58 protein-coding genes (2 of these 58 only partly in view) are annotated in these 56,878 nt (G+C 44.9%); 25 read left to right on the forward strand and 33 right to left on the reverse strand.

The annotated features are described in order from the left end of the window. Positions 1 to 406 carry the 5' portion of an NAD-dependent DNA ligase LigA gene (ligA, locus tag AB6E52_RS04305; RefSeq protein ID WP_102320156.1) on the reverse strand. It extends 1,607 nt beyond the left edge of the window, so only the first 406 of its 2,013 coding nucleotides appear in the window; its start codon is at positions 404 to 406; the stop codon falls past the left edge of the window. A gap of 92 nt (positions 407 to 498) precedes the next feature. After that, positions 499 to 1,542 (reverse strand): cell division protein ZipA, encoded by a 1,044-nt coding sequence (gene zipA / locus AB6E52_RS04310; RefSeq protein ID WP_017061932.1) that lies wholly within the window; start codon positions 1,540 to 1,542, stop codon positions 499 to 501. 229 nt (positions 1,543 to 1,771) lie between these two features. Here zipA and cysZ point away from each other — a divergent pair, with 229 nt between their 5' ends. The 5 genes from cysZ (at position 1,772) to crr (ending at position 6,773) form a co-directional block, all read left to right on the forward strand. Then, entirely contained in the window at positions 1,772 to 2,530 is a 759-nt protein-coding gene (cysZ, locus tag AB6E52_RS04315) for a sulfate transporter CysZ (protein ID WP_029235129.1), read from the forward strand. A 237-nt stretch (positions 2,531 to 2,767) separates the two neighbouring features. After that, entirely contained in the window at positions 2,768 to 3,736 is a 969-nt protein-coding gene (gene cysK, locus AB6E52_RS04320; protein ID WP_017061934.1) for a cysteine synthase A, read from the forward strand. Positions 3,737 to 4,038: 302 nt separating this feature from the next. Then, positions 4,039 to 4,296, forward strand: coding sequence for an HPr family phosphocarrier protein (locus tag AB6E52_RS04325; protein WP_004734263.1), 258 nt, complete (start codon positions 4,039 to 4,041; stop codon positions 4,294 to 4,296). A 136-nt stretch (positions 4,297 to 4,432) separates the two neighbouring features. Beyond that, positions 4,433 to 6,157: a phosphoenolpyruvate-protein phosphotransferase PtsI gene (gene ptsI, locus AB6E52_RS04330; protein ID WP_048660880.1), complete on the forward strand. Its 1,725-nt coding sequence runs from the start codon at positions 4,433 to 4,435 to the stop codon at positions 6,155 to 6,157. Between the two features lie 106 nt (positions 6,158 to 6,263). Then, complete coding sequence (crr, locus tag AB6E52_RS04335; protein WP_004737851.1) at positions 6,264 to 6,773, forward strand: PTS glucose transporter subunit IIA; 510 nt, start codon at positions 6,264 to 6,266, stop codon at positions 6,771 to 6,773. Positions 6,774 to 7,258: 485 nt separating this feature from the next. On the opposite strand, the gene AB6E52_RS04340 is transcribed toward crr, so the two are convergent. The 4 genes from AB6E52_RS04340 to AB6E52_RS04355 form a co-directional block, all read right to left on the reverse strand. After that, on the reverse strand, positions 7,259 to 8,392 hold the full coding sequence (locus AB6E52_RS04340; RefSeq protein WP_102320155.1) for a flagellin: 1,134 nt from the start codon (positions 8,390 to 8,392) through the stop codon (positions 7,259 to 7,261). Positions 8,393 to 8,689: 297 nt separating this feature from the next. Then, a complete protein-coding gene (locus AB6E52_RS04345) occupies positions 8,690 to 9,823 on the reverse strand; it encodes a flagellin (RefSeq protein WP_102320154.1) in 1,134 nt (377 codons plus the stop codon). Between the two features lie 121 nt (positions 9,824 to 9,944). Then, complete coding sequence (locus tag AB6E52_RS04350; RefSeq protein WP_102320153.1) at positions 9,945 to 10,868, reverse strand: Dyp-type peroxidase; 924 nt, start codon at positions 10,866 to 10,868, stop codon at positions 9,945 to 9,947. Positions 10,869 to 10,933: 65 nt separating this feature from the next. Then, positions 10,934 to 11,395 (reverse strand): DUF2919 domain-containing protein, encoded by a 462-nt coding sequence (locus AB6E52_RS04355; protein WP_017060696.1) that lies wholly within the window; start codon positions 11,393 to 11,395, stop codon positions 10,934 to 10,936. A 109-nt stretch (positions 11,396 to 11,504) separates the two neighbouring features. Between AB6E52_RS04355 and AB6E52_RS04360 the strand changes: the two genes are divergently transcribed. Then, positions 11,505 to 11,861 (forward strand): DUF2956 domain-containing protein, encoded by a 357-nt coding sequence (locus AB6E52_RS04360; protein ID WP_102320152.1) that lies wholly within the window; start codon positions 11,505 to 11,507, stop codon positions 11,859 to 11,861. A 12-nt stretch (positions 11,862 to 11,873) separates the two neighbouring features. After that, positions 11,874 to 12,206, forward strand: a complete 333-nt coding sequence (locus tag AB6E52_RS04365) for a DUF4156 domain-containing protein (RefSeq protein ID WP_017063387.1) — start codon at positions 11,874 to 11,876, stop codon at positions 12,204 to 12,206. A gap of 68 nt (positions 12,207 to 12,274) precedes the next feature. Here the strand turns inward: AB6E52_RS04365 and AB6E52_RS04370 are convergent, their stop codons facing one another. After that, on the reverse strand, positions 12,275 to 12,562 hold the full coding sequence (locus AB6E52_RS04370) for a helix-turn-helix domain-containing protein (protein ID WP_004734273.1): 288 nt from the start codon (positions 12,560 to 12,562) through the stop codon (positions 12,275 to 12,277). A gap of 205 nt (positions 12,563 to 12,767) precedes the next feature. On the opposite strand from AB6E52_RS04370, the gene AB6E52_RS04375 reads away from it, so the two are divergent. The 4 genes from AB6E52_RS04375 (at position 12,768) to AB6E52_RS04390 (ending at position 15,288) form a co-directional block, all read left to right on the forward strand. Then, positions 12,768 to 13,115: an ArsC family reductase gene (locus AB6E52_RS04375; protein ID WP_017060699.1), complete on the forward strand. Its 348-nt coding sequence runs from the start codon at positions 12,768 to 12,770 to the stop codon at positions 13,113 to 13,115. A gap of 98 nt (positions 13,116 to 13,213) precedes the next feature. Further along, positions 13,214 to 14,350: a succinyl-diaminopimelate desuccinylase gene (gene dapE, locus AB6E52_RS04380; protein ID WP_017060700.1), complete on the forward strand. Its 1,137-nt coding sequence runs from the start codon at positions 13,214 to 13,216 to the stop codon at positions 14,348 to 14,350. A gap of 45 nt (positions 14,351 to 14,395) precedes the next feature. Beyond that, positions 14,396 to 15,070, forward strand: coding sequence for a M15 family metallopeptidase (locus AB6E52_RS04385; protein ID WP_017063385.1), 675 nt, complete (start codon positions 14,396 to 14,398; stop codon positions 15,068 to 15,070). Positions 15,071 to 15,078: 8 nt separating this feature from the next. After that, complete coding sequence (locus AB6E52_RS04390) at positions 15,079 to 15,288, forward strand: DUF2897 family protein (protein WP_102320151.1); 210 nt, start codon at positions 15,079 to 15,081, stop codon at positions 15,286 to 15,288. Positions 15,289 to 15,449: 161 nt separating this feature from the next. Here AB6E52_RS04390 and bamC read toward each other — a convergent pair whose 3' ends face one another. Continuing rightward, the gene (bamC, locus tag AB6E52_RS04395) at positions 15,450 to 16,496 is read right to left on the reverse strand and encodes an outer membrane protein assembly factor BamC (RefSeq protein ID WP_102320150.1); all 1,047 of its coding nucleotides are present in this window, start codon (positions 16,494 to 16,496) and stop codon (positions 15,450 to 15,452) included. Positions 16,497 to 16,544: 48 nt separating this feature from the next. Beyond that, a complete protein-coding gene (gene dapA, locus AB6E52_RS04400) occupies positions 16,545 to 17,423 on the reverse strand; it encodes a 4-hydroxy-tetrahydrodipicolinate synthase (RefSeq protein ID WP_017060704.1) in 879 nt (292 codons plus the stop codon). Between the two features lie 374 nt (positions 17,424 to 17,797). Here dapA and AB6E52_RS04405 point away from each other — a divergent pair, with 374 nt between their 5' ends. Continuing rightward, on the forward strand, positions 17,798 to 18,340 hold the full coding sequence (locus AB6E52_RS04405; RefSeq protein WP_017060705.1) for a glycine cleavage system protein R: 543 nt from the start codon (positions 17,798 to 17,800) through the stop codon (positions 18,338 to 18,340). Between the two features lie 12 nt (positions 18,341 to 18,352). Further along, a complete protein-coding gene (gene bcp / locus AB6E52_RS04410) occupies positions 18,353 to 18,823 on the forward strand; it encodes a thioredoxin-dependent thiol peroxidase (RefSeq protein WP_017060706.1) in 471 nt (156 codons plus the stop codon). Between the two features lie 136 nt (positions 18,824 to 18,959). Here bcp and AB6E52_RS04415 read toward each other — a convergent pair whose 3' ends face one another. Together AB6E52_RS04415 and AB6E52_RS04420 are read right to left on the reverse strand one after the other, a co-directional pair. Then, the gene (locus AB6E52_RS04415; RefSeq protein ID WP_017063383.1) at positions 18,960 to 20,036 is read right to left on the reverse strand and encodes an AI-2E family transporter; all 1,077 of its coding nucleotides are present in this window, start codon (positions 20,034 to 20,036) and stop codon (positions 18,960 to 18,962) included. Next, positions 20,029 to 20,268 carry a sulfurtransferase TusA family protein gene (locus tag AB6E52_RS04420; RefSeq protein ID WP_017060709.1) on the reverse strand — a complete coding sequence of 80 codons (240 nt, stop codon included), beginning with the start codon at positions 20,266 to 20,268 and terminating at the stop codon, positions 20,029 to 20,031. The genes AB6E52_RS04415 and AB6E52_RS04420 overlap by 8 nt, the downstream gene beginning before the upstream one ends. Positions 20,269 to 20,446: 178 nt before the next feature. On the opposite strand from AB6E52_RS04420, the gene AB6E52_RS04425 reads away from it, so the two are divergent. From AB6E52_RS04425 to AB6E52_RS04440, 4 genes are all read left to right on the forward strand, one after another. Continuing rightward, positions 20,447 to 21,901 carry a M48 family metallopeptidase gene (locus AB6E52_RS04425; protein ID WP_017060710.1) on the forward strand — a complete coding sequence of 485 codons (1,455 nt, stop codon included), beginning with the start codon at positions 20,447 to 20,449 and terminating at the stop codon, positions 21,899 to 21,901. Positions 21,902 to 22,023: 122 nt separating this feature from the next. Continuing rightward, the gene (gene arsC, locus AB6E52_RS04430) at positions 22,024 to 22,374 is read left to right on the forward strand and encodes an arsenate reductase (glutaredoxin) (protein WP_017060711.1); all 351 of its coding nucleotides are present in this window, start codon (positions 22,024 to 22,026) and stop codon (positions 22,372 to 22,374) included. Positions 22,375 to 22,380: 6 nt separating this feature from the next. Beyond that, a complete protein-coding gene (gene wrbA / locus AB6E52_RS04435) occupies positions 22,381 to 22,974 on the forward strand; it encodes an NAD(P)H:quinone oxidoreductase (RefSeq protein WP_102320149.1) in 594 nt (197 codons plus the stop codon). Continuing rightward, on the forward strand, positions 22,971 to 23,408 hold the full coding sequence (locus AB6E52_RS04440; RefSeq protein WP_017060713.1) for a DUF2069 domain-containing protein: 438 nt from the start codon (positions 22,971 to 22,973) through the stop codon (positions 23,406 to 23,408). Before wrbA ends, AB6E52_RS04440 begins: the two co-directional genes overlap by 4 nt. Positions 23,409 to 23,518: 110 nt before the next feature. On the opposite strand, the gene AB6E52_RS04445 is transcribed toward AB6E52_RS04440, so the two are convergent. Then, complete coding sequence (locus tag AB6E52_RS04445; RefSeq protein ID WP_065583984.1) at positions 23,519 to 24,778, reverse strand: DUF2066 domain-containing protein; 1,260 nt, start codon at positions 24,776 to 24,778, stop codon at positions 23,519 to 23,521. A 277-nt stretch (positions 24,779 to 25,055) separates the two neighbouring features. Here AB6E52_RS04445 and AB6E52_RS04450 point away from each other — a divergent pair, with 277 nt between their 5' ends. Beyond that, positions 25,056 to 26,294, forward strand: coding sequence for a uracil-xanthine permease family protein (locus AB6E52_RS04450; RefSeq protein ID WP_017060715.1), 1,239 nt, complete (start codon positions 25,056 to 25,058; stop codon positions 26,292 to 26,294). A gap of 141 nt (positions 26,295 to 26,435) precedes the next feature. Here AB6E52_RS04450 and upp read toward each other — a convergent pair whose 3' ends face one another. Next, on the reverse strand, positions 26,436 to 27,062 hold the full coding sequence (gene upp / locus AB6E52_RS04455; RefSeq protein ID WP_004738627.1) for a uracil phosphoribosyltransferase: 627 nt from the start codon (positions 27,060 to 27,062) through the stop codon (positions 26,436 to 26,438). Between the two features lie 169 nt (positions 27,063 to 27,231). Between upp and purM the strand changes: the two genes are divergently transcribed. After that, complete coding sequence (purM, locus tag AB6E52_RS04460; protein ID WP_008222945.1) at positions 27,232 to 28,272, forward strand: phosphoribosylformylglycinamidine cyclo-ligase; 1,041 nt, start codon at positions 27,232 to 27,234, stop codon at positions 28,270 to 28,272. 131 nt (positions 28,273 to 28,403) lie between these two features. Continuing rightward, entirely contained in the window at positions 28,404 to 29,078 is a 675-nt protein-coding gene (gene purN, locus AB6E52_RS04465) for a phosphoribosylglycinamide formyltransferase (protein ID WP_017060717.1), read from the forward strand. Between the two features lie 116 nt (positions 29,079 to 29,194). Here purN and AB6E52_RS04470 read toward each other — a convergent pair whose 3' ends face one another. Beyond that, positions 29,195 to 30,040, reverse strand: coding sequence for a class II glutamine amidotransferase (locus tag AB6E52_RS04470; RefSeq protein ID WP_017063380.1), 846 nt, complete (start codon positions 30,038 to 30,040; stop codon positions 29,195 to 29,197). Between the two features lie 67 nt (positions 30,041 to 30,107). Continuing rightward, positions 30,108 to 30,683 carry a D-sedoheptulose 7-phosphate isomerase gene (gene lpcA / locus AB6E52_RS04475; RefSeq protein ID WP_017063379.1) on the reverse strand — a complete coding sequence of 192 codons (576 nt, stop codon included), beginning with the start codon at positions 30,681 to 30,683 and terminating at the stop codon, positions 30,108 to 30,110. 329 nt (positions 30,684 to 31,012) lie between these two features. Here lpcA and fadE point away from each other — a divergent pair, with 329 nt between their 5' ends. Further along, entirely contained in the window at positions 31,013 to 33,478 is a 2,466-nt protein-coding gene (gene fadE, locus AB6E52_RS04480; RefSeq protein WP_029235127.1) for an acyl-CoA dehydrogenase FadE, read from the forward strand. A 128-nt stretch (positions 33,479 to 33,606) separates the two neighbouring features. Here the strand turns inward: fadE and AB6E52_RS04485 are convergent, their stop codons facing one another. Next, positions 33,607 to 34,854: a TIGR03503 family protein gene (locus AB6E52_RS04485; protein WP_102320148.1), complete on the reverse strand. Its 1,248-nt coding sequence runs from the start codon at positions 34,852 to 34,854 to the stop codon at positions 33,607 to 33,609. A 9-nt stretch (positions 34,855 to 34,863) separates the two neighbouring features. Next, entirely contained in the window at positions 34,864 to 35,631 is a 768-nt protein-coding gene (gene dnaQ / locus AB6E52_RS04490) for a DNA polymerase III subunit epsilon (RefSeq protein ID WP_017060722.1), read from the reverse strand. A 56-nt stretch (positions 35,632 to 35,687) separates the two neighbouring features. Between dnaQ and rnhA the strand changes: the two genes are divergently transcribed. Then, positions 35,688 to 36,152, forward strand: coding sequence for a ribonuclease HI (rnhA, locus tag AB6E52_RS04495; RefSeq protein WP_017069372.1), 465 nt, complete (start codon positions 35,688 to 35,690; stop codon positions 36,150 to 36,152). Positions 36,153 to 36,230: 78 nt separating this feature from the next. On the opposite strand, the gene AB6E52_RS04500 is transcribed toward rnhA, so the two are convergent. Further along, positions 36,231 to 37,013, reverse strand: a complete 783-nt coding sequence (locus AB6E52_RS04500) for a class I SAM-dependent methyltransferase (protein ID WP_048606645.1) — start codon at positions 37,011 to 37,013, stop codon at positions 36,231 to 36,233. Between the two features lie 53 nt (positions 37,014 to 37,066). Between AB6E52_RS04500 and gloB the strand changes: the two genes are divergently transcribed. The 3 genes from gloB to AB6E52_RS04515 all read left to right on the forward strand — a co-directional run bounded on the left by gloB (position 37,067) and on the right by AB6E52_RS04515 (position 40,153). Continuing rightward, positions 37,067 to 37,825, forward strand: a complete 759-nt coding sequence (gene gloB / locus AB6E52_RS04505; protein WP_017060725.1) for a hydroxyacylglutathione hydrolase — start codon at positions 37,067 to 37,069, stop codon at positions 37,823 to 37,825. 70 nt (positions 37,826 to 37,895) lie between these two features. After that, entirely contained in the window at positions 37,896 to 39,470 is a 1,575-nt protein-coding gene (locus AB6E52_RS04510) for a LysM peptidoglycan-binding domain-containing protein (RefSeq protein ID WP_017063374.1), read from the forward strand. Then, positions 39,467 to 40,153 carry a YIP1 family protein gene (locus AB6E52_RS04515; RefSeq protein ID WP_017060727.1) on the forward strand — a complete coding sequence of 229 codons (687 nt, stop codon included), beginning with the start codon at positions 39,467 to 39,469 and terminating at the stop codon, positions 40,151 to 40,153. Before AB6E52_RS04510 ends, AB6E52_RS04515 begins: the two co-directional genes overlap by 4 nt. Before the next feature lie 106 nt (positions 40,154 to 40,259). Here the strand turns inward: AB6E52_RS04515 and AB6E52_RS04520 are convergent, their stop codons facing one another. From AB6E52_RS04520 to ispC, 15 genes are all read right to left on the reverse strand, one after another. After that, on the reverse strand, positions 40,260 to 41,102 hold the full coding sequence (locus AB6E52_RS04520) for an endonuclease/exonuclease/phosphatase family protein (protein WP_065583992.1): 843 nt from the start codon (positions 41,100 to 41,102) through the stop codon (positions 40,260 to 40,262). A gap of 61 nt (positions 41,103 to 41,163) precedes the next feature. Continuing rightward, complete coding sequence (glnB, locus tag AB6E52_RS04525; protein ID WP_017063373.1) at positions 41,164 to 41,502, reverse strand: nitrogen regulatory protein P-II; 339 nt, start codon at positions 41,500 to 41,502, stop codon at positions 41,164 to 41,166. A gap of 130 nt (positions 41,503 to 41,632) precedes the next feature. Then, the gene (locus AB6E52_RS04530) at positions 41,633 to 41,956 is read right to left on the reverse strand and encodes a cytochrome c (RefSeq protein ID WP_170791809.1); all 324 of its coding nucleotides are present in this window, start codon (positions 41,954 to 41,956) and stop codon (positions 41,633 to 41,635) included. 46 nt (positions 41,957 to 42,002) lie between these two features. Next, positions 42,003 to 43,337: a tRNA lysidine(34) synthetase TilS gene (gene tilS, locus AB6E52_RS04535; RefSeq protein ID WP_102320147.1), complete on the reverse strand. Its 1,335-nt coding sequence runs from the start codon at positions 43,335 to 43,337 to the stop codon at positions 42,003 to 42,005. 124 nt (positions 43,338 to 43,461) lie between these two features. Continuing rightward, complete coding sequence (accA, locus tag AB6E52_RS04540) at positions 43,462 to 44,421, reverse strand: acetyl-CoA carboxylase carboxyl transferase subunit alpha (protein WP_017060731.1); 960 nt, start codon at positions 44,419 to 44,421, stop codon at positions 43,462 to 43,464. 45 nt (positions 44,422 to 44,466) lie between these two features. Next, a complete protein-coding gene (dnaE, locus tag AB6E52_RS04545) occupies positions 44,467 to 47,946 on the reverse strand; it encodes a DNA polymerase III subunit alpha (protein WP_017060732.1) in 3,480 nt (1,159 codons plus the stop codon). A 113-nt stretch (positions 47,947 to 48,059) separates the two neighbouring features. Next, positions 48,060 to 48,680: a ribonuclease HII gene (gene rnhB, locus AB6E52_RS04550; protein ID WP_102320146.1), complete on the reverse strand. Its 621-nt coding sequence runs from the start codon at positions 48,678 to 48,680 to the stop codon at positions 48,060 to 48,062. Positions 48,681 to 48,713: 33 nt separating this feature from the next. Further along, the gene (gene lpxB, locus AB6E52_RS04555; RefSeq protein ID WP_102320145.1) at positions 48,714 to 49,910 is read right to left on the reverse strand and encodes a lipid-A-disaccharide synthase; all 1,197 of its coding nucleotides are present in this window, start codon (positions 49,908 to 49,910) and stop codon (positions 48,714 to 48,716) included. A 129-nt stretch (positions 49,911 to 50,039) separates the two neighbouring features. Beyond that, on the reverse strand, positions 50,040 to 50,828 hold the full coding sequence (lpxA, locus tag AB6E52_RS04560) for an acyl-ACP--UDP-N-acetylglucosamine O-acyltransferase (RefSeq protein ID WP_017069381.1): 789 nt from the start codon (positions 50,826 to 50,828) through the stop codon (positions 50,040 to 50,042). 1 nt (position 50,829) lies between these two features. Then, positions 50,830 to 51,282, reverse strand: a complete 453-nt coding sequence (gene fabZ / locus AB6E52_RS04565) for a 3-hydroxyacyl-ACP dehydratase FabZ (RefSeq protein WP_009847408.1) — start codon at positions 51,280 to 51,282, stop codon at positions 50,830 to 50,832. Between the two features lie 93 nt (positions 51,283 to 51,375). Further along, the gene (gene lpxD / locus AB6E52_RS04570; RefSeq protein WP_017063368.1) at positions 51,376 to 52,407 is read right to left on the reverse strand and encodes a UDP-3-O-(3-hydroxymyristoyl)glucosamine N-acyltransferase; all 1,032 of its coding nucleotides are present in this window, start codon (positions 52,405 to 52,407) and stop codon (positions 51,376 to 51,378) included. Positions 52,408 to 52,412: 5 nt separating this feature from the next. Further along, positions 52,413 to 52,913 (reverse strand): OmpH family outer membrane protein, encoded by a 501-nt coding sequence (locus tag AB6E52_RS04575; protein WP_017056311.1) that lies wholly within the window; start codon positions 52,911 to 52,913, stop codon positions 52,413 to 52,415. A 27-nt stretch (positions 52,914 to 52,940) separates the two neighbouring features. Next, on the reverse strand, positions 52,941 to 55,346 hold the full coding sequence (gene bamA, locus AB6E52_RS04580; RefSeq protein WP_017069384.1) for an outer membrane protein assembly factor BamA: 2,406 nt from the start codon (positions 55,344 to 55,346) through the stop codon (positions 52,941 to 52,943). A 48-nt stretch (positions 55,347 to 55,394) separates the two neighbouring features. After that, positions 55,395 to 56,753 carry a sigma E protease regulator RseP gene (gene rseP, locus AB6E52_RS04585; RefSeq protein ID WP_102320144.1) on the reverse strand — a complete coding sequence of 453 codons (1,359 nt, stop codon included), beginning with the start codon at positions 56,751 to 56,753 and terminating at the stop codon, positions 55,395 to 55,397. Next, on the reverse strand, positions 56,750 to 56,878 hold the 3' portion of the coding sequence (ispC, locus tag AB6E52_RS04590) for a 1-deoxy-D-xylulose-5-phosphate reductoisomerase (protein ID WP_102320143.1). It continues 1,080 nt past the right edge of the window; only the last 129 of its 1,209 coding nucleotides appear in the window; the start codon falls outside the window, past its right edge; its stop codon occupies positions 56,750 to 56,752. The genes rseP and ispC overlap by 4 nt, the downstream gene beginning before the upstream one ends.

Consider the following 56,878-nt stretch of genomic DNA (forward strand, 5'->3'; position numbering starts at 1 on the left):
TCGCAGCCTGAACTAAAATACCATTCACATAGAGTAGGCTAACTGCAAGGCCATCAAGCTTAGGTTCACAACAGAAAGTCTTGAGGTTAGCGGTTGGCGCTCTATCAGACATTCGCTTATTGAACGCATCCAAATCTTCATCAGAGAAAGCATTGTCCAGAGAAAGCATTGGGATCTCATGAGTCACTTGAGTGAAACCATCGAGAGGCTGACCACCAACACGTTGGCTCGGAGAATCTACTGTCACTAGTTCCGGGTTCTCTTCTTCGATCTTTAGCAATTGCTGCATTAATCGATCGTACTCGACATCAGGGATCTCAGGGCTATCTTCTACGTAATAACGAACGGCGTGATAATGCAGAGTTTCTCTTAACTGCTCTAAGGTAACTTGAATCGATTCTTTCATATCATTCTCTATCGTGATTGAAATATCAAAAAGGGCTCCCTTAGGAGCCCTTTTCTATAAATATAGATTATTTACAAGGCTAAACAATACGGCTAGGCATTCGATGCCGTCATAAAGTCTCTGATTTGCTTGCGGTAGTCAGATAAACGGTTTGGTGTCATTAAGTTGCGTGACTCATCCAACACGTTTCCGCCCATATCGTCAGCAATTTTCTGCGCCGCACTCAGCATCACATTGAAGTTTTGATCAGCTTGACCATAACAAGGCAACGTCATAAAGAACGAAATACCTTTAGTCGTGAAGTCAGCAGGATCATCATGTTCTAGCGTTCCTGGCTGCATCATGTTTGCAACGCTGAAAATAACCTTTGGTGCATCTGTAGATTGTGCAAAGCAGTGGTAAATAGACATCTCACCATAAGTTAAACCGTTGTTCTCCATGCTGCGGAAAAGTTCAGTCCCAACGAATGGGATCTCTCCAGCACAGTGAACATTAAGAACGATCACTTCTAAACCAAGTTCTTCATCTGGTTTTGCTTCTTCAACAGTCGCACTTTGCGGAGTCACGACTTCTTTCGCAACAACGGGCTCTCTTTGAGTAAGCGTTTCGTTTGGAACGACTGGCTCATCAACTGTTTCAGAAGGCTCTTCAAACGAACCGTACTGCACTTTAAAGCCGGCATGGTTTTCTTTTTGCTCGTCAGTCAACTCAAAGCTTGGAACTTCAGGCTCAACGTCCTTCTCTTCCTCAATCACTTCAGGTTCACTTTCAACCTTAATTGGGTCTTCTACGCTGAAAGAAGGAAGATCATTTAATTCGATATCATCTTCGTAAGCTTCTTTCGCTTGTGGCGCTGTTAGCGGATCTGAGTCGATCAGCGGATCAGTATCAGAGGGTGAAACAGCAAAATCCGGCTCTTTACGTTCTTTTCGGATTATCTCAAAATCATCTTCTGGGGCGAATGAACGGTTTGGAATAGTTTCTGCTTCATCTAAGCTGTCGTTATCAAGCTTACCGAGCGGCTTATCTCCAAACTTTGCTTTCCCTTCTTTTTTACTCGTCCATAGACCATGGAACAATAATGCGGCGATAGCTAATGCGCCAACAATAATGAGTACAAATCGCAATTCCTGCATTTTTCGCTCTCAGCTTTCTTAGTCAACTAGCTATAAACACGCTGTCACTAAGTTGGGTTAATTTGGCTAATCTCACTACTCTATCAAAAGTAGCCACTGTTTTAGAACAACTTAATACAATTAGTTCCTTACATGGTGTGATTTTCACCACGCTTTTTTTCTTAATTTCGGTCGAGTACACTAGACATGTTTGCTATTTAACCAAATTCACATGTGACCTAATTTAAATATGACTATTGAATCTGTTCCCCGCTCCGGCTTTGGCTATTTTATTTTCGGAATAAAAATCGCTTTATCACCGAGCATTCGTAAGTTTGTACTAATGCCACTTATCGCGAACGTGTTACTCGTTGGTGGTGCCTTGTTTTATATCTTCTCCAACCTAAACACTTGGATTGAAGGTTGGATTGGTGCATTGCCAAGTTTCTTGTCGTGGTTGTCATACATTTTATGGCCATTACTTGTGTTAACCGTCTTGGCAACATTCTCGTATTTCTTTAGCACGCTCGCTAACTTCATTGCCGCACCGTTCAACGGTTTACTCGCGGAAAAAGTTGAAGAGTTGTTGAGCGGTAAAAAAGTTAATGACGATGGTTTACTTGATGTCCTCAAAGATACCCCACGTATATTAGCGAGAGAATGGCGCAAGCTTGTCTACATTCTGCCAAAAGCGATCGGTTTATTCCTACTTTTGTTAATTCCAGCACTAGGGCAAACCGTTGCTCCGTTTTTATGGTTCATTTTCACAGCATGGATGTTAGCGATTCAATACGCCGACTACCCGTTCGATAACCATAAAATCAAATTTGATGACATGAGAAACAATTTGAAACAAAAACAAGGCAAGAGCTACAGCTTTGGCGCGCTTGTTTCTGTGTTCACCACAATTCCAATTCTAAACCTGATCGTAATGCCCGTTGCCGTTTGCGGCGCGACGGCAATGTGGGTTGCTGAGTTTAAAGACCAAGCTCTGCGTTCTCGTCTATAATTCTCGTCTATTACCCCGCCTATACTTCCTAGTTTCGCCTATCTTTTTGAAGTTCTGATTTCAATAAAGATAGGCGTGAATTCTGCTACATATCTATATGATATAACTTTTTAATCCTTTTACCTTTTTTTCAACTTGTTTAATCTAAATTCAAGCTGAATAAACATCGTAAGACACTAGACGGTAAAGTGATTGATATACTACGTTTAGTTCTGTCATTAAATGAAGGAATATCGCATGAGCAAGATCTACGAAGACAACACCCTAACGATTGGTAACACACCTCTAGTCCGCCTTAACAAAGTAAGCAAAGGTAACGTCCTAGCTAAGATCGAAGCTCGTAACCCAAGCTTCAGTGTTAAATGTCGTATCGGTTCAAACATGATCTGGGAAGCAGAAAAAGCGGGTACGCTTAAGCCAGGTATCGAGCTTGTTGAACCTACCAGTGGTAACACAGGTGTTGCACTTGCATTCGTAGCAGCAGCACGCGGTTACAAACTAACGCTAACTATGCCTGAATCAATGAGCCTAGAACGTCGTAAGCTGCTTAAAGCGCTTGGCGCAAACCTAGTGCTGACTGAAGCACCAAAAGGTATGAACGGTGCGATTGCTAAAGCAGAAGAGATTGTTGCTTCAGACCCAGACAAGTACCTACTACTTCAACAGTTCAACAACCCAGCCAACCCACAAATTCACGAGCAAACGACTGGTCCTGAAATTTGGGAAGCAACAGACGGCGAAATCGACGTGTTTGTAGCGGGTGTTGGTACGGGCGGTACTATCACAGGTACAAGTCGTTATATTAAAGGTGAAAAAGGCAAAGCGATCACTTCAGTAGCGGTTGAACCCGCAGAGTCTCCAGTGATTGCACAGGCACTTGCAGGCGAAGAAATCAAACCAGCTCCACACAAAATTCAAGGTATCGGTGCAGGTTTCATCCCTGGAAACCTAGATTTAGAGATTATTGACCGTGTTGAATCGGTAACTTCTGAAGAAGCGATTGAGATGGCTCAACGCCTAATGAAAGAAGAAGGTATTCTTGCAGGCATCTCATCTGGCGCGGCAGTTGTAGCAGCAAACAGAATCGCCGAACTACCTGAATTTGCAGGAAAAACTATCGTTACTGTACTACCAAGCTCTGGTGAGCGTTACCTAAGCACAGCCCTATTTGCTGGCATCTTTACGGAAAAAGAGAACCAACAATAATATGTGGTCAAATCAATTTTTCGTCCAAAAAAGCCCCGTTTAGGGGCTTTTTTGTTGATCCCTGCCCCACCTTTGGTAATATCAGGTCTGTTTTATTTTTCGCTTCAAAATAAAAGAAGCAATAAACAAATTCTGAAAGTCATGAGTACTCAGCAAAAGACGACCATGGCTGGATAAAAATTTATAACCAGTCTAAGTTCTAACACGAACATGGCGTACTAGCCTCTAGCGCATTTGGGCTAAAGCAGTTAAGCTAATCTGGTTACAAACTTACAAAAAATAAATTAATTGGGGTATATAAAATGTACGAGAAGCAAGTAGAAATCACAGCAGAAAACGGTCTTCACACTCGTCCAGCTGCACAGTTCGTTAAAGAAGCAAAATCTTTCGACGCTGACATCACAGTGACTTCTAACGGCAAAAGCGCTAGCGCGAAAAGCCTGTTCAAACTACAAACTTTAGGCCTAGTAAAAGGTACTAACGTTACTATTTCAGCTGAAGGTCCTCAAGCTCAGCAAGCAGTAGACCACCTAGTTGCTCTTATGGATCAACTACACTAATACGGTCTCCTTCTTTCAAAGCCATTTTGCATAGCAAAGTGGCTTTGTTCGAAATAGATAGGAATAAGCGCGACATTAGTCGACGACTTAAAGTCACACACTCTCCCGTTTACAGTTGAACAACTAAGGTAAGGCTATGATTTCAGGCATCCTAGCATCTCCTGGTATTGCTTTCGGTAAAGCACTACTACTTCAAGAAGATGAAATTGTCCTAAACACTCAATCTATCTCTGACGACCAAGTTGAAGCAGAAGTACAGCGTTTCTTTGACGCTCGTAACAAATCTTCTCAACAACTTGAAGTTGTTAAGCAAAAAGCACTTGAAACTTTTGGCGAAGAAAAAGAAGCAATCTTTGAAGGCCACATCATGCTGCTTGAAGATGAAGAGCTAGAAGAAGAGATTTTAGCACTCATCAAGAAAGACAAGATGCACGCAGACAACGCGATCCACACTGTGATCGAAGAGCAAGCTGTTGCACTAGAGTCTCTTGATGATGAGTACCTAAAAGAACGTGCAACTGATATCCGTGATATCGGTACTCGTTTCGTTAAAAATGCTCTAGGCATCAACATTGTATCTCTAGCAGATATCAATGAAGAAGTTATCCTAGTAGCTTACGACCTAACGCCATCTGAAACTGCACAAATCAACCTAGACTACGTTCTTGGTTTCGCTTGTGACATCGGCGGTCGTACATCTCATACTTCAATCATGGCACGTTCTCTTGAGCTTCCAGCTATCGTTGGTACTAACGATATCACTAAGCAAGTTAAGAACGGCGACATGCTTGTGCTAGACGCGATGAACAACAAGATCATCATCAACCCTTCTGAAGCTGAACTAGCAGAAGCTAAGAAAATCAAAGCAGATTTCGAAGCAGAAGCGGCTGAACTAGCAAAACTAAAAGATTTACACGCTGAAACTCTAGACGGTCACCGTGTAGAAGTTTGTGGCAACATCGGTACAGTAAAAGACTGTGACGGTATCCTGCGTAACGGCGGTGAAGGCGTTGGTCTGTACCGTACTGAATTCCTATTTATGGACCGTGACGCGCTTCCTACTGAAGAAGAGCAATACGTTGCTTACAAAGAAGTAGCAGAAGCAATGGAAGGCGAGTCAGTGATTATCCGTACTATGGATATCGGTGGCGACAAAGACCTACCATACATGGACCTTCCACAAGAGATGAACCCGTTCCTAGGCTGGCGTGCAGTACGTATCAGCTTGGATCGTCGTGAAATCCTACGTGACCAACTACGTGGCATCTTACGTGCGTCTGCACACGGTAAACTACGTATCATGTTCCCAATGATCATTTCTGTTGAAGAGATCCGTGAACTGAAAAAAGCAATCGAAGAGTACAAAGTTGAACTTCGCGCTGAAGGCCTAGCTTTCGATGAAGAAATCGAAATCGGCGTAATGGTTGAGACTCCAGCAGCTGCTGCAATCGCACACCACCTAGCGAAAGAAGTATCTTTCTTCTCTATCGGTACTAACGACCTAACGCAATACACTCTTGCGGTAGACCGTGGTAACGAAATGATTTCTCACCTATACAACCCACTATCTCCTGCTGTTCTTACAGTAATCAAGCAAGTGATCGACGCATCACACGCTGAAGGTAAGTGGACTGGTATGTGTGGTGAGCTTGCTGGTGATGAGCGTGCAACGCTACTTCTTCTTGGTATGGGTCTAGATGAGTTCTCTATGAGCGGTATCTCTATCCCTAAAGTTAAGAAAGTAATCCGTAACTCTAACTTCGCTGAAGTTAAAGCTATGGCTGACGAAGCACTATCTCTACCAACAGCTGCTGAAATTGAAGCTTGCGTAGAAAAGTTCATCGCTGAGAAAACTCAGTAATCGCCAATCGCTTAATAACGTTAGACGGCTAAAAATAGTCGTCTAATTTGTTAGATTGGTATAGTATATTCTACAGAATAAAACTAAACGTTAGGAGCATGACACAATGGGTCTGTTTGACAAACTGAAAAAGCTTGTATCTGATGACAGCGCTGATGCTGGTGCAATCGAAATCATCGCACCTCTTTCTGGTGAAATCGTAAACATCGAAGATGTGCCAGATGTAGTTTTCGCTGAAAAAATCGTTGGTGACGGCATCGCGATCAAACCAGCTGGCGACAAAATGGTAGCTCCAGTTAACGGTACTATCGGTAAGATCTTCGAAACTAACCACGCATTCTCTATCGAGTCTGACGACGGTGTTGAGCTTTTCGTTCACTTCGGTATCGATACTGTTGAACTTAAAGGCGAAGGCTTCACTCGTGTAGCTGAAGAAGGTCAATCTGTTAAAGCTGGTGACACTATCATCACTTTCGACCTAGCGCTTCTAGAAGAGAAAGCAAAATCTACGCTTACTCCAGTTGTTATCTCTAACATGGACGAAATCAAAGAGCTGAACAAGCTTTCTGGTTCTGTAACTGTTGGCGAAACTCCAGTTCTTAAAGTAACTAAGTAATCTCGATTACTTATCTGCTTTAATTAAAACGCTACCTAAGGGTGGCGTTTTTTGTGCCTGCTATATAGTTCTAATGCCAGATTACCAGCCGCTTTGGCCTTATACCTAACAACTACAAATCCCCTTCTTCTTTGGGCCTCTCACGAACAGAGATCCCTGACATCTCGCTCGGTTCGATTCTGGGATGACGATTAAACACTATGGTTTAAGCCTGAGTGATTGTTACTCAAACCGACCTCTTCTATACAGTTAGCTATAGAGTCACCAATACCCAACTCCCGTCATTCCCTACAGTGAGGCACGAACGTGATAGGGAATCTCGCTTTCCAATCAACTACCAACACCACAATTCCCCTCTCTTCTCCAAATTTCAGGCAATAAAAAACCCAGCCGAAGCTGGGTCTGTTTAGCGCTCATCTCTCACCACGAGCTAATTTGTGGAAGCCTAACGTCAACACTATCGGTCAACGTGGCTTTTCAATCGATTAACCTAGTAGGCTAAGTGCCGAGTTCGGTGCTTGCTTCGCTTGAGCAAGAATCGAGCTTGAAGCTTGAGAAAGGATCTGAGACTTAGTCATCTGAGTCGTTTCTTTCGCGAAATCGGTATCTTTAATACGGCTCTTAGATGCGTTAACGTTCTCGTTAATGTTGTCTAAGTTGCTGATAGCGTGGTCGAAACGGTTTTGGAAAGCACCTAGCTCAGCACGGTGGCTGTCTACGTACTTAAGTGCTGCATCGATTACTGCTACAGACTCTTGTGCGCCGCCAACAGACGTTACGTCGATAGTATCAACGGTTACGTCTTTACCCGCTTGAATGCCTAGCTCACCAGCAAGACCACCAGAGAAAGACACGTCGCCGCTCACTTTGTTGTTACCAGTGAACATTTGTAGCTTGCCGTCTTCAGTTACAGACGCTTTAACAGAATCTTGTTGACCGTTGATGTACGTTGCTAGCTCTTCGATGTCGTCGCCCGCTTTCGCAGACACATCGATTTCTTGTGCTTGGCCGAAGTTATCAGTGAACGACATTTTTAGGTCATTTGCGCCAGCTTGAACGTTCCAGTCTTTGTCTTTCGCGTTCTCAGTTTGGTAGCTCTTACCACCCATCTGAGCGTTATCAGAGCGCATGTCTTTCAGTTGAAGCATTACCGCTTCACCGTTATCCGCACCGATTTGGAATGATTTAGTACCGTGAGTACCGTTAAGCAGCTTGTTACCACCAAAAGACGTCGTTTCCGCGATACGGTTTAATTCGTCATTCAGTGCTGTTACTTCTTCTTGAATCGCTACACGCTCAGATTTTGAGTTTGAGCCGTTTGAAGATTGTAGAGACAAATCACGCATACGTTGCAGGATGTTGGTTGTCTCGTTCATTGCACCTTCAGCAGTTTGTGCAATTGAGATACCGTCGTTCGCGTTACGTACAGCAACATCAAGGCCGCGGCTCTGAACGTTCAAACGGTTAGAGATTTGTAGGCCCGCAGCGTCATCTTTAGCGCTGTTGATTTTAGAGCCTGAAGCTAGACGCTCCATTGATGTTTGTTGTGCGCTGTTTGCGTTGTTTAGGTAACGTTGCGCTGTCATCGCTGAAACGTTTGTATTTACATTCACTGCCATGGTGACTTCTCCAATTGATTTTCCGGTATAGCGGTTTCCGACGTCTCGGAAAACCAAGTAGTTATCTCTAAGTTACTATTAATAACGGCGTGAATGCTGAAACCTTTAGGAAAAAAACAACAAAATTAACGAAATAGAGAGAAAGGGGAAGAAAGCGTGACTGGCAGTGAAATTATCAAAAAAAGATGAGAAAAACACTAAAGTTGTCGATAAGTCGGTCGAGCGAAAAGTTGTGCTTTTATTAACCAAAGGGCTTTAGTTAAGCTGAATTGCCTTTATAAGATTCGAAGTGATTTATTAACCTAACAAGGTTAAGGCAAGATTGGGCGCTTGCTTAGCTTGAGCCAAAATAGTGGTACTGACTTGTTGCAGTATTTGTTGCTTGAGCATTTGAGTGGTTTCTTTAGCGTAGTCGGTATCTTTGATTCGGCTGTTGGATGTCGCCAAGTTCTCATGAACATTTTCAAGGTTATTGATGGCATGATCAAAACGATTTTGCATTGCCCCTAGTTCAGAACGATGACTATCAACATACTTCATCGCTGTATCCAAAATAGAGACAGCACGCTGCGCGCCACCTACATCAGTCACATTGATGTCATCGACTGATTCGTAATAACCCGCCGACATCGAAAGTTCACTGGCTAACGAACCTGAGAAAGAGATCGTGCCTGCAGTGTCTTCGCCAGACATATAGATCTGAAGCCGCCCTTCATCATTGACGGAAGCAGAGACGAGATCCGTTTGACCATTAATATAAGTCGCCAACTCTTCAATATCATCACCTGCTTTAGCATTAATGGTGAGCTCTTGTGGCTGACCAGAACGGTCGGTAAACGACATCGTCATATCATTCTGGTTGGATTTGACTGCCCACGAGTCACTTGCCATGCCATTGGCGACATAGCTAAAACCACCCATGTTGATGTCATCGGTACGCATATTTTTCAAACCTATCTGCACCGCTTCACCAGAACTGCCACCGATTTGAAATGAAGAACTACCAAAGCTACCGTTAAGGAGTTTTTTACCACCAAACGAGGTGGTTTCAGCAATTCGATTCAACTCATCATTTAGAGCTGTCACTTCTTCTTGAATAGCCGTCCTTTCCGACTGGCTATTCGAACCATTGCTCGCCTGCAGTGACAAATCTCGCATACGCTGCATGATATTGGTGGTTTCATTCATCGCTCCTTCTGCTGTCTGCATAATGGAGATACCGTCGTTAGCATTTCGAACCGCAACATCAATGCCACTCATCTGTGCTTCTAATCGATTCGAGATTTGCAAGCCAGCCGCATCGTCTTTTGCACTATTAATACGACTCCCTGAAGCTAAGCGCTCCAAAGATTGGTTCAGCATGTTATTGGCATTCGACAGATTCCTCTGAGCCACCAGCGCTGAGACATTTGTATTAACAGTTATAGCCATAGACCTTCACTTACAAAAAGATGAATAAAACTCACGATTGCTCTTATATCGACCAATTCATATAAAGCTTTAATAAAAAAGGAGCCCTGAGGCTCCCTTTGTTTATTCTTTTTGAGACGACTTACTTAATCGTTAATGCACTCAACATCTCAGTTGAAGGAGCAAAGTAATACGCGCCAGTCACCGCTTTAGTAAAGCGAAGCAGTTGGTCTGTTTTGCCATCAGTTACGCCGTACATGCTCTCTAACATCGCATCGAAGTTATGACGAACGTTACAGTAAGCAATGAACAATAAGCCGTGGTCGCCCGTAGCAGTACCGTAAGGTAGACTGTGGCGAACAATCTTAAGCCCCTTGCCTTCTTCTTTGATATCCACACGGCCAACGTGAGACGCCGCAGGAACATCATCTAACTCAATTGAATCAGGTTTAGTTCGGCCAATCACTTTCTCTTGTGCCGATACATTCAAACGATTCCAAGCTGGCAGGTTATGCACAAAACGCTGCACCATTACATAACTACCACCAGCGAATTCACCCTCAGGCACAATAGCGACTTCAGCACGTTGTGCGTCTTTCGGGTTTTCAGTGCCATCAACAAAGTCTGTCATGTCACGAGAGTCTAGGAAGCGATAACCATAAGTTTCATCAACCACTTCAACATCAGCTGCTACTTCAGATAGCAATTTACGCAAGATAAAGAAGTGCAGATCATGTCGGTTTGAATGACAGTGAATCAGAACGTCAGACAGTGTGCTCGGTGCTGTGATATAACCTTCACCCAGCACAGGGAAGTCGATCAAATCAGCGGGCGCTGCTTGCTCGAACCTATCCCAAAAAGCTTTTGAGAACGCAACCGATGCCGTTAAGTTCGCATCAGGCTGAGTTTGGTTTAGTTCGTCGATTAGAGTCGGAAGCTTTTGAATTTCTGCTAGTACATTAGCAGTATTAGCGTTCACTTTAAGTTGAACGTAAAGCGCGAAAGGCCCAGCTTCAGGCAAAATAGCACTTTGAACGTTAGGCTGCTCATTTGAAACATTAAGCATAGATTATTCCTTCCAGTTTTAGCTTCTAAGTATAATTGTGAATGGGACAAATGTTTTGATGAGAATCAGTCTTCGAGCTCAACCACTTTAAAGCAATCCCTTGCAGCATGGCTATTGGTTAGATAAAGCGCTAACCACAGCAGCAACAATAGGGTGATGCCATTTGACCAACGGAACCATCCGTTATCCAAATAGATTAAATAAATCGTATGGGAGCCCTGTGCCAAGATAGCCATCATGGTAACCCAACGTCCCCATGACACGACTTTGTTAAGGCGCTTTCTATCTGGCGATCTTAGCCCAAATAACCACATCAGCAGCAAACTAGGCACACTCAACGCGATCCCGACATAAAACATCTGATGGTCTGGGTAGATTATCTCAAGAATATCGGTTCCCGATTCTCGGCTTGCGCCTGCAACAATGAAAACGACCAAGGCTTTCGCAAGAAACAACCAACCTAGCCAGAGCAAGATTGGAGCTTTCAAAAAGCCGTGCTTGTCGTATTGTTCTATGGAGTACCGCACAAATCTCACTTTCACTTATTTTCAAACCAACACTTTAACGCAAATCATTCATACTTAACTAGCTTTGCGTTATCTTAGTAGCCAATCCGTTTTAATTGTCGAACTCAGTATGAAAAACAAAACTAATACGCCCTCTGTTGAATCTCAACAGGAAGCACTGAAGATAGCCAAAGCGACTCAAAAGCCAGCTCAAACCAAAGAACAAACTAAACTGATTGCTCAGGGTATCGAGAAAGGCATCGCACTGTACAAGAAACAGCAAAAAGAACGCAGCCGCCAAGCCGATAAAGCTAAAAAGCGCGTACAGAAAGAGAAGCAGACTCTACAAGCGAACCAAGACCAAGACCAAGACCAAGAACAGAATGTCGACTTGGATAATGAAACAACATCAAATCACGCCAGTAAATTGCCGTGGTTACTACTGTTCGCAAGCTGGGTAGGCTTCGCGATTTATTTGATGCAATAGCAGGGTAAACGTATGAAAAAGGAATTAGTCGCTTTGGCTATGAGTGGCATGTTACTCGGGTGTACCAAACCCACATCAACGCCTCATAGTAAAGCGGACAAGGTACAAATGGATTACCACGGCCTGATTAACATCGAGCAGTGTGAGTATAAAGGGGAAATCACTGGCAGCGAAGGTCATTGGTACAGCTACTTGTTCTTTCCCAATGACGCCCTGATTCAAGGTGCGATGAATGAGCTTAAATCGAATGCCATTGAGCTAGGCGCAGACACCGTCATCTTTACCCTACCCCAAGATTTCAGCACTTCCGTGACTATGCTTGGTACCGCCTACCTGTGCGAGTAAGCAACTAAAGCGGCATATCGATATGCTTTGATTTTATGACACCCAAAAGAAAGCCAGCTTTCGCTGGCTTATGCACTAAATCCAAGGCTTGTTGCTATATCGCCTTTACGCTGGATAACCCATTGACTGTCAAATGGCCCCCAGTCGGATAACTGGTAATAGCCATCATTATGACGTCGCCCATCTTGAACAAACATAAGTTCGATACCGATCCCCGGTAACGCCTTGAGTACATCTTGAATAGTACGACGAGGCCACCCCGTTTTTTCGATGAGTTTAGGCACATTTGGCCTATCAAGGCTTTCCACTAACAATGCTAAATATAGCCGCCTTGCAAAAACAGGACTCAACTCCATTGACACCTCCTATATATGTGCAGCTCAATTATTTCTTTTTTCGCTGACAACATGTTGAGGCTGATCAATAAGTCTCCAATAGTGACATTTTCTTACGCTTTTTTTTCACTCTATGAAATATTCATCACTCTATTTTGTCTGAGTTGCTGCTTCCTGATAGGATTCAACTCATAACAATGAAATAAAATCACTCAAAGGAAGAATAATGACTATCACCATGTTTGGTATCCCAAATTGCGACACCATTAAAAAAGCAAAGAAATGGCTCGAAGCTGAAGGTATCGAGTTCGAATTTCACGATTATCGCAAACAAGGCATCACAGAAGAGCTAGTAACAAGCTTCTGCTCTGAGCTAGGTTGGGAGCTTGTGCTAAACAAACGTGGTACGACTTATCGCCAACTTTCTCAAGAACAGAAAGACACCCTAACAGAAGAAAAAGCGGTGACTTTGCTTGTTGAACAACCTGCAATGATCAAGCGCCCAATCTTAAAAGTTGAGGGTAAGCTTCACATCGGATTTAAAGCCGACCAATACGCGGCTATTTTTGCTTAGATCGTTGTATTTACATAGACAGACAACAGGACGTTGATCAGTGAATCAGCGCCTAAAAATTAATGACTAGACGTTTTATTTAAACAAGGAATTCAAGGATGACAGATAGCCCAACTTTGGCTCTGGCAAAAGACCTAATCAGCCGTCAATCGGTAACACCAGAAGATGCAGGCTGCCAAGACCTGATGATTGAACGCTTAAAAGCACTCGGTTTTGAAATCGAAGTGATGGTATTTGAAGATACGACCAACTTCTGGGCTCGTCGTGGTACTGAAGCGCCTCTGTTTGCTTTTGCTGGTCACACTGATGTGGTACCTGCAGGCCCAATCGAACAGTGGAACACTAAGCCATTCGAACCGACTATCGTAGACGGTTTCCTACATGGCCGTGGCGCTGCTGATATGAAAGGCTCTCTGGCTTCAATGATTGTTGCCGTCGAGCAGTTCATTGCCAAACACCCAGACCACACAGGCTCAATTGGTTTCCTGATCACTTCAGATGAGGAAGGTCCTTTCATCAACGGTACTGTACGTGTTGTTGAAGCATTAATGGCGCGCGGTGAAAACATCGATATGTGTATCGTTGGTGAACCATCGAGCACTGAGTTCGTGGGTGATGTCGTGAAGAACGGCCGTCGTGGCTCTATCACTGGCGACCTAACGATTAAAGGCACACAAGGTCATGTTGCCTACCCTCACCTAGCAAACAACCCAGTACACAGCTCTCTGCTTGCTATTAATGAGCTAGCAACAACTGAGTGGGATAAAGGTAATGATTACTTCCCGCCAACCAGTTTCCAAATTCCAAATGTGAGTGCGGGTACTGGTGCTTCAAACGTGATCCCTGGTGAGTTTAATGTTCAGTTTAACCTACGCTTTAGTACAGAGTTAAGCAACGACATCATCGTTGAGCGCATCACAACGACACTCGACAAGTATGATTTCGAATACGACCTAAGATGGACATTCAATGGCGACCCGTTCTTAACAGACGCAGGTTCACTGCTTGATGCTATTGTTGATGCAGTGGGTCACGTCAATGATGTGAAACCAGCACTGCTAACGACTGGCGGTACATCTGATGGTCGCTTTATTGCACGTATGGGCGGACAAGTGGTTGAACTAGGCCCTGTGAATGCAACGATTCACAAGGTTAACGAATGCGTGAAGGTAGCCGATTTAGAAAAGCTAACTGACATGTACGAAAGAACATTAGTGAACCTATTCGCTAAATAGTCTTTCATCAGCGATTCATAGCATCCAATTATTGAGAGACTCGTTATGACACCAGAGCAGCTTACCGGACAATCAGATTCTCATCTAGAGCCTAGCCTGATCGGCACCAAGACCTTCTTGGTCCACAGTGAGGTTAAGAATGACCTGAATAATTTGATTGAAGCTGCTCAGCTCGCTGGTTTTAAAATGGAGATTGCCAGTGGCTTTCGCGACTATGAAAGGCAATCTCTGATTTGGAACCGTAAGTTTTCTGGCGAAGCTCCGATATTAGATTCAGAAAGCCAACCTCTTGATGCTTCAAAACTGACCGAACAACAAAAGCTATCGGCTATCCTGAGATGGTCTGCGCTTCCCGGCGCGAGTCGTCATCATTGGGGTTGTGACTTCGATGTCTTTGCTCGTAACCACTTACCTGAAGGCATACATCTGCAATTAGAACCATGGGAATACCTTACTGGCCACCAGCAATCGTTTTACCAATGGCTATCAGTTCATGCTGCACAATTTGGTTTCTTCTTTCCTTACAGCCAAGATTTGGGTGGTGTGGCGATCGAACCATGGCATATCAGCCATCGCAAAGTATCGGAGTCGTGTTTATCACAGTTATCTCCGACTTTACTTGGCAAGCAACTCCAATCTAAGCCAGTATTAGGGTATGAGATTATTATGGAGCAGCTAGACGAGATCTATGCACGCTTCGTAGCGAATATCAGTCATTAGGAGCGCTTATGTTGGAGTGGCTTACAAACCCTTGGGTTATCATCATCATCGCAGTTAGCGTTGTTGTGGGTAACATCGCAGCGCTCAAACAGACAGCCAATATGGATCTGACGGGGCGTGGTAAAACTGAGCGAGATTTAGATAAGCTCAATCGCTCGGATAAACTTAACCAAGAGAAAGCTGAAAAAGAAGAATCCAAAGACAATAAAGACGCATAGCCTTTTGCTTTGGCTAATCAGCTTGATTGACCAATTTTGATTGACCAATGTAGCCTGATGACAACGAATACAATAAAAAAGAGGACACAGTGTGTCCTCTTTTTTATTTGCTTTTGCTAATCACAAGGCTGATTTAACTCAGCTTGTGACGGCTTGAATGACTACTCAGCTTTCGCTTCTTTGTCATCTTTGGTTTGGTCAGCAATATGCGCTAATACCGGAACCATAGACTTAAGCAGCTCTTCTTCTACTGGCTTACCTGATGCATCCGTTACGTTGATTGACGTACGGTTGCCAAGGTCACCAAATAGGAAGTTGTAAGTGCCTGGCGCTAAGTCGATAGGCTGTAGGCCAATTTCTTCCCAGAACTCATCATCTGGTGCTGCGTACTTCGCCTTCACCGTACCCTGAGATTGATTGCGTTCTTCAAGCTCAAAGCCCATTTCAGGCAACAAGTTAGGCAGACGCTGCCAGAATACATTGTATGGCGTACGAGCAATAATCACAGGGAAACCACTACGGTCAGCACCCATTGAAATTGGAATACGCTTCACCAACTCTTGCGCTTTCAGCGCCGCTTCAGCACGAAGGTTTTCATCGTACTTAGCCATAACTAGGTTGGTCAGGAACGCGTTGTAACGCTCTTTATTGGTTGCCGTTACTGTTTTCTCTTCAGTACCTTCACGCCAATCAATCAGATTAATCTTGAAGCCATGACGGTTGTTTGCTTGGAAGCGAGAGATAGAGTAACGACTACCAATCTCTACGTCTTCATCTTCAGAAACCCAAGTTACCCAATCGGTCTCAATCTCATTCTCTGATTGCTCACGAATACCAATACCACGTTGAGCCAGCATATCTACAGCCGTTTGCCACACGCGGTCTGCCTCTTCTGCGCGAAGAAGCCATAGTGTCACTTCACCGTTTTGACGCTCAGCACGAGCACCCGGGATCAGTTCAAGAACCTGTTGCGGTGGACGAACATCCACTTCACGACCAGTACCACCACTGAATTCACCGCTTGGGATGTCAAAATTTGGGTAGAACTGAGGCTGAGCATCTACAGGCAATTGCCATTGTGAAAACTCAGGTGTTTCTAAGTATTCGAAATCATCTTTGGCTTGGCGACGTTGAGTCGGGTTGCCAGAACATGCTGTAAGAACGAAAACAGCCAGTGACCCAATCACTAGCTGGTGAGAATACTTCATTTATACTCCTAAATGCCGAAGGTTCGCTTCGGCATCACTTCATACGTTTTAGTAAATGCACGCTTCAGTCATTGCTTGAGCAACAACAGGTTGAGCTGGCTCTGACAGTTCAGTCAGCGGTAGACGTAAGCCACCTTCAGCAATCAGACCCATTTTATGAACCGCCCATTTTACGGGAATAGGGTTAGACTCAACGAACAAATTCTTATGTAGAGGCATCAAACGCTCATTGATCGCTTCCGCTTCTTCAAACTTACCTTCTTTTGCTAGCTTGAACATGGTTGCCATATCAGCGGCTGCAACATTGTTCGTTACAGAGATCACGCCATCGCCACCACGCTTAACAAATTCTAGGCCTGTTAAGTCATCACCACTTAGTAAGATAAAGTCTTCGCCACAAAGTTCACGGTGAATTGCAATTCTGTCGAGATCACCCGTCGCATCTTTCAGTGCAACGATGTTTTCGATCTCAGCAAGACGAGCAACCGTTTCTGGCAACAAGTCTACCGCAGTACGACCTGGAACATTGTATAGAATTTGTGGAACGTCACTGACTTCAGCAATCGCTTTGTAGTGTTGGTACAAACCTTCTTGAGTCGGTTTGTTGTAGTAAGGCGTTACGCTCAGGCAACCAGCAATACCAGAACCATTCAACAAACGGCTGAATAGAACAGATTCATGAGTTGCATTTGCACCTGTACCAGCGATAACGGGAATACGACCATCAGCAAATTCAACGATCTTGTTGACGACTTTGACATGCTCTTCAATAGTGAGTGTTGAAGACTCACCTGTTGTGCCAACCGCAACCAGACCATCACTACCTGCAGCAATATGGTGCTCAACTAACTTTTTAAGGCTGTCGAAATCCACTTCACCATCTGTATTAAATGGCGTAACTAGCGCAACGATACTTCCTGAAAACATGTCTATCTCCCTTAATTTATTCTTTTTGCATGTTACTGTAAGCCAATCAATAAACACAAGACATTAAAGTGGCTTACCGGCAACATCTGCATTAAATATTGTCGTATGTTTGAGGTAAAACGACTTCTAACGGCGTTCTACCTAGAATTTGGGTAACCTGCACTCAATCTAGCGGATAGCACATCACTGGATGTCAGTAACAAGTAAGCTGTGCTCTCATCGCTCTATCTCATTTTTTAACGCGCTCGATATTCTTATCATTGGTTGCATGTTCGAAGCAAGGTCGCACATAAAAAGCCCCGCACGCACGCTTATTCCACGAGCTAACTGTGCTAACATGCATGAATCAATGGAATATAAAGAGACGTGATTTTATGACTCAACATCTAGTAATCACAGCTGTGGGCACTGATCGCCCAGGTGTATGCAACCAAGTGGTTCATTTAGTCACCCAATCAGGCTGTAACATTATTGATAGCCGTATCGCCCTGTTTGGCGAAGAATTTACGCTTATCATGCTGCTGTCTGGAAAGGCAAACAACATTACCCGCGTTGAAACCACCTTGCCCTTGCTTGGACAAGAGCACGACTTGATTACGATTATGAAGCGAACCTCAACTCATGATGTTATTGAGAACTCTTACACAGTAGAGGTGTTCGTTGAGTCAGACGATAAAATCGGACTTACTGAGCAGTTTACCCAGTTCTTCGCAGACCGAAACATCGGCCTCGATTCGTTAAGTGCACGAACCATCAATAAATCTAAGGTTCAACTCGACAACGACCAATTCCATATCTCTATTACCGCTTCTGTGCAATCAGAATGTAACTTGATGCAGCTACAAGAAGAATTCGATTCGCTGTGTCAGAGCCTATCAGTCCAAGGCTCGCTCAACTTTATCAAAAACAGTCTTTAAAAAGGAAATGTCATGAATACGCTAACGGCTGGTGTTCCAGCACCTGCTTTTTCTCTTCCAGATCAAGATGGCAATATCGTATCTCTTGGTGACTTCAAAGGTAAAAAAGTACTTTTCTATTTTTACCCTAAAGCAATGACTCCAGGTTGTATTGTGCAAGCGGAAGGCCTGCGTGATATCAAAACACAGCTTGATGACCTAAACGTGGTTGTTCTAGGTGTGAGTGTTGACCCAGTAAAACGCCTACCAAACTTCGTTGAAAAGAAATCTCTAAACTTCACACTGCTATCTGATGAAGACCATAGCGTTGCTGAACAGTTTGGCGTTTGGGGCGAGAAAAAATTCATGGGTAAAATCTACGACGGTCTGCACCGTATTAGCTTCCTAATTGATGAAGAAGGTCAGATTGAACATGTCTTCAACAAGTTCAAGACTAAGACTCACCACGAAGTGGTTCTAGATTACTTCAATCAAGAAGCTTAAGGGCGATTTGAGTGAGTTAATGACTTAGATTCATCACTCTCTAAGGCAATAGCAACACTCATTAAGCTAATTATTAAGCTAAGAGCAAAAAGGCCGAACATCATGGATGTTCGGCCTTTTTCTATAACAAGATCAATTACTTTTGATGTTCGGGGTCATCGTCTAATGCGTGACTCGGTAAGGCATTCCAAACCGCCTTAACTAACGTTGCCAACGGGATAGCAAAGAACACGCCCCAGAATCCCCACAGTCCACCAAACACTAACACGGCAACAATAATGGCCACTGGGTGCAGGTTCACCGCTTCAGAGAAAAGAACAGGAACGAGCACGTTACCATCTAGCGCTTGGATAATACCGTAAGCGAGAAGCAACCAGTAAAACTGAGGCTCTAATCCCCACTGGAACAGGCCTACAATCGCCACAGGAACAGTCACAGCTGCCGCGCCGATATAAGGGATCAGTACCGAGAAGCCAACCGCGACAGCCAACAAGACTGAATAACGCAGATCCAGAATCGCAAAGGTTACGTAGCTGACACCACCAACAATTAAAATCTCTAAGACTTTACCGCGAATGTAGTTCGAGATTTGCTGGTTCATCTCTTCCCATACTTTGGTCGCTAAACGACGATTTCGAGGAAGTACACCGCTCGCCATTCTGATCATCTCTTCTTTGTCTTTTAACAAGAAGAAAATAAGCAGTGGTACAAGAATCAAGTAAACCGCTAAGGTCGCTAAGCTCACAAGAGAAGCAAGAGAACCTTTGACAACACTTTCACCAAAACCTAACGCTTTGTTCTTGGCGTTAGACATAATGGACTCAACGATCTGCAGGTTAGCTAATTCTGGATAGCGTTCAGGAATCGTCGCAATGAAGTTTTGCAAGCTGCCATACATGCTTGGGATATCATTAATTAGATTGCCCACTTGTTGCCAAATGGTTGGTACCAAGCCAAAGATCGCAAGTAGCATCACGCTAAAGAACATCATGATCACCAACATCACCGAAGGCGTTCTTGGAACACCGAGTCTTTGAAGTTGGGTAACAGGCCACTCAAGCAAATAAGCCAACACAATCGCAACCAAGAGTGGTGCAATTAGGTGACCAAAGAAGTAGATCGTAATAAAGCCGAAGAGAATGATGGCAACCAAACTGACAGCATGGGGATCAGAGAAACGTCGTTTATACCAACGATTGACCATTTCAAGCATCTGACTGCAATTCCTTTTTAGTGACGAGGAGATGATGGTAATTAGAGCAAACCTCAGTGATGACGTCATAGGCTTGCTTAGACAAATAAGTAACAATATCTTTCATCGAACTGTTATCAGACACATAAATTGACAATGACTGCCCTACTTCTAACTTTACACTGTGACGCTTGGCTAATAATAGCGCCATTGGACAGCGCTCTTGGCGTAAATCTAGAATATTAGGTGTCATTCTTGAGCTCGATGCTTATTATAAGGGTCGTATTGTAATCTGTTTTTGAAAACGCGCCATCATTCATTCATCCTCCTTCATGATAGCGCACGCACTTGGCAAAGGTTAAATCAGATAAAGAACCAATTTCCATTGCACTTGTCTTACTGTCAGAAGAAACGGAGTATTACTGACTAATATGTTTAAACGCGCTCGCTCAATTGCTTGCTTATGCATCGCAGCTACATTAAGCACCCCAACTATGGCGAATACCAATAGTTTGGAGCTACCAGATATCGGTACCGCTGCTGGCGGCACACTCACTATCGACCAAGAGCTTATCTATGGTGATGCCTACATGCGCATCATCAGAAGTAGCCAGCCTATCGTAAACGACCCAGTTCTAAATCTATATATTGATACTCTTGGCCATCGTCTGGTCGCGAACGCAAATGATGTAAAGACACCTTTCCAGTTCTTTATGATCCGTGACCGCAACATCAACGCCTTTGCTTTCTTTGGTGGTTATGTTGCTTTGCACTCAGGTCTATTCCTGCATGCACAATCTGAAAGTGAATTAGCTTCTGTATTAGCGCACGAAATCGCGCACGTAACCCAACGTCACTTAGCGCGTAGTATGGAAGACCAAGCGCGCCGCTCTCCAGCAACCATTGCAGCGCTAGCAGCCTCTGTATTACTGGCAATTGCAGCTCCTGAAGCCGGCATTGCAGCCCTAACGGCAACGACTGCGGGTAATATGCAAAGCCAAATCAACTACACCCGTAGTAATGAAAAAGAAGCCGACCGCTTTGGTATCAACACGCTAGCAAAAGCTGGGTTTGATGTGAATGCGATGCCACGTTTCTTTGGCCGTTTAGCTGATGAATATCGCTATGCGAGCACACCACCGCCAATGCTACTGACTCACCCATTACCAGAAGACCGAATTACCGATTCACGTGCTCGTGCTCGTAGTTACCCGCCACTGAAACTGGCTCCCTCTCTGGACTACCACCTAGCAAGAGCCCGCATTGTTGCGCGCTATGCTGGCATTAATAATGATGCTGCTCTTGATTGGTTTGAGCGTCAGCTAAAGAAAGCCCCTAAAGCTTTGGTTCCGTCATTAGAATATGGCCAAGCACTGGTTTACCTAGACTCTAAAAAATTAGACAAAGCAGAGCCCATCCTGAACAAGCTGATTAACAGCGATCCAACCAACCTGTTTTATCTAGATGCTATTTCGGATCTGCACATCGAGAAGAAGCAGCCTGAGATTGCGATTAAAGAACTTAAATCGGCACTGGTTCGTCAACCAAACAACCCGGTTCTGACCATTAACTACGCCAACGCACTGATTGAAAATGAAGATCTTCAAGAAGCGGTTCGCGTATTGCAGCGTTACACGCACGATAACCCGAATGACACCAATGGCTGGCACTTACTTTCAAAAGTAAATACGAGCCTTGGTAATAGCGACGAAGAACTGGCTGCTCGTGCAGAAATTTTGGCACTGCAAGCCAACTGGAACAAAGCGATTCAGTACTACACGCAAGCAAGCCAAATCGCAGAATTAGGAAGCCTAAAACAAGCACGCTACGACGCTCGAATTGATCAGCTAATGATTCAACGAGAGCGCTTCTTGTCGCTACAATAGAGTGTTTACTGGTAACAGCTCGTTACCAGAATAAAAAGAAAGCTCAACGTTACACAAAAAAGAAGTCACCCCTGGTGGCTTCAGCTAAACAACTAAATCAAAAATAATAATGAGGAAGAACCATGTCTGTCGTGATTTATCATAACCCACGCTGCTCAAAGAGCCGTCAAACTCTAGAAGTGCTTCAGGAAAACGGCGTACAGCCAGAGGTAATCAAATACCTAGAGACTCCGTTAACAGTTGAACAGCTGAAAGTACTGTTCACTCAGCTTGGTTTTGACAGTGTTCGCGACATGATGCGCACCAAAGAAGCGGACTACAAAGAAGCAAACCTTGGTGATGCTTCAGTCACTGATGAAGATCTTTTCGCCGCGATGGCAACCAATCCAAAACTGTTTGAGCGCCCAGTCGTTGTCGCGAACAACAAAGCAAAAATTGGTCGTCCACCAGAGCAAGTGCTAGAGATTCTGTAATCCAATATGAGCATTAACATTCTTGTTCTTTACTACAGCCGCCACGGCAACACACAAGCTCTAGCAAGGCAGATTGCACGAGGGATTGAGTCTATTCCAAACTGTGAAGCCATGTTAAGAACGGTGAACGACGTGTACACGGTAGAAGAGCAGCCTGATTCACGCTATCAACCAACCGATCCTATTGCCTCGTTACAAGAGCTTCGATCTTGTGATGGTTTGGCGCTAGGCAGTCCGGTTTGGTTTGGTAACATGGCCGGGCCAATGAAGCACTTTTGGGATAGCACGACATCAATGTGGATCAATGGTGATCTCATCGATAAGCCAGGTTGTGTATTTACCTCTTCTTCATCATTGCATGGTGGTCAAGAGACAACACAACAAAGCATGATGTTGCCCCTGCTTCATCACGGCATGTTAGTCGTGGGCATCCCCTACTCAGAACCGGCGCTGCACACCACTCAAACTGGTGGTACGCCTTATGGTGCAAGCAGTACTGGAGAGAGCGCTTCATTGAGCAAAGAAGAGATTGAGTTGGCGCAAAACCTAGGTAAACGCCTAGCGCGCATCGCAATAAATCAGAAGGGAATTTCTCAATGATGTATATGCCAGAGAAGGCTATGTCTCCCAAAACCAAGCTATTTCGCTACCTTGCTTTAGCGGGCAACTTGTCACTGTTATTCTGGGTGGTGGCTTGGCAGATGACGCTTTCACCGCACCCTCATCTCAGTAATGTCACACTGGCGATTGCTTGGGCTATCCCGCTGTTATTGCCATTACCGGGCATTTTAGCAGGAAAACCTTATACGCACGCATGGGCAAATTTCGTCTTGATGCTCTATTTCCTACACGCATTAACTATCTTGTATGTAGACGATGGTGAACGTTTATTAGCGGCTGTAGAACTGCTTCTGACGACTCTAGGTTTCGCGGGCAATATCTTATTTACTCGCTTTAGAGCCAAAGAGTTAGGCATCAAGTTGAAGCGTCTTTCTGAAGTAGAAAAGAGAGAAAAAGCTAAGTTCGAGCAATAATATTGAGCCCATGCTTTTAAACTGACCGCTTACAAACAAAAAGCCCTGCGAGATTGCTCTTGCAGGGCTTTTTTCAAGTTTTCATTTCAATCAGTCATGTCAGCTGACAATTATGAGCGAACCCACTCGTATACCAAGCTTGGCTTAGCATGTACTGGCGCAGTGATGGTTAGATCTTCTGTACTAGAATCCTCTAACGTTGCGTCAGGCGTATTCGTTAGCTCAGCATCCTCAGATATCTCGTTGCCCTTAATCACTTGTACGCCTGAGTCAGTTTCGTCACCAACGACTTCAGCAGCGTCTGTTGAATCATCACCTACAGACATTGTGTTGTCTTGAGTTTCAAATTCAGGGCTCACTTCAGGCTCAATGTAAGATTCTTCAACCTTCGCGACTTGTCGAATACTTGCTACTTCTTGCTCAAACTCTTGTTGAGTCGACAATAAGTGAATTCGGAAAGTGACTTCGTTGTTCTGAATCTTCAGAATATCTAGGCTTGCCACCGAGTTTAGACGCTTAAGTGCGTTCTCTAACTGGAAGAAGTCTTGAGCATTATTCAGGCTAATAAACTGCGTTAAAATCGATTCTGATGACTCACTCGCTACCGTCACAGCACTTTTTCCTGCGTAGTAGTTACTGATTTGGTCAACTAACTTCTTAGAAGTCGTGTCGCTGTTACCCGATAGTGAACCACTTACAGGCGATGTTGGTGCACTCGTCAATTGACTTGGCTTTTGATCGTATAGAGCCCAACGTAGGCCTGAAGATTGAGCCTTTATCACCAACACAGCATCAACAGGATAACGCTGACTCGCTTTACTGATTGGCGTAACAAAGCTACCCCACAAATCAGAAGTCGCAATACCCGTAATATCGTCAAAGTCACCCACAGGCAGCGTTAGAGGCAAGCCACGCTCTTTTGCGTTAGCTTGTAAGCTAGCTGCTAACTGTGAGTTAGAGTGTTCCCACACGATATTCTTGTCGTAGTTGTCCTCTTCCACCAGCCAAACAAGGATGTTTGAACGCGTGTCAGGCCAGTACGGTAACTGTGCTTGAGTCAATAGCGAACGGATTTGAGCACCGTTAAAACGCATACGCAATGTTGAGTGGTCATTGCTTTCACCAAAACTCATTTGAGACATGTACTGCGAACTCTTGCGCATCGCCTTTTGAATCGTCTCATTCGAAGCGACATCAGTTTGGCCGGTCGCACGTATCAATACCTGCTCCATACCTGTATTTCTTGCCACTTGTTCTGGCTGTTTGTCTTCAGCGTTAATCGCAACTTCAGCACTAAAAATATCTACTTGAGTTAAGGCATAACTCGGAGAGGCTAATAGTCCCATCAACAACAATGCTATGTAGCGCATACTGATCCTAATATTCAAATCTTGTGCCTAGATGATAAGCAACTATGGATTGAGGGGCAAGGTCGATAGAGCCCACTGTGTTTAATAACCACAAAATATCACCTGGCCATGATAAATCGCTCACTTATAAACTGAATTTCTAGGGCTTAGATGGATATAAAACATCATTAAGATAAATAAATTTGATCTATTTGGTGTGGCAATCGATTGCTAAGTGATAGAATCCCGCGAATTTTATTTTTCGCTTTTCATATAACGACCATTTTAAGGACATAACATGAAAAATGCTTTGCAAGGTGCGCAAATGCTGTTCGTAGCTTTTGGTGCGCTTGTACTCGTGCCGCTACTAACAGGACTTGATCCTAACGTTGCACTCTTTGGCGCAGGTATCGGTACCCTTTTATTCCAACTTATTACACGCCGTTCAGTGCCAATCTTCTTAGCGTCTTCTTTCGCATTCATCGCGCCTATCATGTTTGGTATTCAAACTTGGGGTGTCGGTGCAACCATGGGCGGCTTGATGGCGGCGGGTGTTGTGTATGTACTAATGGGCGCGTTAATTAAAGTTCGTGGCGTTGGCTTCATCCATAAACTGCTTCCACCAGTCGTTGTTGGCCCTGTGATCATGGTTATCGGTTTAGGTCTTGCACCTGTTGCAGTTAACATGGCGCTAGGTAAGACAGGCGATGGTGCGGTTCAGCTTGTTGATGCAGACGCTGCCCTATGGATCTCTTCAATTTCACTGTTAGTGACGATTGTCATCAGTGTGTTTTCAAAAGGCTTCCTTAAGCTACTGCCAATCTTCGGTGGTATTGTTGCGGGTTACATCACCAGCTTGGTATACGGCGCGGTAGACTTCACTCCAGTAGCGCAAGCATCTTGGTTAGCACTGCCAAACTTCACAACGCCAGAGTTCAACATCAACGCTATCTTTTTTATGGTATTTGTCGCGATTGCACCTGCCGTTGAACACGTAGGTGATATGCTTGCGATATCTAACGTGACCGGTAAAGACTACCTTAAGAAGCCAGGCTTACACCGCACTATTACTGGTGATGGTGTGGCAACGATTGCCGCTTCTATGCTGGGCGCGCCACCCAATACAACCTACAGTGAAGTAACGGGTGCTGTAATGCTGACTAAAGCATTCAACCCAGTGATCATGACTTGGGCTGCAGTCACAGCCATCGTTCTTGCATTGGTTGGCAAGCTAGGCGCACTACTTCAAACGATTCCGGTTCCTGTAATGGGCGGTATCATGATTCTTCTGTTTGGCTCTATCGCAACCGTAGGTCTTAACACGCTAATCAAGAACAACGTTGACCTTCACAAATCACGTAACCTTGTCATTGTTGGTATTACCCTAGTATTCGGTATTGGCGGCATGGCTTTTGGTATCGGCGATTTCAGCCTACAAGGCGTAAGCTTATGCGGTATCGTGGCGATTCTACTTAACCTAGTACTTCCAGAAGAGCTAGGTGACAACACTGTGGTAGATAAAGCTCAAATCGATTAATGAGTCGGTAAGGCTAGATTCCAAAGAATCACAACCTAACAAGATCAAAAAAGGGAGAGCATCGAATGCTCTCCCTTTTTATTAATACGGTTAATTCAGCGAGTTAAGGAACTGTTTAGAGTCACTTAAGCTGAAACCGAATTACTTAGTACCGAAGATCTTATCGCCAGCATCGCCAAGACCAGGAACAATGTAGCCCTTGTCGTTTAGCTTCTCATCGATTGCAGCCGTGTAAAGCTCAACATCTGGGTGCGCTTTTTCTAGAGCCGCAATACCTTCAGGAGCCGCTACAAGAACAAGAATCTTGAAGTGCTTACAACCTTTCTCTTTCATTAAGTCGATAGTCGCGATCATAGAACCACCCGTTGCAAGCATTGGGTCTACCACTAGAGCGATACGCTCATCGATGTTAGATGCAAGCTTGTTGAAATATGGAACTGGCTCAAGCGTTTCTTCGTCACGGTAGATACCAACAACGCTGATACGTGCGCTTGGGATGTGCTCAAGAACACCGTCCATCATGCCTAGACCAGCACGTAGGATTGGCACTACTGTTACTTTTTTACCTTTAATTTGGTCAACTTCAACTGGGCCGTCCCAACCATTAATAGTTACACGTTCAGTTTCAAAGTCTGATGTCGCTTCGTATGTTAGAAGGCTACCCACTTCTGTCGCTAGCTCACGAAAACGCTTAGTGCTAATCTCACCTTCACGCATCAGGCCAATTTTATGTTTTACTAGCGGGTGTTTCACTTCAACAACTTTCATTTCCAACTCCGGCAATATTTAAACAAACCTGTAGATTATACACGAACTCTAAGGTTATTTCAGAATCTTTATTCTAATAAAAAAAACCGCGCAAACGTTTGCTCTTGGTAATCAAGCCCTGTTAGAATAGCGCCGTTTTCACATCCAACTTAAGTTCGAGGACTATCCCGTGAGTGGTAATACTTCTTCTCTAAGCTACAAAGACGCTGGTGTTGATATCGACGCAGGTAATGCACTAGTAGACCGTATTAAAGGTGCTGTTAAACGCACTCGTCGCCCTGAAGTAATGGGCGGTATTGGTGGCTTTGGCGCCCTATGTGAACTTCCAACGAAATACAAAGAGCCGGTACTTGTTTCAGGTACTGATGGTGTTGGTACTAAACTTCGCCTTGCTTTGGATCTGAAAAAACACGACACCATTGGTATCGACCTAGTGGCAATGTGTGTGAACGACCTAATCGTTCAAGGTGGTGAGCCGCTATTCTTCCTAGACTACTACGCAACAGGTAAGCTAGATGTAGATACAGCAGCAGACGTTGTTTCTGGTATCGCTGAAGGTTGTGTTCAAGCTGGTTGTGCACTAATCGGTGGTGAAACGGCTGAAATGCCAGGCATGTACGAAGGCGACGACTACGACGTAGCTGGTTTCTGTGTTGGTGTTGTAGAAAAAGCGGACATCATTGACGGCACTAAAGTAGCAGCAGGCGACGCACTTATCGCTGTTGGTTCAAGTGGTCCACACTCAAACGGTTACTCTTTAATTCGTAAAGTTCTAGAAGTTTCTGGTGCTGATAAGAGTGAAGAACTAGAAGGTCGCACTATCGGTGAGCACCTACTAGAACCTACTAAGATTTACATCAAATCGGCACTTAAGATGATTGCTGAGCATGACATTCATGCTATCTCGCACATCACAGGTGGTGGTTTCTGGGAAAATATCCCACGCGTACTTCCTGAAGGCACTAAAGCAGTCATTGATGGCAAGAGCTGGGAATGGCCTGCTATCTTCAACTGGCTACAAGAGAAAGGTAACGTGGAAACATTTGAAATGTACCGCACTTTCAACTGTGGTGTAGGCCTAGTTGTTGCTCTACCTAAAGATCAAGCAGACGCTGCTGTTGAACTACTGAAAGCTGAAGGCGAAAACGCTTGGGTTATCGGTGAGATCGCAAACGCTGAAGCTGGCGAAGAGCAAGTTGAAATTAAATAAGTGATACGCTCACTTACTTAGTTAATCAATGAGGACCTAATGGTCCTCATTTTGCTATTTAGCCCGCAGAAACCTTAGTTTATGTAGGTACATTGTAAACAATTCAGTTAATCAATCGTATGACCCACTCTATGAAAAACAATCACTCAAATAAAACCAGTCACTCTCAGAAAAACATCGTTGTGTTAGTTTCAGGAAGCGGAAGTAACTTACAGGCTATTTTAGATGCCTGCGATAGCGATATGATTGATGCATCGGTTAAAGCTGTCTTCTCAAACAAAGCAGAGGCTTTTGGATTAGAACGAGCGAAAACCGCAGGTGTTGACGCTCATTCAGTGAATCCAAAAGACTTTGGTTCACGTGAAGAGTTTGACCATGAATTGATGGTTCAGATCGATGCTTACCAGCCAGATTTAATCGTACTCGCTGGCTACATGCGAATCCTGAGTTCAGAGTTTGTTCGTCACTATGCAGGGAAAATGGTCAACATCCACCCTTCTCTGTTGCCGAAATACCCAGGCCTACACACCCACCAGCGTGCCATTGATGCGCAAGACAAAGAACACGGTACTAGCGTCCACTTTGTTACCGAGGAGCTCGATGGCGGCCCTGTGATCTTGCAAGCTAAGGTGCCGGTATTTGAAGATGATGATGCTGATATGTTGGCAAGCCGAGTGCTGACTCAAGAACACTGCATTTACCCTATGGTCTGCAAGTGGTTCGCGGAAGACCGTTTATCAATGGTCAATGGACAGGCTGTGTTAGACGGTAAAGCATTAGGTAAACACGGTTACGCAGAAGAGTAATTCGTCAAACGACTCTCAGACAACAAATTGCTGAAAAACAAAAAGGCCGCTTACTGACTGGTTAGTGCAGTAAGCGGCCTTCGTTTGTTCGGGTTCAAGCAATACGATCTACAGCATTAGCTTAATGGCTCTGTCGGTGCTTGGCTCGCTACCTTTTTCGGCGCATAAGCAACATCTTCTAACGCTTGATGGTTGTTGCCAATCAGCTCACCAAAATGAAACAGTGCGTATTCGCCCGGCTTCATTCTAAACCACTGTTCATTGTCCGTAAGAGGTTGAGTTGCTACCACCGTCACCACATCATTTGGCGTAGTCTCTTCTTGGAAGTTTATCTCAACATCTTCATCAATCAGGCTCGCATTACCAAAAGGTGCGCGTCTGGTTATCCAGTACAAATGGTTAGTACAGTAAGTCATCACATATTCACCATCACTCAATAACATGTTAAATACGCCTTTCTCGCGTAGCTTGTCACAACACTCAGCCACGAAACGAAACATGCCTTCCATGTCTTGAGGTGGTTCAGGAAAACGTTCTTCTAGTTGTTTCAGTAGCCAACAAAAAGAGAGCTCACTGTCCGTTTCGCCGACAGGTCTAAAACGCCCACTCACCAGATCATCGTAATCTGATAATTGACCATTGTGAGCAAAGGTCCAATATCGCCCCCAAAGCTCACGGGTAAAAGGGTGTGTATTTTCTAGATTAACGCCACCACGGTTGGCTTGACGGATATGACTGACAACAGCTTGGCTTTTAATTGGGTAGTTTTGAACCAACTCAGCGATCTTAGATTCACAGCTCGGATTCGGATCTTTGAAGGTACGAAAACCCTTTCCCTCATAAAAGGTAATACCCCAGCCATCACGATGCGGGCCAGTGTTGCCTCCACGCTGCATAAGACCAGTAAAGCTAAAACAAATATCAGTTGGCACATTCGCGCTCATACCGAGCAATTCACACATGGTTTAATCTACTCCCTATTAAAACCAATGGAGCCAAAAAGCTGGGCTCCAAATGTCTGTAAAACTATTATTCCATCTCTTTTTCGACAAGCTGAATCACAATGTGGATGATCTTAATGTGAATCTCTTGGATGCGATCTGCGTAGCCAAAGTGTGGTACTCGGATTTCGATATCCGCACAACCCGCCATTTTACCGCCATCTTTACCCGTCAATGCAATCGTCTTCATGCCTTTCGCTTGAGCCGCTTCAATCGCTTTTAGAATATTGGCAGAGTTACCTGAAGTCGACAGACCGAACAACACATCACCTTTACGACCTACCGCTTCTACATAACGAGAAAATACGTGGTCGTAGCCAAAATCATTACTCACACAAGATAAGTGGCTAGGGTCTGAAATCGCAATGCCAGCGTAACCTGGACGGTTTTCACGGTATCGGCCTGTAAGCTCTTCCGCGAAGTGCATTGCATCACAGTGTGAACCACCGTTGCCACAAGAAAGCACTTTGCCCTCTTGCTTGAATGAGTCAGCAATCAGTTTTGCCGCCGCTTCAATTTGAGCGATGTTATGGTCATCACTCAGGAACTTATTCAGAACGTCAGCAGCTTCGTTTAATTCACTTTTGATTAGGTCTTGGTACATAAGACTTATCTCTTATTTTTTTTGACGCAGCTTAAAGTGCGTGAAATGAGAACTGAGGGTTTTCCCCTCTTTATAGCTGAGTTTACCCACAAACATGAAATAGTGTCGACACTTAAGCCCAAAGATTGCCACCTTAATTAACTTGTCGTTGTAAATCCGTCCAAATATTCGCCACCAACCTCTCACAATTAGAACTTTAACTCTATTGAGATCACTTTTTACTCACCTTGGAGTTTTACAAATATTTAATATTTTGTTTACACTTGACTGGTTAGACCTCTTACCTAAAACTTAATAACAATAAGTGATCTCTGAAAAGGAAATCGATCATGAACATATTGCTCTCCCTACTCGGCATGACCGCCATCTTAGGCGTCTGTCTTTACCATAGAGTTAGTCTGGTACGTGCATTAGTTGTATTAACCGGCGCAATGGTAGCATTAACACTGCTTGGCGGCGTGGCTGTTACCGGCTGGCTTTGCTATCTATTAGCCGTTGCGATCTTTGCTGTACCGACCATTCGTCAGACACTGATCAGCCAAAAAGCACTCTCTTTATTTAAGAAAGTTCTACCGGCGATGTCTCAGACAGAAAAAGAAGCACTAGAAGCCGGCACAGTATGGTGGGAAGCAGAGCTGTTCAAAGGCAAACCTGAATGGAAGAAACTTCAGAACATTGCTGACCCGAAACTCTCTGAAGCTGAGCAAGCGTTTTTAGATGGTCCAGTAAATATCGTGTGTGAAATGGTCAATGATTACCAAGTCACTCATGAGCTTGCTGATTTGCCACCAGAAGTATGGCAATACCTGAAAGACCATAAATTCTTCGCCATGATCATCAAGAAAAAATACGGCGGCTTAGAGTTCTCAGCTTACGCTCAATCTTTGGTTCTACAGAAGCTAACAGGCGTTTCTAGTGTATTGTCATCGACGGTTGGCGTACCTAACTCATTAGGCCCTGGTGAGCTTTTACAACACTACGGTACAGAAGAACAAAGAAACCACTACCTGCCTCGCCTAGCGGAAGGTAAAGAGATCCCTTGTTTCGCACTAACTAGCCCAGAAGCTGGCTCAGACGCTGGCTCTATTCCAGATTACGGTGTGGTTTGTAAAGGCGACTGGCAAGGCGAAGAAGTACTCGGCATGCGCCTAACTTGGAACAAGCGTTACATCACTCTCGCGCCTGTCGCGACGGTATTAGGCTTAGCTTTTAAACTTCGTGACCCGGATGGCCTGCTTGGTGACCAAAAAGATCTTGGTATCACTTGTGCGCTTATCCCAACGGATTTAAAAGGCGTAGAGATTGGCAACCGCCACTTCCCACTAAACGTACCTTTCCAAAATGGCCCGACGCAAGGCGACGATATCTTCGTGCCTATCGATTTCATCATTGGTGGCCAGAAAATGGCCGGTCAAGGCTGGCGTATGCTGGTTGAGTGTCTGTCGGTTGGTCGTGGTATCACACTACCTTCAAACTCAACCGGTGGCATTAAGTCTGCCGCGCTTGCAACTGGCGCTTACGCTCGTATCCGCCGTCAGTTCAAACAGCCTATTGGCCGCATGGAAGGGGTTGAAGAGCCACTTGCACGCCTTGCAGGTAACGCTTATGTAATGGACGCTGCAAGTAACCTAACCGTTGCGGGCATCGACCTTGGTGAAAAGCCTTCGGTTATCTCTGCAATCGTTAAGTACCACTGTACTCACCGTGGCCAGCGCAGCATCATTGATGCGATGGATATCGTCGGTGGTAAAGGCATTTGTTTAGGCCCATCGAACTTCCTAGCTCGTGGCTACCAAGGCTCGCCTATCGCGATTACGGTTGAAGGCGCAAACATCCTGACTCGTTCAATGATCATCTATGGTCAAGGTGCGATTCGCTGTCACCCTTACGTACTGAACGAAATGGAAGCGGCTTATTCTGAAAGCAGCGATGCGCTTGATAAGTTTGATTCAGCGTTAGCAGGGCACGTTAGCTTTACGATGAGCAACCTAGTCCGCAGCTTGTGGTTTGGTTTAACCGATGGTCGTGGTTCTGATGCGCCAACACCTTCAAATAAAACAGATAAACAGACACAGCGTTACTACCAACAGCTAAACCGCTACAGTGCAAACCTAGCGCTACTGTCTGATATTTCAATGGCAGTTCTAGGCGGATCACTGAAGCGTAGAGAACGTTTATCAGCAAGACTGGGTGATATCTTAAGTCAACTTTACCTCGGTTCAGCAACGTTGAAGCGCTTTGAAAGTGAAGGCAGCCACGCTGAAGATCTACCGTTAGTACATTGGGGGATGCAAGATAGCTTACGTCAGACTGAAGTGGCGATTGATGAATTCTTAGCGAACTTCCCTAACCCTGTGATTGGTCGTCTGCTTCGTGTTGTGCTAATGCCATTTGGTCGTATCCGTCGTGCCCCAAACGACAAGCTCGATAGCAAAGTTGCGCACATTCTACAAACACCAAGCGAAACACGCTCTCGTATAGGTCGCGGCCAATACCTAGAAGCGACGGAATACAACCCAGTAGGTAAGATTGAAAAAGCGCTAGAAGTGATTCTTCAAGCTGAACCTCTGTTCGACAAAGTCTGCAAAGAGACACATCAAAAACGTGCCTTCTTACGACTTGATCTTGTTGCTCAGTTGGGACTTGAGAAAGGTATCTTAACGCAAGACGAAGCAAATCTTCTGATTAGCGCTGAGGAACATAGACTGTACACGATTAACGTGGATGACTTCTCACCAGAGGAGCTTGCAGCAAAGTCTCAGTACCCAGACCAATCGATTGATAACGTCGCTTAAGGCCAGAAAAAGAAACAAAAACGGGACTCCTATGAGTCCCGTTTTTTTGTTCATGATTTCGTTGCCACAAATTCCAATGCTTTATCTAGCGGCTTATTCTCTCTAGACAATCTAATCATCTAAGCGAGTTACTTGGGCGCCTTGAGCTGCATCTCAGGTAACGCTTTTTTCTTCGCCTTAACCTTACGAACCACAAACCAAATCAATAAGCCCAATAGAATCGCAACCACATTACCCACCGCAATAATGATCATACTGCGCTGTCTGTCATCTTCACGTTTTTGAAGGATCATCAACTCTGTTGCGATACGCTTCTGTTCAGCAAGCGCTTCTTCTTGAAGACGTCGTGACTCTGCTAAGTCGATATCTTCAACAACGCTGTACGACTGCTCGGTAATTGGAAAGATCAGCGGGCGCTGACTTGAAGCATCAGTGGCGTAAACCATTCCTGACCAATTATAAATCCCCAAATCGCCATTGTAAGGCACCTCAAGAGCGACTTTCATTGCGTCAACTTCAGCTTGCCCCTGCTTGTACATCACATATTCATCAGGAGCCTTGTGCTCAACATGAACCGCTAACGAGCTCGGTGCGATCATCCCCTGTTCACCAGACACCACAATAGTATGAGGTAAACCCTCTTTTCGTGATTGAATGAAGGTGCTAGTGATCGGTGTTGGGTAAACCAAGACTTCTTGCTCTTGCGCTCGCAGAAACACGCCATTACCAGAGGTAATACGCGCTCGGTATTTACCGGGCTCGATATCAATTGGCAAAGAGACCGTGAACACACCATCTCCAGCCTTTTCATCAAGATCAGCGCCATCATCGGCAAACTCGCCCATCACAACCGGCACCGGGCGCGCTTCTCTCACCAAAGACTCTTCGTTTTCAACAAACTTAGTAAAGGTGACCTTAAGCTTCACGCGATCGAGAAAATCGCGCAGCACCAGCGGCTTGCCATCAGAGGTCAGTCGAGCGGTAAATTTGATGCGTTCTGTTTGATACAACTTATCTGGGAACTCATTAGCATCCAAAACAAGATGAGACAGCAGCTTGATATTGTTCTTAGGGGAAACTTTACCTATCGCTTGCCAAGGGCCGGGCATCGGATTGTCGATAGAGATAATGTCCATGGACGATTCTTCGTACCAACGGACATTATCAGCATTGCGCCAAGAGTAGTATTTCTTGCCATCAGGGCGAACCAAAACAACAGGTTTAGAGCTATCGGCTCGATAAATCACAAAGGTGACTTGTTCAATACTGGGATCAACTCGAAAACGGTTGTCCAATAAACTCATTACGGATTCTGTTGCTGCATGTAAGCCAAAGCTTAACAGCAATAAGCAACCGGTAGCCAATACCCTTAACATACTTTCTCCCTACTGACGCCAGAGGCAGCTTCCACTTTTCTCGACGAGATCTAAACGACTTTGATGCGCTTCTACTTCATCGGCCGTAGCTCGTAAAACCTTTAGGGATTTTCGACCACTTTCTACTCTTCGTATGCTTTCGGCTTCGCCTTCCTGTTGACCAGCGTTAAATTGCAGCGAAGTTTGACCACCCGTCATCAATAAGTAGACGTCAGCTAGGATCTCCGCATCGAGCAATGCGCCGTGGAGAGTACGGTGCGAGTTATCAATACCATAACGGTCACATAAGATATCTAGGTTGTTTCTTTTACCCGGGAATATCTTCTTCGCCATTGCCAAGGTATCGGTGACTTTACAGTAGTCATCCGTTTTACCTATCGCAGGGTTGAGCTTCTCAAACTCATAGTCCATAAAGCCCGTATCGAAGGGCGCGTTATGAGCCACCAGTTCAGCACCTTTGATAAAGTCGAGAAACTCTTTATGTATGTCTTGGTATTCAGGCTTATCAATCAAGAACTCATCGGTAATACCGTGAACGCCAATCGCCTCTTCTTGAATCGCACGATCGGGCTTGATGTAGACGTGAAAATGACGCCCGGTCAGCCTACGGTTGATGATCTCTACTGCACCAATTTCAACGATGCGGTGGCCCATATAGTGAGGACCACCTTCTGTATTCATACCGGTGGTTTCGGTATCGAGTACAACAATACGCTTATTTTCGTTCGAACTGTTTTTTTCGTTCGTGCTTTGTTCTGGAGTGCTACTGGTATTCATAAGGATAACTGTGTCAGACTATGCCGATAATGTGCTTGAGGTAATAGTATCAAATCATGACGAAACAAGTTGAAATTTTCACTGATGGTTCTTGTTTAGGCAACCCTGGCCCCGGTGGCTATGGCATCGTACTTCGCTACAAGAAAGTCGAGAAGACGCTAGCAGAAGGCTTCACGCTAACAACCAATAACCGTATGGAAATGCTCGCCGCTGTCGTTGCCCTGCAAGCCCTCAAAGAGCCTTGCTCTGTGATTCTGACCACAGATAGCCAATACGTGCGTCAAGGTATCACACAGTGGATTCATAACTGGAAAAAGCGTGACTGGAAAACGGCCGACAAGAAACCGGTTAAAAATGCCGACCTGTGGCAAAGGCTCGATAAAGAAACCGCTCGCCATAGCGTTGATTGGCGCTGGGTAAAAGGGCACGCGGGACACAGAGAAAACGAAATGTGTGATGATTTAGCAAGAAACGCAGCGGAAAATCCGACTCAAGAAGATACGGGCTATCAGCCAAGCTAACCGCTTTTTAAATTAGACGCACATTTCAGAAAGCGATTTATAATTTCTTAAACTGACCAATCGATAAAAAGCCGACAACTAGTCGGCTTTTTCTGTTTTTAGCGGATATGACGCTTTGGTTGAATCCATTGTACGGCGCGTATTGGTTCTAAAACTTGCTCCAACAGGCGAGAAACGTCGCTTAAGGTGCCAATGTGGCTTGATGGGTTTTAGCGGGTAAGTGCGTTTACGAGCAACAATAAAGTATTGGCTTCCGGCGAAAGATGCGCAGCCACCTAAGCTGTTCTCCAACCACGTCCACATCGCTTGATACTTACTCATCGGAAACAGCGCGTAGGTGTCACAATGAATCACTTCATAATTAAGTACACCTAACCAGTCTTTAATTCGACTTGGCGTGTACATACGCCCACTCCAGGGTAAGCTGTTCTTTCGCCAAGGCATCAAACTGGCAAGCCCAGTGACACTGATTGGGTTGAAGCCAGTGATAATGATATAGCCATCGTCCATCATCACTCGATCGACTTCTCTCAATAAGCGATGCGGGTCATTGCTATAATCTAACTGATGACTCAGCACCACAACATCAAAGCTTTTCTCCAAAAAGGGTAAATTATAGCCATCCGCTATCACATTATGTAATGGGTTCTGGATATCTAGGTTTACTTGATGTTGAATGTTGCATGTGCAGCTAGAAATCTCACTACTGAGGCCACCGAGCTTGAGCATATGGTAACCAAATAGCTTTGGGCACCACTCATCGAGTCGAGTTTGAATAGATTCTCTCAACCAGTCCCCATTGTGCAATTGCGCCCAAGTGTAAGGACGTTCAAACTTCTTTCTGCTACGTGCTGGCTTCATCAATAATCTGTCTCACTTATTCTGTCGCACTAATAGTGACTGGAGAACCAATAATGTTACATATCAAAAGCATACCTGCATTTAACGACAATTACATCTGGCTGATTCAAAATAGCGATCGCCGTTGTGCTGTCGTCGACCCTGGTGATGCGGCTCCAGTATTAGAGTACTTGGCACACCATGAGCTAACTTTAGATGCAATCTTGATTACACACCACCACCACGATCACATTGGTGGTGTTCCAGAACTCGTTAGACAATTTCCCGGCGTGGATGTTGTCGGTCCAAGGAATGAACCTATCCCTACCTTAACTCATCCGGTCGATGATGGTGATCAATTAGAACTGTTTGGCGAAGTATTCCTCGTCCTAGGGCTCAGTGGCCATACTGCGGGTCATATTGGTTATGTGGGCGATGCCAAACTGTTTTGTGGTGATGTGTTGTTCTCTGCGGGCTGTGGCCGAATCATGGAAGGCACACCACAACAGATGTTCGATGCACTGAATAAGATCACGGCTCTGCCTCAAGAAACCGAAGTTTATTGTGCACATGAGTACACTGCAGCCAATATCGCTTTCGCATTAGCCGTAGAGCCTGATAACCAACATTTGCAGCAATATCGCGACCAAGTGAACCGACTTCGCGCTCAAAATAAGTCGACCATCCCCACAAATTTGAGACAAGAGAAGTTTGTGAACCCCTTCCTGCGCTATACCGAGCCAAGTGTAGTGAAATCAGTGTCTAATCGCACCGAGCAGACCGATCCTTTATCGGTATTCACCGCTTTACGTGCGTGGAAGAACGAATTTTAACAAATACAGACTTGTCACTCATAGGGGGTGGCAAGTATTATCATCGGCCGTTAATTAAAAAGGCTGTAACATGCGAGTTAAGTACAGCTGGGCTTTGGTATTACTACTTTCTGGTTGCCAATTAACTCAGTCAGAGAATCCAGACCAAGCTTCCGAGCAAACCAACACATCTCCTACTAAAGAAGTTTCTCAAGCGAACGTTTCATCAGAAGCAACAGCCAAAGAAGATCAAAAAGTTGAAGCACCTGTCGTTACTCCACAAACACAAGAAGATGTTTGGAAACGCATTGCGATGCAACTTGAAATGGAAGTGCCAGACCAAAAGAAGGTCGACTACTACCGAACTTGGTATCTCAAGCACCCGAGTCATCTAAAAACAGTATCAAAGCGTGCTGAACCTTTCTTGTATCTGATCACGACTAAGATTGAAGAAAAAGGCTTACCACTAGAATTGGCACTACTACCCGTTGTAGAAAGCTCTTTCGATGCGTTTGCCTACTCTCATGGCAGTGCTGCTGGTCTATGGCAATTCATTTCAGGCACTGGCAAAGACTACGGGCTTGAACAGAACTTTTGGTATGACGGCCGCCGCGATGTTGCCGCCTCTACCGACGCCGCATTGGACTTCCTCTCAGATCTTAACCGACGTTTCGATGGCGACTGGAATCATGCGATTGCTGCCTATAACAGTGGTGGTGGTCGAGTAAACAGCGCAATCCGCAAGAACAAGAAGCTTGGCAAGCCAATCGACTTTTTCTCTTTGGACTTACCAAAAGAGACCAGCAGCTATGTACCTAAACTGCTTGCTCTAGCAGATGTCATTGCCAACCAAGAAAAGTATGGCATCGATATTCCGGCGATCCCGAATAAGCCAGTGCTGACTCTGGTTAACCCTGAAGAACAGCTTGATTTAGCCATTGCTGCGAACTACGCAGGCATTCCTGTCAAAGAACTTCAAGGTTACAACCCGGCTTACAACCAATGGGCAACGGCACCAGAGAAACACCAACAACTATTACTTCCTTTAGATTCAGTTGAGAAATTCAACAAAGAAGTCGCTGCCAATAAAGGCAAAGGCATGAAGTTGGTGCGTTACAAGGTTCAATCTGGTGACAGCATTAGCGTACTGGCAAGCAAATATAACACCACCAGCAAAGTGATCCGCTCTGCAAACGGTTTGAGCAACAACAATATTCGTATTGGCCAGCACTTACTTATCCCAACATCCACCAAAGACGACAAGACATACGCCCTAAGCGCCTCAAACCGCCTAGCAAGCACACAGTCGAAGAGTCGTGGTCAATATAAGCTCAGCCATACTGTAAGAAGTGGTGACAGCCTATGGACGATTGCACGCGCAAATAAGGTCTCTCATCAATCACTGGCTAAGTGGAATGGCATGGGACCACGCGACACGCTTAGAGTTGGTCAAGAACTGGTCATTTGGAAGAACGGCTCAGACGGCGCCATCATCCGTACGATCTTTTATAACGTAAGATCAGGTGACACAGTCAGCGGTATTGCATCAAAGTTCAAAGTAAAAAGTACAGATGTTGTAAAATGGAACACTTTGCAGAACAAAAAATACCTACAGCCAGGACAAAAACTGAAGCTGTATGTTGATGTAACTAAGGTAAGTGTATGAACCCGTCAAGTAACCCACTCGTCATGCTGTTGGATATATTCCGTTCGCCAACAGCTTGTTTCTTAGCGCTTTATCAACGAAGTGCTTGGGGATGGCAACCCTACGTCGTATTAATGCTCAGCCCATTTTTGTTTTGGGGTGCTTATTTTTCGAATGTAGATTTTGCATGGTTAAGTGCAGAGCTCTCGCAGCAACTGGCTCAAACGAACCCTGACCAATTGGCGTTACTTGACAGCAATACCTTACTCGCAAGTGAAATCATCAGCGACGTATTTGGCCGAACATTAACCATCGTTCTATTGGCATTCTGGTTTAACCTAGCAACCAAGCCAAGCCAACATCAGCACAGCTTTTGGCGATGGTTTGCAGCGGCATCGGTTGTTATATTCCCAGCTGTTTTAGGTGATGTAGCAAGCTACGCAAGCCTGATACTCAAGCATGGACATGTGATGAACTACGCTGCCGACTTGAACAGCTTAAATGGCTTGATCAAGTTACCGCTAACTAATGATTGGTCACAGTTTGCTAGCTCATTACCACTGCTTCTGCCATGGTACATCGTGCTAGGTTATGCTGCGGTATTAACGTGGACTGAGTTTGAACGCGGGCAAGCGCTTGTGATTTCAGGCTTACCATGGGTTGGCTACTACCTAATCTGGGCGCTCTACATTTTAATCTTTTAAGTATAAGAGATAAGGCTAGCGAAGACTCTCTAGCCTATTGTTCCGTTAGATTTCCCAAGGTAACCACCGTGCGAATGGTTAAGTTCCAATGACTAATAGCTAATCACTATTTAGCCTTAAAGGTCACTCGCATAGGGTTATGATCAGAAGCGTCCGTAATGGGCGCTTTTGCTTTTTCTACCTCTAGCCCTCGATAGAACACATGGTCGAGCACCAGTCCTGTAATGAACTGAGTTCTGTTATCTGGCTCAAAGGCAACTTCCGTCAAACCAACCTTCTCCAACGCATCTTTCAATACAGCAACGCGAGCTTCACTCCAGCTATTAAAGTCCCCAGCAAAAATAACCGGCCCACGATACTTTTGCAGATTGTCAGTTAAGCTCTTGAGCTGAGCCTCGTAATCTTCCGTACCAAAGGTAAAGTTCACAGCGTGGATATTAATCACAGCCAGCTCTTCGCCATTGTTTAGTTGGTAACGCGACCAAAGCGCCGATTTAGGCAGTTGAAGCCAAGGTTCTTCATGAGTATAAGCACACGCTTCAATCGGTAAATGGGTTGCTAGGTTGAGTACCCCAGCACTTTGCTCAAAGGCCTCAAACGCATTAACACGTGTGCTTCCCCACTGTCCGCTCATTACCCATTGGCGAAGTCCTTCTGTCATACTAGCTTCTTGCAGCAAGACTAAATCGCTACCTGCCGACAGCTTATTTAACTCACTCTGCCAATTATTTCGGTTTTGCTTGTAGATATTCCACACCGTAATGTCTAAGCCATCAGACACATCAATCGCTTTCGGTGCAGAGTTTTGGTAGCAACTGTAGATGTCGTTACTGGTACTTTGAGAGGAAATGATCAGGTTGGGTTTATTCGGGATCACGAAGATAAAATGAAAACTAACGACAGCAAGCGTTATCAATAACGTGATAACAATGATGGTTTTCTTAAACATACAGCACCCTACCAGAGATGAAAAAGGAGCGATAAACGCTCCTTTTAGGGTAATAGTTTTTTTATACGGCGTCTTCGTCTTCTTCGCCAGTACGAATACGTACCACACGTTCAACTTCAGTAATGAAGATCTTACCGTCACCAATTTTACCTGTTTGAGCCGTCTCAATGATGGTATCAACACATTGGTCAGCCACTTCGTCGGTCACAACGATTTCTAGTTTCACTTTAGGTAAAAAGTCGACCATGTACTCTGCGCCGCGGTATAGCTCAGTATGACCTTTTTGACGTCCAAAGCCTTTAACTTCAGATACTGTCATACCCGTAATACCCACTTCTGCAAGTGCTTCACGTACATCATCAAGTTTGAATGGCTTGATAATGGCTTCAATCTTTTTCATGTTCATCCCTTAAACTGTGCGAATGGCTCATTATCGGTTAGCTATAGTAAACATTCAATGAAAAAAGCCAGAGCTTTAAAGCTCTGGCTCGAAATTTATCATCTTGTTTAATCAGCGCTTTGAGAAGGTTTTACTTAAGGCTTGCGTAGTAAGCGGCTAGATTCGCGATGTCTTCATCACTCAGCATTGAAGCTTGAGCCTGCATTACAGCGGCCAAACCGCCGGTGCGCTGGCCATTCTTATAGGCCTTAATTGATGAAGCGATGTATTGCTCGTTTTGACCTTTAAGGTTTGGATAGCCAGGGATCACTGCGATACCGTCTGCACCATGACATGCCGCACAGATTGCTGCTTTAGCTTGACCCGCAGCAACATCAGCCGCCAGAGCGTTACCACTCAATAGTCCAAATCCAAGAACTAATCCTAGTGTAATTTTCTTCATTGCATATTCCATTAATTATTTTTATTAAAGTGACGGTGAATTGTGACATAAACTTTTTCTACTTGCTCCAAAGCGCTTCACAATCTTGACCTTCGTAGTTTTTATCTACGAATAAGCCTAAAACAGCGATCACTCGATCGCCATCCATTAATATCGGCGTTCTGCGTCTTAACCAACTGGGTACTTGGTACTCTTGAAACAACTTCTTAAGCTTCCTGCTATGACCGCGCCCAACAGGGTGTGCTGACAATCCCTCAGGGTTAAATATCACTCGCAGTGTTCCTCTCGTTGTGTTGAGACTAAAATGTTGCGCATCACAGTGGTTAGATACACCATCACTCGCCGCTGAAGTTAAGTGTAGTTCCCCTAAACCGTCAGGCAAAACTAAGCTCTCTTCCATCGAGATATCACTTTGCCAGTTCGACAAGTCTTTGGTCTCTTTGACGACATAGAGCTGATGATTAAAACGTCTAACCTCAACCTCATTCAACACCAGCTTAGGGTTGGCGTCTGCCTGAGCACATGCCACCTCATCCCATATAAGTTTGAGCTGCTTTTGGCTCGGCATCGGTTGATTACAGCGGCTCAGCCACATTCTTAATAAGCGTGCACGCAGTAAATCAGAGTGCTGAGATAATACCTCAATACTTAAGCTGTGCTTCTCAGTCAAAGCTTGTTGTAAGTGAGATTCTAACAACTCATCCAACAGTAACTCTTGCTCTGCACATAGCTGAGCACTACGACTGACCGATTCTCGAAAACTAGGCCAACGCTCGGTCAGTGTCGGAGTGACTTGATGACGAATAAAATTACGGTCAAAGCGAACGTCTTGATTACTCTCATCTTCTACCCAAGTTAAAGCCATATCGCGCGCCGCCACTTCAATATCCGTTCTCGTCACCGACAGCAGTGGGCGAACGATATGAGCACCTGAAAATGGCATCACTTTCGCCATTGAAGAGAGCCCTTTCGGACCACTGCCACGCTTAAGAGCTAACAAGAAGGTCTCGACTTGGTCATCGATGTGCTGGCCTGTCACTAACACATCACCTTGTCTAATATGCTTTTTAAGGGCTTGGTATCGCGCGTCTCGAGCCAGCTTTTCAACGCTTTCTCCACGGCTAATATCTAGCGAGACTCGTTCAATGAACAAGGATACCGACAAAGCATCACACCATGTTTTGCACTGCTCTGCCCAATAATCAGCATTGTTGCTTAAGCCGTGGTGAACATGTACCGCACAGCAATCGATGTGATGGGACTTAGCGAATTGGGCAGCCAACTCCAACAACACTCGTGAATCGACACCACCACTGAAAGCGACGATCAACCGACAAGGCTTAAGCGCGCTTTGATCAAGTACAGATGTGAAGGTATCAATTAAGTGTGTCATGAGGCTAATAAACCAAGAGCTCGTGTGTTAAGGGATAGTGTTTTAATAATAAAAAAGGGTTGGCACTGAGTCCAACCCTTTCATCATTTGTTCGTATAGCTAGCCTTATCGCTAAGGCAAGTTATCAGCAGTAGCCGTAGCTCATTAGACGCTGGTAACGACGCTCAAGCAGCGTTTCGTTATCAAACTGCTCTAGCTCTTCTAGCTGTTTAACTAACATGTCTTTCATGTTTTGAGCGGTTTGTGCAGGGTCGCGGTGCGCGCCACCTAGAGGCTCAGGAATGATTTCGTCGATAAGCTCAAGCTCTTTAAGACGAGGAGCAATCAGGCCCATCGCTTCAGCTGCTTGTGGTGCTTTATCTGAATCGCGCCATAAGATTGAAGCACAACCTTCTGGAGAGATTACTGAGTACGTAGAGTACTGAAGCATGTTCACGTAGTCACCAACACCAATCGCTAGTGCACCACCAGAACCGCCTTCACCCACAACGTTACAGATAACAGGAACTGAAAGGCCAGCCATCACTTTTAGGTTTTTAGCGATAGCTTCAGATTGACCACGCTCTTCAGCACCAACACCTGGGTATGCGCCCGCTGTGTCGATGAAAGTAATAATAGGCATGTTGAAACGCTCAGCAGTTTCCATTAGACGTAGCGCCTTACGGTAACCTTCTGGCTTTGGCATACCAAAGTTACGGATCACTTTCTCTTTAGTCTCACGACCTTTCTGGTGACCAATAACCATAACAGGACGGCCATTTAGACGAGCCATACCACCCACAATAGCTTTGTCGTCAGCGTAAGCGCGATCGCCCGCCATCTCTTCAAACTCTGTGAATGCATGCTCCAGGTAATCTTTGGTGTAAGGACGTTGAGGGTGACGAGCAAGTTGAGCTACCTGCCATGCACCTAAGTCACTAAAGATTTTCTGTTTAAGCTCTAAGCTTTTTTTCTCTAGTTGTTCGATTTCTTTGTCTAGATCTACCGCTGTGTCACCACCGTGACGCGAAACGTCACGTAGCGCTTCGATTTTTGCTTCAAGTTCAGCGATAGGCTTTTCAAATTCTAGAAAGTTCAGGCTCATCTATGAATCCTTGTTGATTCAGCTCCGCATTCGCGAAGCTAAATTTTAGTTAAATTCGAGTTCTACTTGGCTATTTCCAAGCAGCTGTTTTAATTCGTCTAGTAATGTATCACTTGGCGTCACGCGCCATTCTGTGCCCAATGTTAACCGCGCTCTAGCGTCGGCACGCTGGTAGTATACATTGACTGGGACCGTTCCGGCTCTATAAGGTTCTAAGATTTGACTAAAGCGTTCAAAAAATTGACCGTTAATTTGGGATTGGTCGATAGATATCGACACCCCACGAGCATATTTCTCACGGGCGCTTCCTAAGTCCATGACCTCGCGCGCGGACATTTTAAGCCCGCCATTGAAATCATCAAAGCTGACCTGTCCGGAAACGACCACAATTTTGTCTTTTTCGAGCAATTCTGCGTAGCGATCGAGCGCATCCGAGAACAACATCACTTCCATTCGGCCCGAACGGTCATCAAGTGTCATCAAACCAATTCGCGTGCCGCGCTTCGTCGTCATCACTCTCGCAGCAATCACCAAGCCTGCAATTGTTAGTGATTGGTCACGACGCGTTGGCGTGGCATCTTTCAAACGACAGCTAGTGTATTTCGCTAACTCTTTGATGTAAGCGTTAACCGGGTGACCCGTTAAATACAAACCAAGCGTTTCACGTTCACCTTCAAGCCAAACCTTCTCAGGCCATTTAGGCACTTGGGTATACTTGTGTTCAACCTCTTCCGGAGCGTCGGTCAACACGCCAAACATATCAGATTGACCAAAAGACTCGGCATGGTGATGTTGACTCGCCGCCTTCACCGCATCTTTCAAAGATGCCATCATTGCCGCTCGGTGAGGACCTAATCTATCTAAGGCTCCGGATAGAATCAACTTTTCGATAACACGTTTGTTGACCTTCTTCAGATCAAGGCGTGCACAGAAGTCGAATAAGTCTTTAAAGTAACCGCCTTTATTTCGCGCTTCAATGATCGCTTCAATAGGGCCTTCACCGACCCCTTTGATCGCACCGATGCCATAAACAATCGCGCCATCTTCATCCACATTGAAACGGTATAAACCTGAGTTGATATCTGGTGGTAAAAGCTTGAGCTTCATACGGAAACATTCATCAACAAGGCCGATAACCTTCTCGGTGTTATCCATATCCGCTGTCATTACCGCAGCCATAAATTCCGCTGGGTAGTGCGTTTTCAGCCATAGCGTTTGATAAGAAACCAGTGCGTATGCGGCCGAGTGAGATTTGTTAAAGCCGTAGCCCGCAAATTTCTCTACCAAGTCAAAGATCTTCATGGCCAGTTCGCCATCAACACCATTGGCTTCAGCGCCCTCTTTAAAGGTACCACGCTGCTTTGCCATCTCTTCTGGCTTTTTCTTACCCATCGCACGACGCAACATATCCGCTCCGCCAAGCGTATAACCAGCGAGGATCTGTGCGATTTGCATTACCTGTTCTTGGTACAGGATGATGCCGTACGTAGGTTCTAGTGTCTCTTTAAGCGATTCGTGCTGCCACGTTTCATCTGGGTATGAAACCGCTTCTCGGCCGTGCTTACGGTCGATAAAGTTATCTACCATGCCTGATTGCAGAGGACCCGGACGGAACAAGGCTACCAATGCGATAATATCTTCAAAACAGTCCGGTTGTAGACGTTTGATCAGGTCTTTCATACCACGCGATTCCAGCTGGAATACCGCGGTGGTTTCAGAATTTTGTAATAGGTTAAATGACGCTTGGTCATCAAGAGGAATCGACTCGATACGAACCGGTTCTTTCCCCTCTTTCTTCAAACGTGGATTCACTAGGCCTAACGCCCAGTCGATGATGGTCAGGGTACGCAGCCCCAAGAAGTCGAACTTAACCAAGCCAGCCGTTTCAACGTCATTCTTATCGAACTGCGTTACTGGGAAGTTACCTTCTGCGTCGGCATAGATTGGCGCAAAATCGGTGATCGTGGTGGGTGAGATAACAACACCACCTGCGTGCTTACCGGCATTTCGCGTACAACCTTCAAGGATGCGACACTTATCAATCAGCTCACGAACTTCTTCATCGCCATCGTAAAGCTCTGGCAATGCAGGTTCAGCAAGGAATGCTTTCTCTAGCGTCATACCCGGGTCTGGCGGTACAAGCTTTGAAATTCGATCGACGAAACCAAACGGGTGGCCCAATACACGGCCTACATCGCGGATTACCGCTTTTGCCGCCATGGTACCAAAGGTGATGATCTGAGAAACGGCATCACGACCGTACATTTCAGCCACGTGATCAATAACTTGGTCACGCTTATCCATACAGAAGTCGATATCGAAATCGGGCATGGATACACGTTCTGGGTTCAAGAAACGTTCGAAAAGTAGATCGTATTCAAGTGGATCGAGATCGGTGATATCCAAGGCGTAAGCGACTAGAGAGCCGGCACCAGAACCACGGCCAGGACCTACTGGCACATCGTTGTCTTTTGACCACTGGATGAACTCCATTACGATCAAGAAGTAACCTGGGAAACCCATGTTGTTAACAACTTCGAGCTCAATCTTGAGTCGCTCATCGTATTCAGGTCTGCGTTCAGCTCGAATTTTCTCATCAGGGAATAGAAACGCTAAACGACGCTCAAGGCCTTCTTCTGATTTTTTAATCAAGAAGTCTTCAATCGCCAAACCTTCCGTTGGGAAGTTAGGTAAGAAGTATTCGCCCAGTCGAACTGTTACGTTACAACGCTTAGCAATTTCGACACTGTTTTCCAGTGCTTCAGGGATGTCTGAGAACAACTCACACATCTCTTCTTCACTACGCAAGTATTGTTGTGAGCTATAGTTTTTCGGTCGACGTGGATCAACCATTGTAAAACCGTCGTGAATCGCCACACGAATTTCATGGGCATCAAACAAGTCTTCAGAAATGAAAACCACTTCGTTGGTCGCGACAACAGGCAGGTCTTCTTGTTCAGCAAGCTCTAGCGCAAAGTGCAGATAAGACTCTTCATCCGGGCGCCCAGTACGAATGAGCTCCAAATAAAAACGGTCTGCGAAATGTGTTTTGTAAAACTCAACGCTGCTTGCAACCAACTCTCGATTGCCTTTCAGCAGCGCCTTACCAATCTCACCCTCTTTTGCTCCCGATAGAAGAATCAGGCCTTCGGCATGTTCAATCAGCCACTCTTTATCAATAACAGGCTGATGTTGAACATGACCACGAAGGTAAGCTTTTGAAATCAATAATGTTAGGTTGTTATAACCTTTATTATTCGTTGCAATAACAGTGAGCTTGGTTAATTCATCGCCAAAATCCGGAGACTGCATCAAGAAGTCAGCACCAATAATTGGCTTAACCCCACACCCATGGGCAGTACCGTAAAATTTCACCAAGCCACATAGGTTAGTAAAGTCGGTCAATGCTAGAGCAGGCATACCCATTTCAGCGACTTTTTTAACTAATGGTGGCACCTTAGATAGGCCATCCACCATCGAAAAATCACTGTGTACGCGTAGGTGAACAAATTTTGGATCTGACATTATTTTTCCTGAGTTCTAGGTTTAGGCCTAGGATTACAACTGTGTGTATTCTATTTTTTTCTAATACAAGTTAGCAACTTTATTAGATGCCAAGCTCTAGTTAACGTAAAGCTCTAATCTATACCAAGAATACGTTTTACTGGCTTAAAGCTCTTGCGGTAATGCTCGGTTACACCATGTTTTTCAATCGCTTCGAAATGCGCTTTGGTCGGGTAACCTTTATGCTTAGCAAAACCAAACTCTGGATGAAGTTTATCAAGATCTTCCATCTCTTGGTCACGAACGACTTTTGCGATAATAGACGCCGCACTGATCTCTGCTACTCGTAAATCGCCCTTTACAATAGCCAGACCGTCCATTGGAAGTTGAGGAACACGGTTACCATCGATCAGTGCCATGTCAGGCTGAACGCTCAACCCAGCGATAGCGCGCTGCATGGCGACCATGGTTGCCTGCAGGATGTTCAACTCATCAATTTCTTGTGGTGAACAACGACCAACCGACCACGCCAATGCTTTCTCTTTAATTTCAGGAAGCAGAGCAAGGCGCTTTTTCTCAGACAGTTTTTTTGAATCGTTTAAGCCTTCGATTGGGTTGTTTGGATCGAGGATAACCGCAGCAGTCACCACGTCGCCAACCAAAGGGCCACGTCCTACTTCATCCACGCCAGCAAACAGCTGGTAGCCTTGCGGGTATTCAAATGGAGGAAGCTCTTTTTTCTCTTTTACTGCCATAACTAATCTCTTAATATTCTGTAAGTAAGCGCTTTATGCTTCAACAAAAGGTCGGTCAATCAATTTCAATACTGCGTTAGCGGCTTGTTTGTCTGCGTCTTTACGGATCCAGTGATGCATCTCGGTAAAGCGTTCGATCAAGGCACTGTTATCGGCTGATAGCATTTTATCGACAGACGGGAACAAAAAGTCTGGGTGGCACTCTTCAAGAATATGCTCTTTCACGATCTCTTCACCAGCCAAAATATTCGGCAGTGACACAAACTCAGTGATCGCCAATTTCTTAACAATGTAACCCGTCAGCTTATTTACTTTGTAACCAACCACCATAGGGCGTTTAAGCAACATACATTCAAGAGCCACGGTACCTGAAGCCAAGAGCACAGAATCAGCGGCGGTAATCACGTTGGTTGCCGTATCTTCGACTAACGTGAATTCAAGCTCAGGTGCGGTCGATTGCCAGATTTCAGTAAACTGCTTTTTACGCTGTTCGTTAACGAGCGCAACAACAAAATTGATATCCGGATACTTCTGCTTGATACGTTGGCAAGTTTCGATAAATGGTTGAGCAATCAAACCCATCTCACCACCACGACTACCCGGCAATACAGCTAACCATTGCTTGTCTTGATCTAAGCCTAACAGCTCACGTGCATCTTGTTTGCTTGGTTCTAAAGGAATAGCATCAGCTAACGTGTGACCAACAAATTCACAGGCAACGTTGTATTTATCATAAAACGCTTTCTCAAATGGCAGGAAGGCCAAAACCAAGTCGGTTGCTTTGTCGATTTTAAAGATACGTTTAGGACGCCAAGCCCACACGGAAGGGCTCACGTAATGAACCGTTTTAATGCCGGCGTTCTTAAGATCGAGTTCAAGTCTTAGGTTGAAGTCAGGCGCATCGATACCGACAAAGACATCGGGTGGGTTTTGAGTGAAATACTTTACCAGCTCTGCTTTCACTTTTAATAAGCGAGGTAAACGGCCAAGTACTTCAACTAAGCCCATGACAGCCAGCTCTTCCATCTCGAAAAGAGACTCACAACCAAGCGCCTTCATTTTTGGTCCGCCAATACCCACGAATTCAGCGTTCGGGTACTGCGATTTGATTGCTTTGATAAAACCTTCGCCAAGCGTGTCACCAGAGAGTTCTCCGACAACGATACCTACGCGCAGTGGTTCAATCGAAACAAAGTCCGTGCTGTTGGTTGCTGTTTCTTGCTGTGCCATAGTTTTCCAATTCCCTTCTTGCCTAAAACAAAAAAGATCGCCTAATGATTAGCGATCTTTTTGTTATACCAATCTGATTAAGTAATTATTGTCATACTTACGCGGATTGGTACATAACCACATCGAGTATTAACGAATAATACCGCGCTCAGAGTTCTCTAGCATTTCAAGCATAGGAACTACCGAAGTAAACTCTTTTGCCATTTCCACTAAAGCCGCTTTCGCTTCTTCAAGTGTTTTACCTGAACGGTATAGCTCTTTGTACGCTTTCTGTAGTGCACGAATTTCAGGTTTCTCAAATCCGTTACGCTTCAAGCCTACTAGGTTAAGGCCGAATGGAGCCGCGTGGTTACCCTGTGCAAGCACGTACGGCAGTACATCTTGAACAACTGCAGAACAGCCACCGATGTATGCGTAAGCACCAATTGAGCAGAATGGGTGAATCGCAGAAAGTGCCATAACACCAGCGTAGTCGCCAACCGTTACATGACCGCCAAGAATAGCGTTGTTACCAATGTGAGTGTGGTTACCAACAATAACATCGTGCGCTACGTGAGCATTAACACAAAGTAAGTTGTCATCACCAATCACTGTGGTTGCTTTGTCTTGAACCGTACCACGATGGATTTGAACCGCTTCACGAATTACGTTGCGATCACCGATCACAACTGTTGTGTCTTCGCCGCCGTATTTCTTATCTTGGTTTTCTTCACCGATAACAGCGTGTGGGAAGATACGGTTTTCTTTACCAATGGTTGTGTGACCTTTGATCACAACGTGCGACATCACTTCAGTGTCGTCACCAATTGTCACGTTACCAGCAATGTAAGTGAAAGGCCCAACCGTCACGTTAGCACCGATAGTTACATCACCTTCGATTACTGCTGCCGGGTGAATTTTCGCTGTTTCATGAATCATATTAAAACTCTCTACGAGCACATTTAAGTTCAGCTGAACATACAACTACGCCGTCAACCTTAGCAACACCATTAAACGATGCGATGCCACGACGTTCTTTTAAGAATTCAACTTCGATAACCAGTTGGTCACCAGGTACTACTGGCTTACGGAATTTTGCTTTATCAACACTTGCAAAGTAGTAAAGCTCGTTGCCAGAAGGCGCACCAAAAGATTTAAATGCTAGAAGGCCTGTTGCTTGTGCCATTGCTTCTAAGATCAACACGCCTGGGAATACAGGAAGTTGTGGGAAGTGGCCTGTGAACTGAGGTTCGTTAACAGAGACATTCTTAATCGCAGTCAGTGTTTTTTCTTTTTCAAAGCTAGTCACACGATCAACCATTAAGAATGGGTAGCGATGAGGTAATAGTTCCTGAATTTCAGTAATGTTCATCGTTGTCTGTTCAGTAGTCAAAGTCGTATTCCTATATATATTCTTTATTTAATTAGAAGGATTATAAACGAAAAAGACTCGCTGTACGCGAGCCTTTTATTAGAAATGCTGGAATTATGATTCCGCGCTCTTCTCGATAAGTTTTTCAACAGTTTTCAAACGCTTGTTCATTTCATCAATTCGATGAACACGCGTTGCTGTTTTACGCCAATCTTTATTTGGCTGTAAAGGAATACCTGAAGAGTACATGCCTTTCTCAGTGATGCTGCGCATTACCATCCCCATACCGGTGATTGTAACGCCATCAACGATTTCAATGTGACCATTAATCACACTGCCGCCACCAATAATACAGTACTTACCTATCGTCGTGCTGCCTGCGATGATAGTACCACCCGCAAGAGCAGAACCATATCCGATGTGAACATTGTGAGCAATTTGAAGTTGGTTATCTAAGATAACGTTATCTTCAATGATTGTGTCATCTAATGCACCACGGTCAATGGTAGTACACGCGCCGATTTCTACGCGGTTACCAATGCGAACAGAACCCACTTGCGGGATCTTAACCCACTCACCTTTCTCGTTCGCATAGCCAAAGCCATCAGAGCCAATAACAGTACTTGATTGGATCAGACATCCTTCACCAATCACAACTTCATGGTAAACACTTACGTTAGCCCACAGCTTAGTGCCTGCGCCAATTTTTGCATTTTTACCAATAAAGCAACCAGCACCGATGATCACATCATCACTAAGTACTACACCAGACTCAATCACAGCGTTCGCGCCAATAGACACATTTTGTCCAATGGTTGCTTCGCTAGAGATTGAAGCAGAATCAGCAATAGCCGCTGCGGGAGCAGGAGTAGTATCAAGCGCTTGAGCAACTTTAGCAAAAGCAACATAAGGGTCATTAACCACAATCACGTTAGTCTTGCACAGTTGACGCTCACTCTCTTTAACCATAATAGCGGACGCTTTACAGTCACCTAGGTGCTTGCTGTACTTCACGTTAGAAAGGAACGTAATGTTACCTTCTTGCGCTTTATCCATCGGAGCGACTGCTGAAACGGTAATTGTACCATCTCCGTGTAGCTCTCCCCCGGTAATCGTTGCCAATTCGGCTAAAGTCAGATTCTTCATAAAACTTATTTCAGTGCTTTAATTACTTTCTCAGAGATGTTGTATTCTGGCTTGCCGTATTGCAGAGCTTGAATATCAACGATCATGTCGTAGCCTTCTTTCTCTGCAACTTTCGTTACAGCATCTTGAATCACTTTGAATAGCTTCTGCTTCTCTTGTGCTTCACGACGTTGGCTTGCTTTTTCTAGTGCTTGAGCTTTGATTTTGTACTTGCTGTCTAGTTGGCCTACTTCGATACGTAGCTTCTCAACTTCGTCAGGACCTAGTAGCTCGCCATCACGCTTAAGCTTTTCAATCTTCGTTTTAGCTTCAGCTTGAATGCTCTGTAGCTCAGCTGCTTTGTCTTTGAACTCTTCCTGCATTTTTTGAAGAACAACTTCACGCTGAGGTAGAGCCTGGAATACTTGTGCAGTGTTTACATAACCCACTTTTTGCGCAGCTTCAGCAGCTGTTGCAAAGAAAGAAGAGCTAAGAACTACAAGGCCTAAACCTGCTGCTTTAATCATATTTTTCAAAATATTGTCCTTTAAATATTAGAAAGTTCTACCAATGGTGAATGTGAAGAATTCCTCATCATCACCTTCGTAAACTTTAATTGGTTTCGCTAGAGAGAAAACCAGTGGGCCCATCGGTGACATCCATTGAAGGGCTGCACCATAAGATGAACGGTAATTTGTTGGATCAGAGTAATCGTAGTAGTACTGGCCGCCACTGTTAGGTGCGCCACGGTCTACGAACTCGGTATCCCATACACTTGCCATGTCGAAGAAGACACTGGTACGAATTTGGCTGCGCGCTTCATCAGAAGCAAACGGCGTTGGTACAATTAACTCTAAGCTTGCTAAGGCAACCGCGTTACCACCCACTGAATCATCAGTAGCGGTATCATAGGTTGGGTTATTACCTGTGCTGCTGCCGTAAACGGCTTTCGGGCCAGCTGAGTTAGAGCCAAAACCACGTAGGGTTGTAAAACCACCTGCGTAGTAGTTCTCGTAGAATGGGAACAAGTTATCGTTACCATCTGTTTGACCATAACCATTACCATAGCCTAATCGGCCGCGCATCAATAGTGTGAACTCATGCTTTTTGGTCAGCGGGATGTAATGTTTTACATCGTACTGCATTTTGAAGTACTGAGCATCAGAGCCTGGTACCGTCATTTTAGCGAAAGCACGTTGGTGGTTACCCTCAGTTGGGAAGAAACCACGGTTCAAATTGTTACGCGTCCATGAAATATTGATATCGAAGTCATCAGTTAAGATGTGCTCATCACCGTATTGGTCGATACTTCTCGCAAACTGTTCAACCTGGATATAAGTCGGTACGTTACCGATCTTGTTGTGCGTATAGCCAACACCGAACTCAATGCGGTTCAGCTCATCCATAGGGAAACCCCAGGTTAAGCTCGTACCATAACTTTGGTTGGTATAGTCGACGATGCCCGCTTCAGAGGCTTCAAATTCGTTGTAGAAGATCTTACCGCCTAAGCTCACACCATCCAGGTTCCAGTATGGGTCACGGTAGTCTAAGCTCACGTTTTTTTGGTAATCGTTCATCATGGCACTTACGCCAACACGGTTACCAGAGCCCGCAAAGTTGTCTTGTTGCAGGCCAACTTGGAAACTCACACCAGATTCAGTACCGTAGCCGACACCAAAGTTGATACTGCCTGAGTTCGCTTCCTTAACGTTGTAAACCAAATCAACTTGGTCTTCACTGCCAGGAACACGCACTGTTTGTACATCAACCGTTTCAAAGAAACCTAAACGGTTAAGACGGCTCTTACCGGTATCAATGGACTTAGAGTTAAGCCAGCTGCCTTCCATTTGACGCATTTCACGACGCAGTACTTCGTCTTTCGTTGAGTTGTTACCCGTGAATCGAATATCACGAACATAGATACGGCTGCCCGCTTCTACATTGATAACCAACGACACTTCTTTGGTCTCATCGTCAAATTCAGGAATCGTGCGAACTTGTGGGTACGCGTAGCCAGATTCACCAAGAATTCGTTTTACGTTCTCTTCCAAAGACGTTACCGAAGAACCGTTGTACGTATCGCCGTCTTCGAATGGCACTAACGCTTCGAAGTCAGCCTCACGACCGATTAATTCACCACGGAAAGAGACATCTTTAACGGTGTAGGCTTCGCCTTCATCGAGGCCAAGCGTGATGTAAACACCTTTTTTGTCTGGAGAGATCGCCACCTGCGTAGAGTCAACCTTAAACTTAAGGTAACCACGGTCAAGGTAGTAAGATTTCAGCGCTTCGATATCACCGGCTAATACTTGCTTTTGGTATTTTTCATCCGCAAGGAAATTCCACCATGCAACATCAACATTCAGATTGAAACGACTAAGCAGTTCAGAGTCAGAGAAGACTTCATTACCGATAAAGTTGATTTGCTGAATCTTAGCGGATACGCCCTCAGTAAACACAAACTTAAGGTCAGAACGGTTACGTGGCAGAGGTGTCACAACCGCTTTTACTGTCGCGTTGTACTTACCAACACTGTAGTAAAAATCTTCAAGGCCTTTTTCAATGTTACTCAGCGTAGTACGGTCAAGGGCTTCACCTTCACGAACACCAGACGCATCTAGGTTCTGCTGAAGCTGTTCTTCTTTAATCGCTTTATTACCAGAGAATGAGATGCTTGCGATGGTCGGTCGTTCTTGAACTTGAACAATCAATACACCTTCATCACGAAGTACTTTAACGTCCTCAAAGTTGCCCGAAGCATACAATGCACGAATGATCTCAGACACATCGCTTTCATCCACTTCATCGCCAATACGTACTGGCATTTTCAGTAGAGCTGCACCAAGTGCAACACGCTGTAAACCTTCGATCTTGATATCTTGAACTACAAAGTTTTGTGCTCCGTTCGCAGCCACACTAGTGGCCAATAGACTTGCGAACAGAATTTGCTTAATCGCCATACTTATTCTAATTATTCCTTGCTACTACCAATGCCTGTGAGAAACCATTCACAGACGAGTAAAATCGTTAAATATTGCCAGAGCCATCAATGAGAAGAGGATTGCCCCTCCCACTCTGTATCCCATTTCCTGAACTTTCTCAGGTACCGGTTTACGAGTAACGGCCTCAATAGCGAAAAACAGCAAATGTCCGCCATCAAGCATAGGCAGCGGAACCAAGTTAATAATCCCTAAGTTAACACTAATCAGAGCCAAAAAGCCCAAGAAGTAAACCAGACCATAATCGGCGGTTGTACCTGCACCTTTAGCGATTGAAATAGGGCCACTCAAGTTGTTTAAGCCAACATCACCAACGATGAGCTTCTTAAGCATTGTCAGTGTCAATCCAATGATTTGACCTGTTTTATCAAATGCTTTTCCTACAGACTCAATTACACCAAATTGTAACTCAAAGCGATAATCTTCTGGCCATTCTGCGACTTCCGGAGCAATACCTGCATAGCCGATTGTCGAACCATCAGAAAGCTCTCGACTTTTTGGTGTCATAACCAATGACTGCTCGGCACCATTTCGCAATACGACCAAGTCCAATGATGTCATTGGATTAGCACGAATTAACTCAACAACCGACTGCCACTGTTCAATAGGCTGCCCATTAATCTCAACAATTTTGTCGCCAGCTTCTACCCCTGCATCGTATGCCGCACCGTCATCAATGATTTGAGCCAGTACGGTCGATATCTCTGGAGAATACGGTCTAAAGCCCAGCGTTGTCATTGCAGATTCAGTTTCTGGGTTGAACGACCAGTCTGAAATATCCAATGTCATTTGTTGCTCAAAGCCGATGTCGTCTTGAGAAGCAACCGTCACTGTCATGGATTGATCACCAATGTGCGATATCAACCCCATATTGACTGATTCCCAATCTGCGGTTTTGATTCCTGAAATAGATTTAAGTTCCATTCCAGTTTCAATTCCGGCTTGTGCAGCAATAGATTGTGGAGTGACTTCACCAATCACGGGCTTAACCGCGGGTACGCCAATCAAAAATACTAACCAATACGCGAACACCGCAAAGATAAAGTTGAATGCAGGGCCTGCACCCACAATCGCCGTTCGTTTCCAAAGCGGCTTCTTGTCGAAAGCGTATTGCTGTTGATCTTCAGAAAGATCGTCAACACGACCATCGAGCATCTTAACGTAGCCGCCCAGTGGAATCACTGACAAGCTGTATTCAGTACCATCACGGCCCACTTTACTCCAGATTGATTTACCGAAACCAATCGAGAATTTTTCAACTTTCACACCACAACGACGAGCGACCCAGAAGTGTCCAAACTCATGAACAGCAACCAGAATGCCAAGCGCTACGATAAAAGATGCGAAGTTCCACAGAATTCCACTCATGCTAGCTGCTCTTTAATAAATTGAATGGCTATTTGACGAGACATATTATCGAGCTCGAGAAGGCTTTCCAAGCTATCTAAACCCTCAGAGTTATGTTGTTCACATACTTTGCTCATAACGTGTTC

This window comes from Vibrio sp. 10N.247.311.13 (genome assembly GCF_041467595.1).
GTDB lineage: Bacteria > Pseudomonadota > Gammaproteobacteria > Enterobacterales > Vibrionaceae > Vibrio > Vibrio crassostreae_C.

What these genes read in the sequence shown, in the direction of transcription:
- AB6E52_RS04440 (WP_017060713.1), top strand. Translation starts at nt 22,971, where the DNA reads ATGATGTATATGCCAGAGAAGGCTATGTCTCCCAAAACCAAGCTATTT.
- lpcA (WP_017063379.1), bottom strand. Translation starts at nt 30,683, where the DNA reads ATGTACCAAGACCTAATCAAAAGTGAATTAAACGAAGCTGCTGACGTT.
- AB6E52_RS04340 (WP_102320155.1), bottom strand. Translation starts at nt 8,392, where the DNA reads ATGGCAGTGAATGTAAATACAAACGTTTCAGCGATGACAGCGCAACGT.
- AB6E52_RS04515 (WP_017060727.1), top strand. Translation starts at nt 39,467, where the DNA reads ATGAACCCGTCAAGTAACCCACTCGTCATGCTGTTGGATATATTCCGT.
- bamA (WP_017069384.1), bottom strand. Translation starts at nt 55,346, where the DNA reads ATGGCGATTAAGCAAATTCTGTTCGCAAGTCTATTGGCCACTAGTGTG.
- wrbA (WP_102320149.1), top strand. Translation starts at nt 22,381, where the DNA reads ATGAGCATTAACATTCTTGTTCTTTACTACAGCCGCCACGGCAACACA.
- AB6E52_RS04325 (WP_004734263.1), top strand. Translation starts at nt 4,039, where the DNA reads ATGTACGAGAAGCAAGTAGAAATCACAGCAGAAAACGGTCTTCACACT.
- glnB (WP_017063373.1), bottom strand. Translation starts at nt 41,502, where the DNA reads ATGAAAAAGATTGAAGCCATTATCAAGCCATTCAAACTTGATGATGTA.
- AB6E52_RS04520 (WP_065583992.1), bottom strand. Translation starts at nt 41,102, where the DNA reads ATGTTTAAGAAAACCATCATTGTTATCACGTTATTGATAACGCTTGCT.
- tilS (WP_102320147.1), bottom strand. Translation starts at nt 43,337, where the DNA reads ATGACACACTTAATTGATACCTTCACATCTGTACTTGATCAAAGCGCG.
- AB6E52_RS04405 (WP_017060705.1), top strand. Translation starts at nt 17,798, where the DNA reads ATGACTCAACATCTAGTAATCACAGCTGTGGGCACTGATCGCCCAGGT.
- cysK (WP_017061934.1), top strand. Translation starts at nt 2,768, where the DNA reads ATGAGCAAGATCTACGAAGACAACACCCTAACGATTGGTAACACACCT.
- bamC (WP_102320150.1), bottom strand. Translation starts at nt 16,496, where the DNA reads ATGAAGTATTCTCACCAGCTAGTGATTGGGTCACTGGCTGTTTTCGTT.
- AB6E52_RS04470 (WP_017063380.1), bottom strand. Translation starts at nt 30,040, where the DNA reads ATGTGTGAATTGCTCGGTATGAGCGCGAATGTGCCAACTGATATTTGT.
- AB6E52_RS04530 (WP_170791809.1), bottom strand. Translation starts at nt 41,956, where the DNA reads ATGGAATATGCAATGAAGAAAATTACACTAGGATTAGTTCTTGGATTT.
- AB6E52_RS04445 (WP_065583984.1), bottom strand. Translation starts at nt 24,778, where the DNA reads ATGCGCTACATAGCATTGTTGTTGATGGGACTATTAGCCTCTCCGAGT.
- dnaQ (WP_017060722.1), bottom strand. Translation starts at nt 35,631, where the DNA reads ATGAATACCAGTAGCACTCCAGAACAAAGCACGAACGAAAAAAACAGT.
- ptsI (WP_048660880.1), top strand. Translation starts at nt 4,433, where the DNA reads ATGATTTCAGGCATCCTAGCATCTCCTGGTATTGCTTTCGGTAAAGCA.
- AB6E52_RS04350 (WP_102320153.1), bottom strand. Translation starts at nt 10,868, where the DNA reads ATGCTTAATGTTTCAAATGAGCAGCCTAACGTTCAAAGTGCTATTTTG.
- dapE (WP_017060700.1), top strand. Translation starts at nt 13,214, where the DNA reads ATGACAGATAGCCCAACTTTGGCTCTGGCAAAAGACCTAATCAGCCGT.
- upp (WP_004738627.1), bottom strand. Translation starts at nt 27,062, where the DNA reads ATGAAAGTTGTTGAAGTGAAACACCCGCTAGTAAAACATAAAATTGGC.
- crr (WP_004737851.1), top strand. Translation starts at nt 6,264, where the DNA reads ATGGGTCTGTTTGACAAACTGAAAAAGCTTGTATCTGATGACAGCGCT.
- rseP (WP_102320144.1), bottom strand. Translation starts at nt 56,753, where the DNA reads ATGAGTGGAATTCTGTGGAACTTCGCATCTTTTATCGTAGCGCTTGGC.
- accA (WP_017060731.1), bottom strand. Translation starts at nt 44,421, where the DNA reads ATGAGCCTGAACTTTCTAGAATTTGAAAAGCCTATCGCTGAACTTGAA.
- AB6E52_RS04450 (WP_017060715.1), top strand. Translation starts at nt 25,056, where the DNA reads ATGAAAAATGCTTTGCAAGGTGCGCAAATGCTGTTCGTAGCTTTTGGT.
- AB6E52_RS04365 (WP_017063387.1), top strand. Translation starts at nt 11,874, where the DNA reads ATGAAAAAGGAATTAGTCGCTTTGGCTATGAGTGGCATGTTACTCGGG.
- AB6E52_RS04425 (WP_017060710.1), top strand. Translation starts at nt 20,447, where the DNA reads ATGTTTAAACGCGCTCGCTCAATTGCTTGCTTATGCATCGCAGCTACA.
- lpxB (WP_102320145.1), bottom strand. Translation starts at nt 49,910, where the DNA reads ATGGCACAGCAAGAAACAGCAACCAACAGCACGGACTTTGTTTCGATT.
- lpxD (WP_017063368.1), bottom strand. Translation starts at nt 52,407, where the DNA reads ATGAAGAATCTGACTTTAGCCGAATTGGCAACGATTACCGGGGGAGAG.
- AB6E52_RS04575 (WP_017056311.1), bottom strand. Translation starts at nt 52,913, where the DNA reads ATGATTAAAGCAGCAGGTTTAGGCCTTGTAGTTCTTAGCTCTTCTTTC.
- cysZ (WP_029235129.1), top strand. Translation starts at nt 1,772, where the DNA reads ATGACTATTGAATCTGTTCCCCGCTCCGGCTTTGGCTATTTTATTTTC.
- rnhA (WP_017069372.1), top strand. Translation starts at nt 35,688, where the DNA reads ATGACGAAACAAGTTGAAATTTTCACTGATGGTTCTTGTTTAGGCAAC.
- AB6E52_RS04385 (WP_017063385.1), top strand. Translation starts at nt 14,396, where the DNA reads ATGACACCAGAGCAGCTTACCGGACAATCAGATTCTCATCTAGAGCCT.
- fadE (WP_029235127.1), top strand. Translation starts at nt 31,013, where the DNA reads ATGAACATATTGCTCTCCCTACTCGGCATGACCGCCATCTTAGGCGTC.
- dapA (WP_017060704.1), bottom strand. Translation starts at nt 17,423, where the DNA reads ATGTTTTCAGGAAGTATCGTTGCGCTAGTTACGCCATTTAATACAGAT.
- AB6E52_RS04360 (WP_102320152.1), top strand. Translation starts at nt 11,505, where the DNA reads ATGAAAAACAAAACTAATACGCCCTCTGTTGAATCTCAACAGGAAGCA.
- AB6E52_RS04510 (WP_017063374.1), top strand. Translation starts at nt 37,896, where the DNA reads ATGCGAGTTAAGTACAGCTGGGCTTTGGTATTACTACTTTCTGGTTGC.
- AB6E52_RS04485 (WP_102320148.1), bottom strand. Translation starts at nt 34,854, where the DNA reads ATGTTAAGGGTATTGGCTACCGGTTGCTTATTGCTGTTAAGCTTTGGC.
- AB6E52_RS04500 (WP_048606645.1), bottom strand. Translation starts at nt 37,013, where the DNA reads ATGAAGCCAGCACGTAGCAGAAAGAAGTTTGAACGTCCTTACACTTGG.
- AB6E52_RS04370 (WP_004734273.1), bottom strand. Translation starts at nt 12,562, where the DNA reads ATGGAGTTGAGTCCTGTTTTTGCAAGGCGGCTATATTTAGCATTGTTA.
- AB6E52_RS04375 (WP_017060699.1), top strand. Translation starts at nt 12,768, where the DNA reads ATGACTATCACCATGTTTGGTATCCCAAATTGCGACACCATTAAAAAA.
- AB6E52_RS04415 (WP_017063383.1), bottom strand. Translation starts at nt 20,036, where the DNA reads ATGCTTGAAATGGTCAATCGTTGGTATAAACGACGTTTCTCTGATCCC.
- zipA (WP_017061932.1), bottom strand. Translation starts at nt 1,542, where the DNA reads ATGCAGGAATTGCGATTTGTACTCATTATTGTTGGCGCATTAGCTATC.
- rnhB (WP_102320146.1), bottom strand. Translation starts at nt 48,680, where the DNA reads ATGGCAGTAAAAGAGAAAAAAGAGCTTCCTCCATTTGAATACCCGCAA.
- lpxA (WP_017069381.1), bottom strand. Translation starts at nt 50,828, where the DNA reads ATGATTCATGAAACAGCGAAAATTCACCCGGCAGCAGTAATCGAAGGT.
- bcp (WP_017060706.1), top strand. Translation starts at nt 18,353, where the DNA reads ATGAATACGCTAACGGCTGGTGTTCCAGCACCTGCTTTTTCTCTTCCA.
- AB6E52_RS04420 (WP_017060709.1), bottom strand. Translation starts at nt 20,268, where the DNA reads ATGACACCTAATATTCTAGATTTACGCCAAGAGCGCTGTCCAATGGCG.
- AB6E52_RS04390 (WP_102320151.1), top strand. Translation starts at nt 15,079, where the DNA reads ATGTTGGAGTGGCTTACAAACCCTTGGGTTATCATCATCATCGCAGTT.
- purN (WP_017060717.1), top strand. Translation starts at nt 28,404, where the DNA reads ATGAAAAACAATCACTCAAATAAAACCAGTCACTCTCAGAAAAACATC.
- dnaE (WP_017060732.1), bottom strand. Translation starts at nt 47,946, where the DNA reads ATGTCAGATCCAAAATTTGTTCACCTACGCGTACACAGTGATTTTTCG.
- arsC (WP_017060711.1), top strand. Translation starts at nt 22,024, where the DNA reads ATGTCTGTCGTGATTTATCATAACCCACGCTGCTCAAAGAGCCGTCAA.
- AB6E52_RS04345 (WP_102320154.1), bottom strand. Translation starts at nt 9,823, where the DNA reads ATGGCTATAACTGTTAATACAAATGTCTCAGCGCTGGTGGCTCAGAGG.
- gloB (WP_017060725.1), top strand. Translation starts at nt 37,067, where the DNA reads ATGTTACATATCAAAAGCATACCTGCATTTAACGACAATTACATCTGG.